This is a genomic window from Methylomonas stagni, from assembly GCF_050154735.1.
Taxonomy (GTDB): Bacteria; Pseudomonadota; Gammaproteobacteria; order Methylococcales; family Methylomonadaceae; genus Methylomonas; species Methylomonas koyamae_A.
In genome coordinates this window covers 230,687-287,720 of sequence record NZ_CP189557.1, presented here as the reverse complement: position 1 = coordinate 287,720, position 57,034 = coordinate 230,687, and the positions used below count along the sequence as shown (strand labels likewise).

Here is a 57,034-nt window from a genome sequence, read left to right as displayed (position 1 = left end):
AACCAATGCATAGCCAGATCGAGCTATTCTCCGAATAAGTTGAAGGTTCAATGTAACTGGTAAATAATGCGTCGAATAAGCGCCGTTGCCTACCGCTACGTCGAGGTGTGAATCCCCGCCATCGCTACCCTCCCTTATGGAGTTTAGGACTATTTTTCGCAAAGGTTTGTTTTCATTGGCGATAGGTCTGGCTTGTTGGTTACCGGACACCCCGCCTGCCGTGGCCGAATGGCACGGTAGCTTGACCTTCCTCAGCGATTACATCTACCGGGGCTACTCCAAAAATCAGGGCAATCCGTTGGCTCAAGCCCATCTGGATTACCAACACGAGATCGGCTGGTTCGCCGGCCTCGGCTTGTCTCAAGTTCGCTTCGACGACCAAACAAACAGCAACCGCGCGGAAATTGAAATCAAACCTTATTTCGGTTGGAATTGGCCGATCGACAGAGATTGGCGGGCCGAGCTGTCGGTTAGCGGATACCTTTTCGATAACAAACTATTCAACCACTCCGCCGATTATGCCGAATATTCCGCCTCGCTACATTTCCGCGACTGGCTGAGCGCCACGATTTCGGTCGCTCCCAATGCCTACCAACGACAGGCCGACGTGCCCAATTACGAACTGAATTATCGGCGCGACATTTGGGATACCGTACAATTTTCGGCAGGTTTGGGCTACCATCAAGCAGGTAGATTGTTGGGCCAGGACTATTTTTACTGGAATGCCGGTCTTTCCTGGTTTGTGAACGAACATTTGTCGGTCGATATGCGCTACTTGGACGCCGCGTTGACGGCTCATCACCACGCCGATCCGAATCAAGACGAATTCTATCCGCGCCCGCAAGACGACCGCTATCTATTTTCGGTCACTGTCGGATTTTAAAAGCGAACCGTCATTGAACCTTGGACACCCAGCGCGGCATATACCCGAGACCACCCCAGGATCCGCGACCAAGGTTAGATGATGCTGCGTCTAGTGCGTAATTCAATACCACCCATGCCGAACCACACCGAACATCCCGTCGATGAACAGGCAATTCTGCTCCGTATTGCCGAAGGGGACGCGCAAGCCTTCGAGATTTTTTATAAACTGTACTACCCGCGCTTGTTTCGATTTATTTTACGCGTCACTCGCGACGCCGAAAATATCGAAGAATTGATACAGGAAACCCTGTTACTGATCTGGGAGCAGCCGGAGCGCTTCAACCACGAAAGCAAAGTCTCGACTTGGGTATTCGGTATCGCTTATCGCAAGGCGCTGAAGGCCTTATCCAAGGCCGGCAAATACAGCGCGGACGTCGATATCGAAGACTTTCACGAAACCTTGGGCGATCCGTTGGCCAATTTGGCCGACAATTTCGAGACCGCCGATTGGTTAAGCCGCGCGCTGGCCCATCTGCCGCCCGATCAACGTGCCGTGATCGAATTGACCTTCTACCACGGCCTGCCCTACCAGGAAATCGCCAAAATCCTGGACTGCCCGGAGAATACCGTGAAAACCCGTATGTTCCATGCCCGCAAAAAGCTGCAAGCCTTTGCCTAGGCCAGGGAGATTAGACCGATGAACGCCGAAGCCCACACCCAAGCCCAACATCAACAAGTTCAGCGACTGCTGCCGTGGTACGCCAACGACAGCCTGCCGGAAGCGGAGTATCGACTGGTGGATAAACACATTCGGACCTGCCTGACCTGCCGCCGGGAATTGCAAGGTCTGAAAAAGCTGGCGCAAGCCATCAGCCAATCAACCGATCTGGATATCGCCGCGGAAACGTCGTTCGCCAACGTGTCCGCCAAACTTCGCTCCCGCGACCGCTCGGCCGACTCGGCCGCGCCCAATGATCGCCAGGTACCGTCGCGGACGCCCCGCCGCCTGAACGCTTATAGCAAACATCGCGGTTTCCGCTATGCATTGGCGGCTTCGATCTTGCTGGCCTTAATGCCGCTGGGCTGGCAACTCATGCCGACCGGCACCGACGGCTACCGGACCTTGGCAACCGCCAAGCCCGCCGGACTCGCGGCGCCGACCTTGCGCGTGGTCTTTGCCAATACCGTATCGGCTACGGATATATCGGCCGTGCTACGGGATATACACGGCGAACAACAAGGCGAAGCCAATAGTGTCGGCGCCTTGACCGTGCGCCTGAGCACCGAGGACGGTCACCCGAATCTGGAGCAAGCCATCGCCCTGCTCCGAAGCCGATCCGACGTGTTGCTGGCGGAGCCTGTGATACAACCATGAATCCGATCCGTGTAGCGACACTCGCGATACTCTTGTTACTCGGATGCGGTTGCGCCGATCGAATCGACTTCGCGAACCTCGGCGACCAGCCTGCCGATCGGGAACGGCGGATTTTGGTGACCTTTATCGACCGCGGCATTCAACGCGATTTACCCGGCAATTCCCAGGATCGCTATCGGACGCGCGGCACTTACGGCAATTCGTCCTGGAGCGAGCGTATCGCGCTAAAGCTGGCGGAACGCCACCAACTGCGCTTCGTCGCCCAATGGCCGGTCACGGAACTCGGCGTCAGTTGCGTGGTTTACGAAATCCCCAACGCGCTGCCGTTACCGCAAGTCATCGGCGAATTGCAAAACGACGACGATGTCGGCACGGTGCAGCCCATGCAGAGCTTCCAAGTGCTGGCCGACCACCCGGCCGGAAATCCGACGCACGGCGACCCCTATTTGCCGTTGCAAACCGCGTACAACGCGTTGAACATCGGCGAGTGGCATAAGCGGGCCACCGGCCAAGGCATACGCATCGCGTTGATCGATACCGGCGTCGACCTGGAACATCCGGATTTGAAAGGCCAAATCGATTATTCGGAAAACCTGGCCCCGGAACCTGGCGATCATAATCTGGCCGACATGCACGGCACCGCGGTGGCCGGCGTGTTATCGGCGCGCCCCGACAACGGCATCGGGATCGCCGGTATCGCGCCGGCCGCCGACGTCCTGGCGCTTCGTGCGTGCTGGCCGGAACAACCCAATGCGCTGGCCGCTCGCTGCAACAGTTTCACGCTGGCCTTGGCCTTGAATCAAGCGATTCGGATGAATGCGCGGATCATTAACCTCAGTTTGAGCGGACCGGAAGACCCGTTGCTGAAAATGCTGATCGAAAAAGCCCTGACCAAAGACATCATCGTTATCGCCGCCGTGCCGGGCAACCCGCTGGCCTGCGGATTTCCGGCCAACATTCCCGGCGTCATCGCCGTGAATCAACTCGACCTCAACCTTAAGGCGGACGGCAACCAAATCGCGGCGCCGGGCCGGGATATTTTGACGACCTTACCTCACGAGTCCTACGACTTCATGACCGGCAGCTCCTTCGCCACGCCCCATGTTGCCGGACTTACCGCGTTATTATTGCAATTGCACCCGGATTGGCGCGCGGCCAAGATCAAACAGCAACTGCTTCATCCGGAAAACTTGCTCAGCGCCCTAAACGCCGATTAGGCCGATGACCTTCCTCGTTGGAGGCAATCCGGCGCACGCTCGGCCGCGATCGATCGTTGCGACATCCAACCCCGCGAGCCTGGCGCCAAACGCTAAGCCCGCAAATGCCCGTCCCCCACCGCCACCCACTTATAGGTCGTCAGTTCGTCGGGACCGACCGGACCGCGCACGTGGAGTTTATCGGTACTGATACCGACGACCGAACCCAAGCCGTAATCGCCGCCGCCCGATAACCGGGTCGAGGCATTGATCATCACCGATGCCGAATCCACCTGTTCCTCGAATTGCCGGGCCAGACTCAGACTTTGGGTAACGATGCCGTCGGTGTGGCCGGAACCGTAACGGTTGATATGATCGATCGCGGCCTGGATGCCGGCCACGACTTTCACCGACAAAATCGGCGCCAGATATTCGGTGGACCAATCCTCTTCGCCGGCGGCGGCGATACCGGGCAACAACGTTTGGGTACGCTCGCAACCGCGCAGTTCGATATGATTCGCGGTAAATGCTTCGTTCAACAACGGCAGTAATTGTTCGGCGCATTGGCTATCGACCAGCAAGGTTTCCAGCGCATTGCAAACCTGCACGCTTTGACATTTGGAGTTGACCGCCAAGGCCACCGCCTTGTCGGGCTCGGCGTCGCCGGCCAAATACAAATGGCAAATCCCGTCGTAATGCTTGATGACCGGAATTCGGGTGCCTTCTGCGATACGCTGAATCAAGCCCTTCCCGCCGCGCGGGATCAGCACGTCGATATAACCGTCCATTTTCAGCAATTCGCCGACCGCTTCGTGGCCGGGCATGCGTATGATCTGAATCGCGTGTTGCGGCAAGCCGGCCGCGACCGCGCCGGCGACCATTGCATCGGTCAAAATGGCGTTGGTTTGCAGCGCTTCCGATCCGCCGCGCAAAATCACCGCGTTGCCGCTTTTAATGCAGACGCCGGCAGCATCGGTGGTGACGTTGGGACGCGACTCGTAAATAATGCCGATCACCCCCAGCGGCACCGATTTTTTATACACCCGCAAGCCGGCCGGGTTGGTATGGCCGGTCAGCACCCGATTCAGCGGGTCCGGCAGTTGCGCGACTTTCGTCAGACGCGACAACATGTAATTGAAGGTCTTGTCGTCTATCGTCAGCCGCTTGACCATCGCGTCCGACTGACCCGCATCGCGCGCCTTGGCGATTTCCAGCGCGTTGACCTCCAGCACGGATTGCTTAACCGCCTCCAGCGCTTCGGCCATGTTCGCCAAGGCGCGATTGCGGGCGGCCGCCGACACCGAGGCCAATTGACGAGCCGCCGCGCGGCTTTGTTGAGCGATGGTTAACACGGAATCACAGTTCATAGTCAGCAATACGGTTTGGATAAAACGACGGGAATGGAAAAAACGCCATTATCCTACAGGATGGCGCCGAAAGGCTTAGCGGCCCTTCGGCTCCGCTCAGGGACCGCCCTCGACTCCGCTCAGAGACCGCCCTCGGCTCCGTTCGGGGCAAGCCTCGGCTCCACTCAGGGACCGCCTTCGGCTCCGTTCGGGACAAGCCGCGGCTCTGCTCAGGGACCGCGCGGATGATTCGCCAAGCATGGCAGCCCCCTAGCGGAAACAAGGCCGCCGAGTTCAGGCCCCCTAACGCTCATGAAACTGCTGCGTCGCCCCGGCATTTGAAAGTCCTGGCGTGGGAGCGGCTTTAGCCGCGATTGACAGCGCTCCGACACCGAATTGGGTGACTGCATTCGCTGACTTTCATAGTAAAACTGGTTCGCCAAGCCTGTCGGCCCGCCGCAAAACCAAGCCAGGCCGACCCGAATAAAGCCGAAGTTGCCCCGCACGAAGCCAGACTAGCCCCAAGCGAAGCCGAGGCCACCCCCGCACGAAGCCAGACTAGCCCCGAGCGAAGCCGAGGACACCTCCGAACGAAACCAGACTGGCCCAGAGCGAAGCCGAGCCCCCCCCGAACGAAACCAGACTGGCCCAGAGCGGAACAGAGGCCTGCACTGAAGGCAATCGAGGCTTGCCCCGAGCGGAGCCGAGGGGGGCGGGACAATAAAACCGTTAAAGGCCACTCGATAAGCCCTAAATTCACGGGAATTCAGCTAACTGGCGCGCTATCGCCGCCCTGCCCCTGTCCGCGCTTACAAATCCCGCGTATCAGCCGGCCGACGGTGCCGGATTCGCGACCGGCGGGCTTTGCAACGAACGCAAGTAGTCCAACACCCGCGCCTGGCGCCAGCGGTCATCGGCGGCGCAAGCACCAAGTCGGGCGCGCCGGCAGGCGGCAACTGCCTCGTCGCCGCCCCGCTCGGTCCACGGCCGCAGATCGGCCGGCGTCTGGTTCAGCAGTTCCGCCGCCAATTCGGCCGGCGGCGGCGGGCCGTCGCGCAGCCAGGCTTCGGCTTGCTCGAAGCCATCGCGGCACATCAGCGCGATCATGTAATCGCAGGCCGATTGCAATCCGGGCCGCAGCCGGCCGGGACTGACCGACACCATCGGCAACAAGGGCGCCAACGACGGCAGTACGTGATTGGCGTAAACCGTCGCGCCCCAATACGCTTCGGCGGTACGGCGAAAATGCGCGAGATCGCGCACCGCCAGCAAGCCGCTGCTTTCCAGCGGCAGGATTTCCACCGGCGGTTTGGCGACATCGACGGTATCGTTGGCGACATCCACATACAATCCGCCCACTTGCAACGCATTTTGGAAATATTGCTCGCGCAACACGCCCCATACCGAGCGTACGAAGCCGCCGTGGGCAATAAATTCGTGTAGCCAGCGTTCGACAGGGGTCTCGGCCAATCGCAGCCGGGTCGCCAACAGCGCATACACCTCGCGGGTAATTTCCTCGCAACGCCCGTAGGGATAGGCCTTACCGGCGGCGTCGGGCAGACTAAGCGCCAATTGGGCATCGATCTCGGCCCGCAACCCTAAAAAATAACGCGCCAGCGCATCGATCCGGCTGGCCAGATAGGTCTCGGTCAATGCGCGTTGACGGGGATCAACCGGCGCGATTTGTTGGGGTAGTAAAGAGGTCATCTCGGCGGGAATTGTCATCGCGAAACACCGTCCTGGCAAGCGAACGCCTGAAGAAGGCCGCAACGCCGCGCTTTACCCGCGCTGACGGCCCGATGCTGTCCACCGATGCGTGGCAAGCCGGAAAAGTTCGGCATGATCGACCTCCAAAGTCTCGGTCAGATACCTAAGGAACGACGCTATTCGGCATGGGCATCGCGAATGGTTTCAATCTCAAGTGCCTTCCTCCGTTGAAAAAGCGGGGCGACAACTCGTCGAGCACTGGCCGCCGTCGGCCATCGCCGCGTCAATCGCCGCCGCCGCAGCCGCCACCACAACCGCCATCGCCGCCGTCGCCATTACCGCCATCGCTACTGTCGCCGCTCCAGGACCCGTCGCCGAAGCCGTCGATCGAGCCGTCGAAATCGTTGCTGGAGAAATCCCCGCCGCAGTAGGCCGTCCCTCCGCCGGTATCGTCTTCGCGCCGCACGCCGCGACAATCCGGCACATAGACAAAGCCGTCGGCAATCTGGAGTTTTTTATCGATAGCAAACAGCAACGGCAGACGACTGGGATTGCGCGGATCGATATTCTCGTCGCGGCAAGTCAGCCACCAAATTCGGCGCAAACCGCTGTTGTTTTGTTTATCCCGGCTCAACACCACCGCCGGCGTATGGTGCAGAAAGCCGCCAAAGGCTTTTTTGCAGAAACTGTCGTAATGGCGGGTATATAAAATCAATTCATGCCAGAGATCGTCGACCACTTGCGAGGGCATGGACACGTAACGGCGACCGCCCAGCAAATAAGCCAGGAAAAACTGCCGCAAGGCCCGCCCCACCAACTGGCAATCCTTTAATGCCAATTCCGGCCGGCGCTTGCGAAGCTTGTCGTAAAGCGCCGGCGGAAAACGGTAAGTACGAATATAGTCGGCACGGGCGGAACGCCGTAAACGCCGCCAAAACGCTATCAGCAATACCAGCAGACCGGCGATGAAAAACAATACGGGTAGATTCATGCGCCAAGTTTAGGCCATACGCCTGTCGTTTGCTGGAGTATCCGGGTTTCGCGGGCGTTGACTAAAACAGGGTACGCTACGCCGTTGCTTAGCCTAATGGCTTTAGTCGCAAGCAGACCCGCATGGCCGATAGGCTTTGACTAACTCCAAGAGCGCGGAAGACAAGGCGGCCGGCGCCGCACGGCGGCCGGATTTCGAGCAAAAAAAGCCGCCCATCCCGGGCGGCAAAGTGGATAACGAGGTTTGCAAATCGATACGAGCGGCGGCTTACGGCAGAGTGCAGGTACCGTCGCCGCCATCGCGGATGTAGTAGTCGGTGGACAGCGTGCCGTTCGCGGCCGAGATCACGTTCGGGCCCGCGCCCAAAAACACCGGCACGGCTTTACGGGTGGTGCCGTTCAATTGGGTTAACGGCGTGCCGTTGATCGACACGTTCAATAGATAAGTGCCGTTATCGAACAGGTTAACAAAGGGTTGGGCATTGCCGGTGGCCGGATTGAAGGCGCAACCGGGGCTGACCAGCGCGTAGGATTTGCCGCTAGCCGCGTACTCTAAGGTGCCGTCGCTGCTGAAGGTATTGCCCGAGGTATCCGGCAGGCTGCAGAAATCCGCTTGGACCGTGAACGTATAGGTGTCGGCAACCCGTTTGGACAGAGCCACCACCACGCTGTTATTGCCGTCCGCCAGCCAAACCGGCACGGCGGGCTGAGCCGCGGTCACTTTCGCGACCGTACCGCCATTGAGGCGAACCGTGGCCGTGGTTTTGGCGCTGGGATTGAACAGTCCCGCTTGGATCGTAGCGGCTTGGGCGCCGGTCGCCGGATTGATCGCGCAAGCGACGGCCCCCGACGCGAAGGTTTTACCGCTGGGACCGATTTGCACGGTGGTAGCGGCAACGGCGCTGGCCGACAGGCCCAACACGGTAAGAAAACTGAATAGCCTGACGGATAAGGCGGGGTTCATACGGTTTGTTCTCCTGAACGAATAAGATTAGGAAGCCAAAATCCTATTCGACGGCGATAAGCTCAAGCTGAATACCCCATTAAATTTAAGTTAAAGTGCCGCGCCAGTGAACCGCGCTTACCGACCAAGGGCAGCCGGTTTGCGGCGATACCGTCGACACCGGCCAGCCGCGAACCGAACCTGCGCAAACCGCTCGCCGGCGGCCGCACTAGCCCGCCCGTTCGAATTCCGCGCTGCGTTTGGCATTGCGGCTTGCTCGCAAGGCTTTTTGGCTTACGAGCAAGGCTTTTAGCGTTGCGGGCAAGGCTCGGCGCCTTGCGTTTATTGCTCGGAGCTTTGCGCGTAAGGCTTTTGGCGTTGCGAGCAAGGCTCGGAACCTTGCGTTTATCACGCTGAGCATTGCGCGCAAGACATTTAGTGTTGCGGGCAAGGCTCGGAACCTTGCGTTTATCACTCGGAGTGTTGCGCGCAAGGCTTTAAGAGTTGCGGGCAAGGCTCGGCGCCTTTCGTTTATCACGCTGAGCATTGCGCGCAAGACATTTAGCGTTGCGGGCAAGGCTCGGAACCTTGCGTTTATTATTCGGAACTTCGAGCGCAAGGCTTTGAGAATTGCTGGCAAGGCTATCTGGTCGCTTGCGCCGTTTTTTCGGCTACCGGATTTGGTAGGTCGGTCTGTTATAAATGAAATATTCCTGAAAGGTCGCCTTCCATGAAAATCGCTATCTCCCAGGATCATTCCGTTCCGGAGCAACGGTTGATTGCCCCCAAACCCAAAGCGATCAAAGCAAATATCCGCTTTAAACAGCGTCAAGATTGACTGAATTGCCGGGGCAGTCGATGTTGAAACCCATTGGCAAGCATTAAGGGACTTGGAAACAGGCGGACGAATTTGCCCACCGATCAATTTCGCGTGAGCACAAAACCGTGCCCACCCAGACTTGTTCGGAGCGTCCTTAAAGACTTGTTGGATAAATGGGCTCGTTATAGCATTTAAAATTGTCAATAAATTTTACGCAAGCTTGATACGGCGTTTTTAATTCATTGATTTTTAGCATACTTTCCGAAGGCACAGAGTTTGCTGACTAACAGGGGTTTCCCCTTTTTAACCATGGAGTTCAAGATTATGCAGCATCAAAACCACATGATGACGACAGTCTGCCTGTCAGGCGTGTTGTTGGCGGCATCGGTTATGCCAGCCCAGGCGGCTATCATTGTCGGCGGCAGTTCGCTGTTGACCGAAACCTATTTGAGTCAACTGGAAAATCAGCTTGGCGAAGGCCCTATCGCGTTGACCAATATATTCACTAAATCACCCGGCGCCACTTCCGTTGATTTCCACAATGCGGTCGACAATAAAGGCCGGACCTTTGTGGTGATGCAAGCAGCGGAAGACAATGGAAATACCGCGGTGATCGGTGGCTACAATCCCGAATCATGGAATTCTGTCGCTCATACCAACCCCTCTCAGACTAGCTCATTCCTTTTCAACTTAAGCGATAGTCAATTTTTTTTACAACTTGGTGCGTATATAACACTCAACCAAAGCTCGTATGGCCCAAGTTTTGGTAGCGGCTACGATATCTTTGTCGATAGCAGTTTGAATAATGGTTATTCATACCTGGCGACCTACACCAATACTTCCAGCGGAAACTCCATTATCGACGGTTCACACTACAACGGCGTCAATGTCAGCTACGGTGCCATGGAAGTGTTTACGATCAGCCAAGTGCCTGTACCTGGCGCGGCCTGGTTGTTTGGTTCAGCCATTTTGGGTTTGCTGGGCTTAAAACGTCGCGGATAGCAAAGCTTGGCATGCGCGGGTCCTGAACTTTCCTGACCGACGATTCGGACGGATGGCGATAGCCGTCCGAAGCGGTGCAGTTTGAAATATCAGAAAATTTTACATCTGGACCAATAGCTTGAGTCCGCCCAAGCATGGCTAAAAATCTAGCGACAAACGACCTTGAAGGAATCATAAACGTTCCGGCCGGTTCGCGGATGCCGACAATCGAATTCAGTCCGATTGCCTCGGCCTGGTGGAATGCCGACTAACCAACCTTAGCGCGCCGGTTCACGACCGAAACGAAGATCAGCCTGTAGCGTTTTTGAACTTGTTGAACTTTTCCGGTATTTCGGTTTTAGAGCGGCGATTTGATCGGAATATTGGAAATCAATCGATCGTCATCAGGTGTCATTGAGGTTATACGGCGGCTCAATACGGCCACGAAGAGACACCTGCAGTCATAATGCCAACGGCGAAATACTCACCGAAAGCGGCCCGTATCTGCGGGTGAAATTGACCATAATGCTCGTAGATATACCATTGCCGAGGGTTTAGCAGAATCAGATTTTGTAATGTCAAGAATTGTCATGAAACCTTTACATCAAATAACTTTAAGTGCTTTACAAAATTTGATATTTTGGTCATCATGCTGAAAAGCAGCGTTGAAGGCTCGTTAGACCCCAAAGTGTTCGGTAGTTGCCGACGCATAATGGCAAAAGGCTAGCCCAACACATTCAAGTGTTGGCTATAGACGAACCATTTAAGGTGACTAATAGAAATAGATATTGGGCCATCAGCCTGCTTTTGAGCTTAACCGTCTTCCAAGCCGAGGCTACCTAGCACCTTTTAACTTGGACGATCAAAGCTTGACCTACAGTCGTATTAGCGGCATCACCCGATCCCGCCCCGACGCCAATCCACTCGGAACGATGATAGTCGCGGTATTACAACCTTCGTAAGTTGAGACTACTATCTTGTGCAATTAACTTTAGCAATTTTCGTATTTGGCTGGACCGCTACTAAAAGGATTGATATCAAAATATGAAAACAAGAAATCTATATAACAGTGCGATTTTAATATTTGCCTGGCTATTTGCTCCCAATCTTAGCTATGCGACACAGGTTATTACATTACAAATAAATCCGTCGACGAGCTGGGTTCAAGATATTCCTTGGGTTGAAATTCTTCCAAATTCAACGGGTGAAATACCGAACTTGTCCTCAGGAATACCATTCGGCGAGCCAAAACCCGAAGCAATTTATCACCCGAGCGAGCGTTTTTCCTTGAGCGGCAATATTAATGTCATACTGGGGCGCAACTATCTCTATTCATTAGAAACAGAAGCGATTAACGTCTCGCCGGGTATTCTGCCAAGCGGCCGGAACGTTACTCTGGATTTGCCAGCACAGACCTTACGGGATGGGGTTTTTCCAAATGAATTGGCATTTTCTTTGCCTGCCGGCACAATATGCGCTTGCTTTAGATTGGATAACCCATTTGCACCTAAAATATCCGGAGCATTTGACGGCAAATCCTTATCGGTTGATTTTACGAGTAATGAAATGCAATTTTTTGGCTTTTATCCGAACGTTACGTGGATAGGTGGCTCACCGTCATATTCAATGACAGCCGAAAATAAATATTCATTCCATATTGAGGCTAGTGTTGTGCCTTTACCGCCAACAGCCGTACTATTTTTATCCGCGCTTGGCTTTATGAGTTTATCTCGTAAACTTCGGTAAGGCACAAAAAATATTGGCCGTGATCGATGCATTTCCTTGAGCGGGACGGGTTTAATAAACCCGTCCCGAGCGTTTTTCCGAAAGACTTTTTCGGGCATCCTGCTTGAAAAAATCGGCAAAAATTGCACGGCGGTTATTCCCGGCATCCCGGTTCATTCCCATCACCTCCGAGTAATCCGATGCGTCCAAGGAATTGGACAATTTCCGCGACCATCCGTCAGCGGATTCTTGCGAGTGGTCTCGCGCCCCAAGCCGAACAAATGTAGGGTGAGCAAAATTGCCCACCGATTAGCTTCGCGTGGGCACAAAAGCCGTGCCCACCCTAGCGTCCGCCGTTCCGTCACCCGGTGAAACTTGACGAACTGCTCGATCCAATCGCAGTAACTACGTTCGGTATGCAAGGAATAATGTTTCAACCGCATCACGCGACGCACAGTCCAATAAGCTTGGCAATTTGGTGCTTGACACAAAACACCTACCTGATAAAGTCAGCGGCGAATTTAATACGCAGGCAAAAGTGCCTGAAAAGTCGGGTAATATCAGGTTATATGGGCAGATTTGCCTGATAATCAATAGTTATGAATACTAAGGAGAATATTAATGTTTACACATATGGTTAACGTAAAGACGGAATCGCACTCTGCACATGGCAGTACCTATGAATTAAAAGTTTATCAAGTTCAAGAAAATGGACAATACAGAATTTACATATCTAAATCTGGAGATGGCGTAGGAGATATTTACACTGCATCGCAGGAAGATGTGTTGGATGCAAAACATTCAAGCACTCCAGACTTAATTGGAGAGTTAATAAATATTGCTAAAAGTGATATTGATCGAAATGAATTCAATCAATATTGAATTCATAACAAGGCCAATTCACGCGGATTCACCGCTGGTGCGGCTCTCCGGTGATTGGCGGCGTTAAATGCGGAGTAGAGACCGATTTGATTAATGTGAGTTATATTGTCATTCCAAAGAAAAATAAGTGCTGAAAAATTCATGAAAATATGTCTTTTTCGTTAGGAAATGCCATAATTTTTCAATATCAGCAGAATCTCTTTGAATTGGTCGGTTTTAATTAAAGGCTCTGGTGAGCATTTAACTTTATTCGTTGGGCGACAAGGTTAATACCATGACTGTACAAATGACAAACCCGATGGATGGGCTAGTATTTTTCCAAAAAGCCCTCGAAGGTGGACACATTGCGCCTCAGAAAGGAAGTATCCATTCCGATCTTCTTATGCTGCGTGATAGCCTAAACGGAGAAGCACGACTCACTTACGCATTAATCAAGAATCGCAAAGTTGTCGCTACTACGACATTCATTCCGGTAGACCCAATAGATGGTCATATGTGCTTCAACACTGGATATGCCGTGGATTTTTCAGATCGCTCAAAGGGCTATGGCAAGGAGGTTACGCAAAAGGCTTTTGATGAGCTTGTCAATGGTTTTAAGCGTGCTGGTATTCCTCATTTATACGTTGAAGCTCTTGTGTCAACCAAGAATGAGCATTCCAACAAACTCGCTTGCAGACTCTTCTCAGCTAGCCCAAGAGCCTGTACGGATGAAGTGTCGGGTCAGCCTGCTTTTTATTATGTCAGACAGCTTTTCTAATGGAGTTGGTTTTTGGGTTAGCAATGTTAAACTCTGCCCAACGTTACGGTAAGGGACGCGCCGCCCGTTGGCGGTTTTGAAACATAGTTTTTTATCACGGTTCGGTGGCTTCGCTTAAGGGCCGTAGGGCGGATAAGCGAAGCGTCATCCGCCGATAAAACCGTCAATTGTCCGATTCATCCGCCCCCAAAAATACCAAGTCCAACCCCGCTCAATTTAACGGATAAATACCCATTTTGACCGAGCGGTGAAAACTTGAAATGGCCTTTATGCCATTTAAATCCTTAACGGTAATCGCCCAACTATGCTTCACAGGGTTGTAACGGATGTAATTCATATGTGCCGCGTAGCAGGTAAACCACCCAGGCATCGATATGAAATGGCGGCTTTTCCCGAGCCATTCTCACCGCTTCCTGCCACTCGGCAATATGTTCAATCAACAGCGTCGATTTCCGTTCGAGCAGGTTAACGGTGAAAAAATAGGTGCCGCCAGGAACGCGATTGCGTCGATAGTTTGACATGAAAAGAGTTTAACCGATTTGGCGGATGACGCTACGCTTATCCGCCCTACAGCCACTTTGAAAGTGTAATCAAACGGCTGGGATTAAAGGGCTGCTTTAAGGGGGAAACCAGTCATTCATTAGAAAAGCGAAGCGGCGCATTCCGCCTCCCATCCGCCGCAGGACACGCGGATTCCGCAAAGCGCTTGGTCCAATGAACGGTCGCATCATTGGCGTTCTGTCCCTTTTCCCCGATGGTATTTCGCCAATCGGCGGATTGCCAGCTCAACCGCTATCCGCCAGCGGATTCTCTCGATCGGTCTGTTGCCCAAGTTGCTGGGCCAAGCCAAGCAGTATGCCTTCGGGACCCCGAATATAGCAGAGCCGGTAGCTGTTTTGATAGTTGACGACCTCGTCGACCACGGTCGCGCCGAGCCGACCAAGCCGGGTCAGCGTGTCGTCGAGGTTATCCACGGCAAACATGACGCGCTGATAACCCAACGCATTGACCGGGGCGGTGCGGTGATCGGCAGCGACGGCTGGGGCGTCGAAGCGCGCCAGCTCGATGCGGCTGTGGCCGTCCGGCGTAAGCAGCATGGCGATCTCGACGCGCTGGCCGCGCAAGCCGGTGACGCGCCCGGCCCATTCGTCGTCGATGTTCATACGCCCTTCCAAGACCAGGCCGAGTTCCAAGAAAAATTCAACGGCGGCATCGAGATCGGCCACGACGATGCCGACATTGTCCATACGTTTAACAGTCATAAGGTCTCCTGGGTGTTTGTTATTCCGGCCTCGCGAAGTCTAAACGGCCGTTCGCCTCTGGCAAGACGGCCAATCTTTCGATAAGCACACAAGGTTTGAACTTTTAAGGGCCGGCTCAATAAGGTTAGCGGCATGCCGCGTTACGCGGCTTCACCGCAGCCGGCCGTCTCGATGGCTGGCTTGACGTCCGCTTAGCGATCAGGGAAGTCCGGATTGTTGGCGCCTTCCCAGAGAAAACCGTCTAAGCCGGTGACATAGCCGAAATAGTCGCCCATATGCCGATAAGTTAAACCGTTCGTGGTGAGCTTGTCGAACTGCGGACGGTTTAACCCTTCGCCCCTCGACCGTGCTCGGGACAAACGGTTAATCCGTAACTTAACCGGGTTGCTCGCCGCCCAAGTCCATGGATTGCGCCTGCTTAGTAACCATTGCGCCGAAAGCTGCAACACGCCCAAGCAACGCATCGGCTTCGGCCAAGCGCCGATCGAACGAGTCCGGCGCCGGCAATCCCGCCATCGTTAGGGCCGCGAGGGCGCGAGCGCTTGCAAATGCGGTGTCATAACGCCTTCCAGCCAACACATGAAGACCTGCACGCGCCGGGACAGGTGGCGGCGGTTGCTGTATAGCAGCGTGACCGGCAGCGGTTCGGCCCGGTAGTCCGGCAAGACTTCGATCAGCTCGCCGCGCCGCAGGTAGGGTTCCAGGTTGGGTTCCGGTCCCTGAATCATACCCAAACCGGCCAGACAGGCGGAGAAATAGGCGATGGAGCTGTTGACGGTCAAATTGCCGGCCATCGGCAGGTTGCGGACCTCGCCGCTGGCGGCATCGACGTATTCGAAGCCGGCGGGTTTGCTGCCCAGGCTCAAGGCGTAATGTATCAAACGATGTTCGGCCAAATCGGCCAGGGTTTGCGGGATGCCGTAGACGGCGGCGTACGCGGGACTGACGCAATTCAATTGCCGATAGGCGCCCAAGCGGCGAGCCACCAAGCGCGAGTCGGAGATGGTGCCGGCCCGCATCACGCAATCGAAGCCTTCGGCGACGATATCCACTAAGTGGTCGGTGGCGCCGAGTTCGACTTCGACGTTCGGATAGCGGGCCATGAATTCCGGCAAGCGCGCCATCACGATGCCGGCCACCGCGCCGACCGACATATCCACCCGCAGCCGGCCGCGCACGTCGGCCGGATCGATCCGGAACATGTCTTGCAGTTCCTCGGCGTCGGCCAGCCATTCCAGGCAGCGTTGGTAAAACACCTGACCGTCCTGGGTCATTTGCACTCGCCGGGTGGTGCGGTGCAGCAAGCGGATGCCGGTCTGGTTTTCCAGCCATTGCACGGCCAGCGAGGTCGAGGCCTTGGGCAGGCCTAAATCCGCCGCGGCCTGCGTAAAACTGGCCGCTTCCGCGACCCGAACGAAGATTTTGATCGCGTCGAGTTGATTCATCTTGGAGGACTGGTTTCCTGAAAAAGCGATTGGGCAACGCCGTATGAATAGTTAGAAATTTTGAACAGTGTTATCGGCATTTGCCCGTTTATCCGATTAAATCCTAAAAATATACTGAATTCCGTCTATTGCAACCGGCGCGCTGGCGCCGCAAAACGGAGGTTCGGATGGCAAAAATCGCGTTAATCACCGGCGCGTCGCGCGGCATCGGCAAGGCCGTCGCGCTGCGTCTGGCGCCAGATGGCTTCGACGTCGCGGTCAATTACGCCGCGAACGCCCAGGCCGCCGAGGAGGTCGCCGCGCAAATTCGCCTGATCGGCCGGCAAGCGGTGGCTTTGCCCGCCGACGTCAGCGATCCGGCGCAAGTCGCCGAGTTATTCGCCAACGCCGAGCAAGCGCTGGGGCGCATCGACGTGCTGGTCAACAATGCCGGCATCATGAAATTGCAAATGCTGGCGGAAACCGACGACGCCGGCTTCGACGACATCGTCGCGGTCAATTTGAAAGGCACGTTCAACACGTTGCGCCTGGCGGCGACACACTTGAACGATGGCGGCCGCATCGTCAACTTTTCGACTAGCGCGATCGGCCTGGCTTTGCCAGGCTATGCGGTCTACAACGCCGCCAAGGCCGGGGTGGAAGCCCTGTCCCGCACCTTTGCCAACGAATTGCGCGGCCGCAATATTACCGTGAATTGCGTCGCGCCGGGACCGACCGATACCGAATTGTTCTTTCACGGCAAGACCGCCGAGCAAGTCGAACGCTTACGCAAGTTGCCGCCGCTGGAACGCCTGGCAACGCCGGACGACATTGCCGCCGTCGTCGCGTTTCTGGCCGGCCCGGACGGCGGCTGGATCAACGGCCAGGTATTACGCGCCAACGGCGGAATGAATTGAACCCAAATACCGCTTTCTATGACCAACACGATCTAAGCCAGGAGTAAGCCATGTCCAAGCAACTATTAACGTCCTTTCAATTGCACGATTTAACGCTGAGCAACCGCGTGGTGCTGGCACCGTTGACTCGCGCCAGGGCCGGCCAGGAACGGCTGGCCAATGTCATGATGGCCGAATATTACCGGCAACGCGCCTCCGCCGGCTTGCTGATCAGCGAAGCGACATCGATTTCCGAACAAGGCTTGGGCTGGGTGAATACGCCCGGTATTTACAGCGATGCGATGGCGCAAGCCTGGCGTCAGGTGACCGACGCGGTACACAGCCGGGGCGGCAGGATTTTCATGCAACTGTGGCATTGCGGCCGGGCTTCGCACAGCAGCTTTCACGGCGGACAACCGGCCGTCGCACCGTCCGCGATAAAACTAAACGGCGATTACATTCACACGCCGCTAGGCAAACAGCCTTACGAAACGCCACGCGCGCTGGAAACCGCCGAATTGGCCGGCGTCGTCGAGGATTATCGCCGCGCCGCCGAACGCGCCTTGCTAGCCGGCTTCGACGGCGTCGAAATCCATGCCGCCAACGGCTATTTGTTGGACGAATTTCTGCAATCCAAAACCAATCACCGCGACGACGCCTACGGCGGCAGCATCGCCAACCGCTATCGCCTGCTCGGCGAAGTGTTTGCCGCGATCGCGACGGTCTGGCCGGCGCACCGCATCGGCGTTAGACTGTCGCCCAACGGCGCCTTCAACGACATGGGGTCGGCCGATTACCGCGAGCAGTTCGCTTACGTCGCTCAACAACTCGACCGACTCGGCCTAGCCTATTTGCACGTGATGGACGGCCTGGGCTTTGGATTTCACCAACTCGGCAGCGCGATGACCTTGAGCGAATTCCGCGAGTATTTCCACGGGCCGCTGATGGGCAACTCCGGCTACGATCAAGCCAGCGCCGAGCAAGCCATCGCTTCCGGCGCGGCCGACCTAATCGCGTTCGGCCGGCCGTTCATCAGCAATCCGGATCTGGTGGAACGCTTTGCCCGGAACGCGGCATTGAATCCGGAAGCCGACGTGGCCCACTGGTACACACCGGGCGGCGCCACCGGCTATATCGATTTCCCCTGCTTGCAATATTAATCGGCTAGTCTCGGCCAGTCAGAACCATCAGCACAATCGATCAGGAGTCTTCATGGATTTGCAATTACACGACAAAACCGCGTTGGTGACCGGCAGCACCGCCGGCATCGGCTTCGCCATTGCCAAGGCGCTGGCCGGCGAAGGCGCGAACGTCATCGTCAACGGCCGATCGGCGGCGTCGGTGGCGCAGGCGATCGAAGAACTCGCGCCCTGCGCCGCCAACCAGTTGTTCGGCTTTGCCGGCGATTTGTCGCGAGCCGACACGGCGGACGCCTTGCTGGCCGCCCATCCCCAGGTGGATATTTTGATCAACAACCTCGGCATATTCGAACCGGTGGCCTTCGAAGACATTCCTGACGCCGACTGGCGCCGGTTGTTCGAAATCAACGTGCTGAGCGGCGTGCGCCTAGCCCGACTGTATCTGCCGGCGATGCGCGCCGCCGACTGGGGCCGGATTGTGTTCATCTCTAGCGAAAGCGGCGTGCAAATCCCGGCGGAAATGATTCATTACGGCATGACCAAGGCCGCGCAGATCGCGGTGGCGCGCGGCTTGGCCGAACACGTGGCCGGCACCGGCATTACCGTCAATTCGGTATTGCCCGGCCCGACGCGCTCGCGCGGCGTTGGCGATTTCGTCAACCAACTGGCCGAGCAACAAGGCATCAGCTTCGAGGCCTTCGAACAACAATTTTTCGAAACCGTCCGCCCGACTTCGTTGATCAAACGCTTCGCGACGACCGACGAAGTCGCCTCGCTAGTCTGTTATCTGGCCAGCCCGCTGGCCGCGGCGACCACCGGCGCCGCGTTGCGGGTTGACGGCGGCGTGATCAAAAGTGCATTCTGATTGTCAGTCCAACTGCGACGACCGGGCGAATTCGCCGCCCGGCCATCGTCATTTTCCGGAGGTCCAATGTCCGAAGTCACGTTAAACGGCGGTTGCCTGTGCGGCGCCGTGCAATTTCAAGTGCGCGGCGAACCGCAACGTTTTTACCACTGCCACTGCCGCCGCTGCCGCAAGGCCAGCGGCACCGGCCATGCCAGCAATCTGATCATCGGCGACGCAACGCTGAGTTTCACTCAAGGCGAAGGCTTGCTGAAGCGCTATAAAGTGCCGGACGCCCAACGCTTTGCCCGCCAGTTTTGCAGCGAATGCGGCGCGGCGGTGGCGCGCTTCGTACCGGAATTGAACGGCGTGGTAATTCCGGCCGGCGCACTGGACGATGCCGCGCCGATTCAGCCGCAAGCGCGGATATTCTGGGATTCGCGCGCCGACTGGTCGTGCGACGGCGACGATCTGCCTCGTTACGCCGAATATCCGGTGTAAACGCCGTCCGGCGGTTTAGTTCTCGCGGCGATGGGGATCGTTCTCGACGAGGTACGCTGGGGCATGATCGGCTGCGGCGCGGTGACCGAACGCAAAAGCGCGCCGGCCTTCAATAAGATCGAGCAGTCGCGGCTGGTGGCGGTGATGGGCCGCGATGCCCGCAAGGCGGCGGATTACGCGGCGCGCCACGGTGTCCCGCGATGGTATGCCGATGCGGAGGCGCTGATGACCGATCCGGGGGTCAACGCCATTTATGTCGCGACGCCACCGTCCAGCCACGCCGAATACGCAGTGCTGGCCTTGCAAGCCGGTAAACCGGTCTACGTCGAAAAACCGATGGCCTGCCGCTACGCCGAATGCCAGGCCATGAACCAAGCCGCCAGCGCCGCCGGCCTGCCGCTATTCGTAGCCTATTACCGGCGAGCCTTACCGTATTTTTTGCAAGTCAAAGCGCTGTTGGATGCCGCCGCGATCGGCACGGTATTGGCGGTCAACGTGCGCCTGGTGCAATCGCCGCGCCCGGCCGACCGCAATCCAAGTAGCTTGCCGTGGCGGGTAAACCCGGCCGTGGCCGGCGGCGGTTACTTCTTCGATTTGGCCTGCCATAGCTTGGACCTATTGGACTTTTTACTAGGCGCTATCGTCGACGCCCAAGGCTGTGCCGAAAATCGCGGCGGACTTTATCCGGCGGAAGACACCGTCGCGGCATCTTTTAAATTCGCAAGCGGCGCACTGGGCACGGGTTTCTGGACTTTCGCCGCCACGGACGCCAGCCGCAGCGACAGCGTCGAAATTCTGGGCACTAGCGGCACGATCCGCTTCTCGACTTTCGCCTTCACGCCGATCGAGCTGGAGACTCCAACCGGCACCCAACGCTACCTGCCGCCGAATCCGGAAAACATCCAATTCCACTTGATCGCCGCCATCGTCGCCGAACTGCGCGGCCAAGGCCGCTCGCCGTCGAACGGCACCAGCGCGGCCAGAACCAACTGGGTCATGGATTGCATCACAGGCATTGGACACGAATCGAGATTTGCTGGTTTGGGTTAGCTCTACCATGTTGATTAACTTGTGTTTTCCAAGCGCGACAATCGGGATATAACCGCGATTCGCCCAGCCTTCGAGGACGCCGGAGAGGATGCCGGTTATCTCGTGGAAGCGTGCCCGATGCATGACCGAGACGAAAGCCGATAAGGGCCGCTGTTGGGCTTGTTCCATGTTTTCAGGCATTTGGGTTAGTATTAGTGCTTGTTGGGTTACAGCCAAAACATGATGACTATGCTTGCACGCCACCATAAAAACCTTGCGCCAACGACTTTTCAAGGTAATTGACTTTAAAAGGGAAGCTTCAAAAATTTTGGAAGAGACGACAGGCGTTGACCGTGCAAAATGGTCAAATATCAAGCGCAAAGATCCAATTAGAGCCGCTGAAGAACATTTGGAAGCAGTATTCAAGCTATGGCCTGAATACGCATTATGGATAGCCACGGAAAAAACCAATCCAGAAGCCGGACAAATCAGCCCCGAACTGGAGGACCCCCTGCAAAAGCTAGAAAAGGCTGGGTAACGGCAGCTAAGGCTTTAGCGAAATGGAATTGCTGTTATTCAGCCAAGGACGATCATAAGCTTTGATACACAGCAAGCAGCTTAGCCTGCTACCTAAACTTGTTTAACAAAATTTTCGAGAAAAGCAATGAATTTATTTTCAGATGATTTTATTTCTAACCTAAAGAACGACCCAATTAATAGAACAATAGAATTATGCAACATTACCTTATCAAATATTTCGTATAACGAACCAGAAGGATTTTCTGCGGAAAGCTACCTTAATCTAATTGAAGCCTATGCTTTATTAAGTGAATTAATAGAGGTCGAAATCCTCCCTTTTCAAATTAACTATTTCCAGTTAAGCGGGGATAAAAATCAAGATGAGTCAAATATATTTCAATTAATCATGGACCTAAAAGAAAGATGCAATAAGGAATCTACAAAGCTCCATTTTGAGAGATTAAGATCACACTTTAAAACATCGCTTAGCAACGTTTTTCATTATGAATTTACACAAGGAGACCTAGACCGAATCCAAACACTCATAAATGAACTGCGAAACGCTGTAGCTGAAGCACCGGATCTCGAAAATGATCACCGCCAAAGACTTCTGAAACGTTTAGAAAATTTGCAATCTGAATTGCACAAAAAAGTATCCGATTTAGATCGTTTTTGGGGATTAATAGGGGACGCTGGAGTCGTAACTGGTAAACTCGGTGATGATGCGAAACCGCTTGTTGATCGCATTCGGGAAATTGCGGATATTATTTGGCGCACTCAATCGAAAGCGGAAGAACTCCCATCAGGCACACAACCGACATTGATTGAACACAAAACCGATTAGTCCAACGCATAACTGTGGGTATCAAAAAGCAGGAATCCGGCGAATGGTTTGCCGATATTCGCCCAAACGGGGTTGGCGGGAAGCGGTACCGGAATAGCTTTCCGACCAAGGCGGAAGCCTTGCGTTGGGAGGCTTGGGTTAAGGCGAACAAGACGCAACGGCCGCACTGGGAACCACCTCCTAAGGGTAGCCGGCGGCTTCCGGGGTTAGTGGATAAATGGTACGAGGCGCGGTTGGCGTCAAATGGAAGGATTTATATTAGTCATAATTGCGTAACACTCGCTTGATTAAAATGGACGTATTAGAAACGGCTGAGCGATAACTGCCAGCTTCTTTAGTGATTGCTGTCGAACAAGCCTTCATGATAGAGACCGGAAATCTTATTTGATTCAAAAATCAATAAGGCAAGCCTCGCAAAATAAATTTATTCTAATTTCCAACAACACTAATAAGGGGAGTGGGTCATGGCTAAAAGAGTAATTTTGCAAGTTGACGGTGGCGGCATTTTGGGGATTACGCCCGCCATAGTTTTACATCGACTGGAAACCGATTTAAGAGCGAAACACGGCAATAATCATTTTCTGCTGCGGGACATGCTGACTTTGTGCTGCGGCACGAGCACCGGCGCGATTATGGCGGGTTTTGTGGCTGCTGGGGTCGATGCGGCGAATATTGATAAGTTTTATTCGATTGACGGTGTCGATCTTTTCAATAATAGCAAAAATCCGATTTACACCCGATTTTTAAAGCCAAAGTTTCAACGGCAGCCTTTCATCAATAAGTTGAATGCTATTTTGCAAAGCTTTTCGGCATCTCAGAATGCCAATGTTACGCTAGGCCAGTTGCCCAACACTTTGAGGCTGATGACGACGGCTTATAACCTCTCCAGCCATCGAACACACTTCATTAAGTCTTATGACCCACACGATCAAGCCATTCGGCTTGCCGATGCAGTGGCATGGTCGGCACTTTCGGCCGCTTATTATTTTGGCAAGATCAATGTACCAAATTACACCTGGACACGTTTAGACAACAGCACTCCGCCCAACAGTTATCCGGAAGCAGGCGCATCGTTTCAAGACGGCGGACAAGGCACACAGAATTGCACGCTGGACTTTGTGTTAGCGGAAATTCTAGCGCAAGGCTGGGAGCACGACGAGGTAATTATTATTTCGTTGGGAACAGGCAGCAAAACGAAATATACGCCGTATAGCGAATCCAAGGGTATATCGGACATCGGGCAAGCGATTAAATTTATCGCAAATCAAGCGCGCGACGAATCGACCACGGTTCAGGAGATGGCTGCGAGGTATATCTGCAAAAAGCTGCCGAATATTCAATTGTTCCGCCTGGATTATGAGAGCCCCGAAGATTACGACCTGGACGATACCGATCATGTCGACGTGTATAAAAAAGGCGCGCAACAAATCATTGCCAGTTCGGAGTATGGCAACTTAGTCGGCTTGCTTTAAGTTGGATTGGGAAACCTTCTTACACGACGAGTATTAGGAAACAGGATTCGAGCGAATGGTTTGCCGATATTCGTCCGAACGGGGTTAGCGGTAAGCAGTATCGGAAGAGCTTTCCGACGAAGGCGGAGGCATTGCGTTGGAAGGCTTGGGTTAAGGCGAACAAGATCCATCGACCGGATGGGGAGCAGCAATCGAAGGATAGCCGGCGTTTGTCGGAGTAGATGGACACGTGGTACCAGTCTTAAGGCCGGCATTTGAAGGACGGCGAAAACCGGGTGTTGATGATCCAGAACATGTGCGGCCGGTTGTAGAATCCAAGAGCCGTCGAGATCGACGCGGATTTGTTTTTAGCATATCGCAACGAGCACTTGGCTTCCGGCGTGTCGGCCAATACGATCAATCACGAGCAGACTTATCTAAACGCGATTTTTTAACGAACTGGGGCGCTCGGGCGACTGGTTGGAGCCTAACCCTGTCGGCAAGGTTAAGAAGCTTAAAATTGACGAGTTCGAGCTGAAATATTTGAGCCTGGACGAGATTAAAGAGCTGTTGCCGATGTTACAGGCATCTAAGAGCAACGCTTACGCTCAATGACTGCGGCTTTTTATCTCTGGGTGTCCCGCCAGTGTCCCACGGGACAACGCCCAAAACTAGGCTAAGCCGTCCGAACTTCGTCCAACAAATCCGGATGTCGGTCTAGGACTTTTAGAAGTTTGACCAGCGCCAGCGGTGGCTTGGTTTTGCCGTTCTCGTAGCGGGAAAAGGCATTGATACCGCCACCGAAAATCTCCGATGCTTCCTTTTGGTCGAGTGCCAATTTTTTGCGGACGCTGGCAATAAAGCTGGGGTCAACAATCGACGCATTGACCTGCTTGTTGAATTCAATCATCAAAGCCATCGTGCGCCGGGATTCGTCGGCATCTGTAATCACTTCATCGCAGGCCGGGCAAAATTCGCCGGTTACGTCGGGAATCATCGTAGACTCGCCTTTGTAGATGTAAGGCATGTCTCGGGTATCCCCCACCAGCTCGGCAGCGCCGCAAGACGGACATTTCATAATCACAACTCCTTAAACGAAACGACCAACACATCATCTAAGCAAATAAAAAGGCGGTCTTACGACCGCCTTTAAACCACTACTATTTCCGATGACTATCAGGAGTACGCTTAATTTGCTCCCAAGAATGACCGGGTTTAGAAGTGGGTGGCAGCGTCTTATTATCAGGAACGGCCGCGTAGTTGTCTTTTCGACCACCCCGCGGACCGACTTCCTGAAAGATGCCGCCGTTCTTACCGGTGTTTCCACCGGGCTTATTTGTATTACTCATTTTAAATTCCTTAAAAAAGGAATCAGCGCAAGAATCCAACGCGGGAAAAATGGTTGAAAAATCAAAGCAATTCAACTATGATTCGCCGCCTTTCAGTATTAGGTGGCAGTACGCTGATTAAAGTTTTGTCACTGCCGATCCGCTAGAGGCTGCAACCTCTGGCGGATTACTCTCAACGCGTTAGCACTCTTACAATCAGAGTGCTAGAAATCAATATATAGCATTTTTTTGCCATTCGCAAACTATATATAGATGTTTGTCTACACTCAAAATAGCAGCAATTCGCTTTCTATTTAAACAAATCATTCTTTTCCTCGCCCCCCTTAATTTCCCTGTATTGGCATTAAGCTAACCCAATGAAAAAAAGTGGACACTTTATGGTCAGCACAATAAAAAAGGCCTAGGTATTTCTACCTAAGCCTTTGATAAATATGGAGCTGGCGATGGGACTCGAACCCGCGACCGGCTGATTACAAATCAGCTGCTCTACCAACTGAGCTACGCCAGCAAATTGGCTCGCCATTATACAAAAAACGGCGAGGTAATCCAGCATTTTTTGCGGCGTGCTACTTGTTGCGTATGCTGTCTATCATGCTCGACAAGTAGTCCATCATGTTCTTTAGAAACGCTATCGCCAGATCGAGCTGGGTTTGTAGATAGAACAGGAAATGACTGTGGTCGAAGTCCTGGTCCATGTAAAAGCTGACGCCGTTGTTGATCGTGTTCAAGCCCATCACCAGCATAATCACGGCGGCGGCCTTGAACATGAAACCGCGCAGTTTCGCGCTCATTTTGCCGAATGCCACGCTGATGAATAGCATCATCGGCAAGGTACCGGCGCCAAACGCCAACATTAACGCCCCCCTTCCAGCACGCTCGTCGCGGTTGTGGCTTTGACGGCCATCGCGAAGGTTAGCATGCATGGCATCAAGCCGTTTAACAGTCCGGCGATGATCGAGCCGACAATAGGTCCTCGTTGATTCGCCGTGGCGTAACCCTTGCGCAACATTCCCAACGGGATTAATCGAAGCGAACCTTGCCAGGGTATCCAACCCAAAACCCCCATCGCCAACGCAATGACGACTAAGCCCATCGTGATTTGCAGCACACTTTGAATCTTGCCGAACAAGCCGCTGGATATCAACACGACACCCAGGGTCGCAGCGGCCATGCCTATCGTCGCATACACCGTAATACGGGCCACTTGGTAAGCCAGATAAGGCCAATAGCTTCGACTTTTGCCGGCCTTCATGAAAAAGCCGGATACCAAGGCCCCGCACATGCCCAGACAATGTCCGCTACCTAAAAAGCCTGCCGCGAATGCCAGGGTATAGTCGAAACCGCTAGCGGCGGCCATCTCCGTCATGCCATGCATCGCATGATCCATGCCGTGCATTTGGTGGTCCATTTATTTGCTGAGTCTGAGTGAATTGACGATGACCGACACCGAACTCAATGCCATGGCCGCAGCAGCGATCATCGGGTTGAGTTTGCCCATTGCCGCTACCGGGATGGCGATGGTGTTGTAGCCGAATGCCCAAAACAGGTTTTGTTTAATCACGCTGATCGTGAAGGCACTGAGTTCTATCGTGTCGGTAACTTTGCCGATGTCGCCTTGCACCAACGTCAGATCGGCGGATTCTATCGCGACGTCGGTACCGCCACCGACCGCGAAACCGACATCGGCGGCAGCCAATGCCGGCGCGTCGTTGATACCGTCACCTATCATGCCGACATTCAGACCGTCCGCCTGCAATTGCCGAATGATCCGGAGTTTGTCGTCCGGCTTGGCCTGTGCCACCACGTCGGCTATTCCCACCCGAAACGCGATGGCGTAGGCGGTTTTTTCGGTGTCGCCGGTGACCATCATGGTTTTGATACCCATCCGATGCAAACGCTCGATCGCGGCGGCAGCTTCGAGTCGCGGCGTATCGGCGATCGCGAATACCGCGGCTTCCTTGCCGTCAACCGCCATGAAAACCGGCGTTTGTCCCAGCGCGGCGGCGGTATCGGCCGGCTCCGCCAATCCGTGAACCTCAACCTGATGACTTTGCAACCAGGCCTGGTTACCAATCAGCAACTTGTAGCCGTCAACTTCGGCGCGGATGCCGTGCCCGGTCTCGCTGTAAAAATAAGCGCAGTCGTGCAAGGCCACTCCCTGTTCTTCGGCATGTTTGACGATGGCCTTACCCAGGAAATGTTCGGAATTGTTTTCGGCGGAAGCCGCCAGCATCAGCAGTTTGTGTTCGGCGATGCGCGAGACTTTGTGGATTTTGACGACCTTAGGCTTGCCTTCGGTAATGGTCCCGGTCTTATCGAATACGATGGCGTTCAATTTGCTGGCGATTTCCAGGCTCTCGCCGTTGCGGATATAGACCCCCTGCTTGGCCGCCTGTCCGGTGCCGACCATGATCGCGGCCGGCGTCGCCAATCCTAACGCACAGGGGCAGGCAATCAACAGCACGGTAATCGCGTTGCCGAACGCCATCCCGAACGGCGCGCCGGCGATCAACCAGCCCGACAGCGTCAGCGCGGACAAGCCAATGACGGCCGGCACGAACACCGCCGAGATCTTGTCCACTTGCTTTTGGATCGGCAGCTTGGCGGCTTGCGCCTGATCGACCATGTGCACGATACCGGCCAGCACGGTATTCATACCGATAGCACTGGTACGTACCTGTAATACGCCGTTGCCGTTGACGCAACCGCCGATCACCGTATTGCCGGTCACTTTGACGACCGGCATGCTTTCACCGGTGATCATCGATTCATCGACCGTGGAAATGCCGTGGATGACGACGCCGTCGGTCGGGATTTTTTCGCCGGGGCGCACCAACAACACATCGCCAACTTGAATCTCGTCGACATCCACCCGCCGCTCTTCGCCGCTTTCGGTCAATAAGGTTGCGGTTTGGGGTTGCAGATCCACCAGTTTGCGGATCGCCTCGCCGGCTTTGCCGCGCGCGCGCTCCTCTAAATAGCGCCCGAGCAACACGAAGGTGACGATAGCCGCCGCCGCCTCGAAATAGACGTGACTACGTCGGCCAAACAAAGCCGGCAAACTGTAACCATAGGCCGAGCCGACGCCGAGTGCGATTAAACTATCCATATTGGCGGCGCCCTGCTTGGCTAGCCGATAGGCCTTGACGAAAAACTGGCTGCCGGTACCGAACACCACTTGCGTGGTCAGGGCAAATTGCAACCAGTGCAGCCAAACACCGGTGCGCATCGTCATCGCTACCGCCACCACCGGCGCGGTCAGCAGCCCTGCCCATACAAATCGACGCCGGGCCACGTCAATTCTTTGCAACTCCTTTTCGATCAATTTTTTCCGCTGCGAGAGGGTATCGACCTGCAAGGCGCTGTAGCCAAGTTTTTCGATGGTTGCGATGACATCGGCCTTGGTCAAGCAACCTTGGACGTTGACGGTTTCGGTGGCGAAATTGACGCTGGCCTTTTTGATCCGCTCGTCGCGATTCAGGACCATTTCGATCAACAGCGCGCAAGACGCGCAACTCATGCCTTCCACCGCCAAATCGATGTCGGCCAATGGTCCCTCGGGCAATTTTTTCTTATCGGCTACGCCGAGCCGCCGCTTACTGGCGATATTGCCGAGAACCGCATCCAACAAAATCAACAGATTTTTAGCCGGAAGCCGACTCGAGTCGAATTCGATTGCAACCGAACCGATCGCAATTACCGAGCGTACTCGCTTAATTTCCGGTCTTTTTTTAAGAAGGATTTCGAAAATGTAACTACGCTCGGGATCGCCGACCAACACCGGCGTAACAATTCTGATCCGGTTGCGTAATTGGTGCCGGACCTCAAAATGCCGATAGGGGTTGTTATCGGTAACCATTAAGACTGCACTCCTCGATGTGACTGACCAAACAACCCGGCGCACCGCGCCGGGCCACGGCCAGTCGGCTTATTTGGGTCTACGGGATCTGACCAACAAGAAAAACATATAAAACACCGCCAGCCATTCGTAGCGGTAGGTCCATGGTCTGGGCAGCCATTGCTGGGTAATTCGCGGCCAGTGCGCTTTGATCAAATACAGTACCAACACGTCGTTCAGAAAGTCGATCACGGCTTTCTCGGGATCCTTGAATAAGGCTTTGGGGCCTTTACTACTGAGTTTGCCGAGCACTTTGGCCGCCTCGACGGTTTCCTTGCCTGCCTGGACTTTCTCACCGAACCAAGCGCCAACCCGCGTGTTTTTCAGTCGCCGCTTGATCCCGAGGGCCAAACGGCCGGCCGCTTTCGTCGCGGGGATGTCGTCGAAACACCCTTCAGCTTCCAACTCCGCCAGTGCTTTGTGCATGGCGCGCGCCAAACCGGTAAAGTCGCAGACCGCTTCTTGAAAACGGATCGCCAGCTTGCGTTGGCCGCGAAACAAATCGACTGCTCGGACACCCGGCAGCTCGCGAATCCGGTTTACCAGCGCCTCGGCGGCCCTTGGCCGACAAGCACGCTCCGGCAGTTGAAAGCGCAGGTGGCCCTCGTGGCGATAACGCAGAACAAATTCTCTTTGTATGGCCATATCAATGGGATAGAAACAAAGACGGGCGACACCTTTGCCGGCTGTCGCCCGTTCTTAAAACAGAATCGAAGAACCGGGTTCGCATCAACGCGATCAATTCTCTTCTTTCGCTTCGGCGACGATGTCTTCCAGCGTTTCCTTTTGATGCAATACGAAATCCTTACCGGCGTCGATAGTCTTTGCCGCGCTGGCTACGATTTCTTTTCGGTATTTGTATACGAAATAACCGGCGACCATGCCGGCGCCAAACAATAAAATCGGATGTTTTGCAATTTTGCTCATCAATTTTCCTCCAGTGTTGACGGTTGCGGTAGCCAGTGTTCCCGCGACAACCTGCTTACTCATCGACGAGTCGGGTGAACGCGCCTGCTTGTCGTGATTGTGCGCCATAACGATCCTCTGGTTAGCTCCGAGTAGGTTGGGATTTTGTATCGTGGTCGTCGGGTAGTATCAGTTCTTCATGAAGCATCTGAAAGATGCCCTTACAACCCTCGCAACAGAACTGTTTGTCGCCCTCGACGGTTTTAAGTTCAAAACCGCTGACTTCGACAGTCAGCCCGCACAAATCGCAGTTTTTATCGTTTTCGGTCGTCGCCATATCATCCAATCCTAATCATTCCTTGCCTGAAACCGGAGGAATTATAAACGCCTTGGCCCGTGGCGGCTAATGGATGACGAAATCACAGGCACACTTTACCGTTCAGCACTTACCACGCGCGGCTTTGCTGGATGCCTTCATCAAAGCGATGCGCAACGCGCCGGTCAAGCTGGTGCTTAACCCCAAACGCATCGCTAGGGCCGGTACCAGAATCATCGAAGCAATTGCCAGCCCGGCGCCCAGGACTAAACCGCCGGTGTTTAAGTGTTGGGCAGTGGTTTCGTAATTCGTGACGATCAATTCTTGCGCCATGTTGCTACCTCTGATGGAAAAGTGAAAACACACTATTTCCTAAGAGAGCACAAACAATGCCACAAGCCTAGATATTGAATTTCCAAGAAAAAATTCAAATACCTTAAAAACAACAAAACAGTTAAGCGATATGCCGCGAAAATATTATGTCATTTAACATAGTTTAGCAAATGCATTTCTCCACCCTCCGCGCGCATCGGCGCTTGCGGAACTCTTTTTTCGTCGTCGGCCCCATTCTAGAGACTAGCTAGACTCAATACAGACCGCGTCCGGCATCCCATAACAGGACCTTGCCGCCGAAGAATTCGTAGCGGACCTCGCTAGTCCGCTCGAGAAACCCAAGCAACTCGTCGGACATTTTCTTGCTTTCCATCTCGTCGGTAATGACCCAAACCCGTCGATGCTGATTGAACAAGCGCCTCAATTCCTCGAGGTTGGTGACCAGTTTTCCGCCCGCCCAACGATCCACGACTTGACCCTGAACCGAGGCGTGCCGGTATACCTCGTCGAAGGATAAGGTTTCCATCAAATAGTAATCGACACCACCCATGACTATCGCCGCCGACATCGGCGATACCGTCAAGATCTTATCGTCGGGTGACTTTTGCGCCGCGATAAAGTGGTAGGCGGTTTCGTGGCCCATATTGATCGGCCGCGAATACGCATCCACCAGCGCCAGAGGATCGGATTGAAACGGAACCAGGGTCAGCAATAATCCTGCGACGATGGTTCGCCACCGGTTACGCAACACCTCGACGGCGGCGCCCGTTCCGAAGATACGTTCAGCCAGCACGTCTATCCAACCTCGCCCGGTCAACACCGCCAACACGATCAGAAACGGATACAACGGCGACACGTAGCGATTGGCGATCTGCATTAACAGCACCGACGCGACGAATGCGCTGACAAAGACCAGCAAATACAACGTGACAATGGCCGGATTGGATTTCCGCCCCTGAACCAATACCAAAACCCCGAAACCACCAAGACGCTATAAGCCAGGGCCATGCGCTGGTTGCCCAGCAAAAACAAGTTGATGAAGACATGCGGGTTGATCAAATGCAGCTTCATGATCGAATCGCTGGACGTCGCGATACCGACGTGCGGGGTCAAACACAGTATCGTAAAGATCACCATATCGGCGATCGTGACCGTCATCATCGTCGCGAATCCGATCAATATCGACCTGTCTGCGCGCCAGTCGAACGGTTTGTAATACAAAAAGCCGGCGATACAAAACGCCGGAAAGGTAATCACGAATACTTCCTGACTCAGTGCCGTCGCGGTGCAGAATACAAAGAACCAATGTTGGTAGCGGCGACCGTCTCGCCAGATAAAGCCGCGCAAAAACAGATAGACGCTGACCACGCCCAGAAACTGCATAAACTGGTAAAACCGGATAATCCGGGAAATAAAGATCTGCCACGGATCGAAGGCCAGCAATACCGCGACCAACAGCGCCAAACCGCGCCGTCCGCCGATTCTTAGCGTCAGTAAATACGCGGCGATTATCACGCCCAAACCCGGCACTATCGACAAACCTCGGGCGATTTCCTTGCTGTCGCCAAAGACCGCCAACCATAAGGCCAACACGTAATGATAGAGCGGCGAACGGGTGTACAACACGCCGGAAACCGCCTCGGGCGACAAGCCCTTCAGGATACCGCGCGAAGCGTCCCAACTGACGTTTTCGTCCGCTTGTAAATCGTCGAAACCAATCTGATAGTAACGCAATGCAAAACCGGCCACTAATGTCAGCCCTAGCCACAGACGCGAGTCGCGAACCCACCGCCCCTTCTCCGGCCACGACACGCTAAAAGCAGGGCGGCGCAATAACCACCAAGACAGCAAAGTCACTGTCGGCACCCATCCCATCCAGATCGGACGCCAAACAGGATCTTCCAACCACAGGACACTGTCGGTTTCGCCGTAACGGACTCGCAACGCAATCAGCATCAGCGCCGCAATCGCTCCGATTGCCAATAAGCCCGACGGTCCACGTCCGGCATAGCCTTCCGCCGACGCGCCTGCCCCGAGCCGGAACAAGCGCACCGCCAACCAACAAGCGCCGGCCGATACCAGCCACAAGCTCAAAAACTGAACCATCCAGTCGGCATCGATAGGCTCGGCGGTTTGCAGCTTCAACGCCCCCAACCGACTGTCGGCCGACAATGTCGCGGCCGCGATCCATTGGCCGGCACCGGACAACCAATCCGGATGCGCTTGAATTTGAGTTTGCCAATGCAAACCGCCGTCCAACACCCGCTGGCCCAAACGGCCATCGACAAACAACACCGGCGGAGCGGTTTCGCTGTTCGGTCTAACGACCCGCACGCTGAGCCGACCTCGATCCGCAGCCAGAAACCGGGTCATATCGAAGGCTTCGATTCCGCCGCCGCCACCGCCGGCACCGACCAACTCGTCATCCCAAAACAGGTAGTACGGCCAATCGCAGCCGATTCTGACCCAGGCCGAATCGCCCGCGACGCGATGCAAATCCACCAATTCGGTTGCTAGACGCATATCGCCGGCCAACCATACGCCGGACAAGCCCAACTCGGAACGCGGTGTCGTCCATATCGTCGGATCAACCGGCGCGTAAACCGGCTTCTCCAATTCCCCCAAAGGCCGCGCGGCGGGCCACTCTGTTTCGTTGTAACCGGGTTCGAAAAATCGCTTACCGGTCAAATTGGCCGCCACATCCAGCGCTCGCCAAGCCTCGGCGCGTCCATCGATTTCAGCCGTCAGCCCCTCGCCACTGGCTCCCCCTTAATCGCCAGCCGCGGCAGGTGTTGCGACTGTACGTAGACCGCCAGAGTATTCTCGCCGGGCAGTAAATACGGGGTGATGTCGATGTAGTGCAAGACGCGCCATTCTTCATTGGCGGCGCGTTGCGAGGTCGGGTTGCGCGGCATATCCCAACTATGGGGAACTTGGCCCTGGGCACGATCGGAAAAGCGGGTTTGAAAAGGGAGCGAGGCGTTGATCGAATATTTGTTCCACGAGACCACCCGGCCGTTCACCATCAGCTGGTAATCGTCGGCGGCCAGAGCGACCCAGCCGTGTTCAGGTTTGAACGGCAAACGCCATGTCTGCCGAAAGTAGGCGCGCCGCTCCGCATGCTCGGCGCCCATCCAACCGTCGGGCATTTGGTCCCGAATCGGACCCTGACGAATCGGTAGCAACCAATTCGCCAGGCACAACGCGATCAAAAACGAAGCCACCAACAATGCGCCTAACGACGGCAGCCAGTGCCGAATCCCGTTCGTACCCATATTATTTCCAACTGTCCGGCGTCAGATATTTGGTATAGAGCTGATGGGCCGCCACCGGATCGTCTCGCCGGAACGCCGCCCAGCTTTTGGTCGCCCAATATTGTCCGGAGATCGTCATCTTTCGGAAATTGACGAACTTCTGCAAGGCGACCACCTGATTGATCGCCTCGGCGGCCCTTTCGAATTGCTTGTATTTCAAATAGACCAACGATAGTCCATACCAAGCCATCGCCGAGGTCGGCATTTGCACCAAGGTTTTGTTCCACAATTCCTCGGCCAATCCGTACTGGCCGGCATTGAACGCCTGCACGCCGTATTCGAGAAACACCGCCGACAGCCAGTATCGATAGGCCGGCATCTCGACCAAGCGCTGGGTCAGCGGCTCGCCGGCCAATTGTTCGGCGCGCGCGTAATTGCCGGTCCTGACTGCTTTGGCCAGTTCGAACAGCGGCCATTCCGGGCAAGCGACGCATTCTTTTGCTTGCGCCATTTCGCCCAAATCGGCGAAATACGGCAAGGCGTAATCCACACCCGGATTCCAGAACGCCGCTCGCCGCCAATCGTCCGCCGCTTCGTGCCAATTGCCCGCGGCATAACGGGTTTTACCCTGATCGACGTAGTAATAAGCCAGCCATTTAGGTATTAACAAACCGGCCAATACCACGACGAACATCGGCCAAAGCCTCGACGATCGTTCAGCTTCGGCGGATACCGGAATCAGCCAACGGGCCGGCAATATGGTCAGAATCAACCCAAGAATCGCAAAGATCCAGCCCTTGCCGACCGAATTCAAAAACTCGTTCGAATAGCCGAGCACATTTTGCAAAACATGAGTCTGATATTCCGGCAACGCCGCCTTGACGCCCCATTCGTCCTCGAACACCGTGGCGCTGAGCGTATCCGGCGGCATTTGAGTCATTATGATCCGACTCTCCCGCCAGTCGAAGTGTTGCCAGTTCAAGCCGGCCTCCATGTCGTCCACCACCCTATCCACCTGCCGATAAATCACCCGGGTATCCAGCCCGTATTCCGGATACCAGTGATTCATCACATACGGAAACGCCAGTGTTAACAGCAACAACAACCAGCCGGCGCCGATCACCCGCCGCCGAAAAACGACAGTCCCGCGCAGCGCGGCGACCGCCAAGCCCGCATAGCAGAGCAGTCCGGCGCGCACGGCGAATTCCCAGCCGATAGCCGCGTGCTCGCTCAGTTGCAGGCTCGCGCTGCCGAAGCTGGACGCCGCCGAAGACGGGATCGAATACCAGCCGGCCTGGACGCCTAACAGCACGGCGAACCAACCGACCGCGAACAAATAGTAATTCCGGGGAATTTGGGTCAGCCGCGCCAACATGCTAAGTGGCCTCTCGCGGGTTACCGGCCTTCCGACGCTCGAACATCATCAGTCCGCCGAACAGGCTCAGTAGTAAATTGATGCTGTAGACGCTGAGCGAAATCGACAACACGTCGGCGCTGGACACCCCGACCGAGCCGAACAACCCGATCATGACGCCCTCGCGGATGCCCAATCCGCCGATCGACAGCGGTACCATCGTCACGATGGTAATCGCCGGCAAAAACAAAATGAAATAAATCGGATCGACGTCGATATGCAAGGCCTTGGCGGCCAAGGCGTAGTAGATGGCGAACATCAATTGCAGCACGGTCGATACCGCCGTCGCCCCCAACAAGGTGCGCCGATGATTGCGGAACGAATACAGCGCCATATACAACTGGGCGATCTTTTCGCCCAAGGCCTTGGGAAACAGCTTCTTAGACAACCACAGGTTCAAGCGGGCCATCGGCGGACACCAGATCACCAGCATCAACAGCAGCAAAAACAGCGCCGATCCGGCCACCGCCAAAAGCGCGGTCTGCGATTGCAGCTTGACCAGATTGAACGGCGAAACCGCAACCGCCAACACCGTCAACCCGACCAAACCGGTCAGGCGTTCCAGAAACACCGAAACGATGGCCAGGTTTGGATTGTTAATAGTCTGATGCAGGCGATAGCCCTTAACGATGTCGCCGCCCAGACCGCCGGGGATGAAATTGTTCAAGAACATGCCGACCATGTAGAATTTGAACAATCGATAGACCGAGACGCTGGCACCTTCGGCGACCAGAAACAATTGCCAGCGATAGGCCGAAATCCATTGGCAGACCGCGTAATACACCCAACCGAACACCACGAACTCGGGGCCCAAGCTGGCGATGCGTCCGACAAACTGATCGATGTCGGCCACGCTAAACAAATAAGCCAGCAATCCGGCGCTGATCGACAACTTAACGATAAAACCCAAGGTTTTTTCAATCTCATGTTCCGCTTCCGTCGGCGTGCGAGAAGAATCCTCCACGCGCAGATAATAGCCCAAAACCGCGCTAAGCGCCGGCCTTCAGCATTTCCCAGGCCAGCGTCGCCATGTTCGCGGAACCACCGCCCTCGCCTAGCGCCTGCTTGACCGAGCGCAAGTCGGCGATTTGATTTTCCCGATACGCACGGTCCGCCAACAAACGTTCTACTTCGGCCGCTAGATTGTCCGGCGTCAAGTCATCCTGAATCAGTTCCTTGACGATGGCTCGTCCGGCGATGATGTTCGGCAAGCCAATGAACGGAATTCTGACCAAGCGCTTGCCCAGCCAATAACTGAACGCGGCCAAGCGGTAAACAATCACCATCGGCACCGTTAGCAACGCGATTTCCAAGGATGCGGTACCCGACGTGGTCATCACCGCGTCGCAGCATTGAATCGCATCATAAGTTTGATGTTTTACCACATGGACCGTGACACCGGCGTGACTTAGCGCGGATTGGATTTGCTCGTCATCCACGCTATCGGCCTGCGGCAACAGAAATTGCGGTTTAGGTGCGCGACGGGCCAGTATGGCGGCCGCCTCCAGCATCACCGGCAGCATGCGCTTAATTTCATTGCTTCGACTACCGGGCAGGATACCGATCACCGGCCGCAGAGGGTCCAGATCGAACCGGCTGAAATCTTCGTCGCGGCCGTATAGCGGTTTTACTTTATCGACCGACGGATGGCCGACATAGCGGACTGGGACGCCTTCGGCCTGATAATAACGGGTTTCGAACGGAAAAATTACCGCCATCATGTCGATGGCTTTGCCGTAGGTAAGCACCCTACCCGGCCGCCAGGCCCACACTTGCGGACTGACGTAAAACAACACCTTAACGCCCAGCCGCTTGGCGAATTGGGCCAGCTTCAGATTGAATTCCTTGTAATCGACACACACCAGCAAATCCGGCTTTTCGGCGACAACCAAGGCCTGCATGATCTTGAGCGCCCGGCGGATTTCCCGATAGTGTTTGAGGACTTCGACCAGACCGATCACGCCGATACCGGACGAGTCGTAGCGGATGTCGATGCCGGCCTCGCGCATCGCGCTGCCCCCCATGCCCAGGCCGCGAACTCCCGAATCTGTGGCGCGCATTGCCTGATACATGTGGGCGGCGTGCCGGTCGCCGGAGGACTCGCCGGCGCTGAACAGCACCGTGTACGCTGGTCGCTTAGTCATTTGTGAGTGGCTGGTGGGCTGCGTTGTGCTTAGCCCACCCTACATCTTGGATATTAAGCTTGGAAGACGCCGCGAATCGCATCGGCGATTTCAACGACGGTGTCGTCGGCCAAATTGGAGCAAATCGGCAGCGAGAAGCATTCGGCGGCCACGGCCTCGGTCACCGGCAACGACAGCCCGGCGCAATCGTCCTTGAACACGTTTTGCTTGTGCAAGGGCACCGGATAGTAAATCGCACTGGAGATTTGCCGGCCGTGCAAAGCCTTCATCACCTCGTCGCGACGCTCGCACAACAACGTATATTGATGATAGACATGCACGCCGACGCCGTCCTCGAATGGCGTCGTCAACGGCAGATCGGCCAGCAATTTGGAATACAAATGCGCGGCGTGCCGACGAGCCGCGTTGTACTGATCGATACGCTTGAGCTTGGCGCGCAACACGACCGCTTGCAATTCATCCAGGCGGCTGTTGTAGCCGACTACGTCGTGGTAATAACGGACTTCGGAGCCGTGGTTGCGGAACTGCTTGATCTTGGCGGCGGCTTCGTCTGATGACGTCGTCACCAGCCCGCCGTCGCCGAAACAGCCCAGGTTTTTGCTGGGGAAGAAGCTGAAACCGGCCGCGTCGCCGTAACTGCCGGTCTGACGATTGGCGACGGTTGCGCCGAAGGACTGGGCGCAGTCCTCGATCAACTTCAGACCGTGTTTATCGCAAATGGCCCGGATCGCCGGCAAATCGGCCGGTTGACCGAACAAATGCACCGGCATCACCGCCTTGGTTTTCGGAGTGATGGCACGCTTGATATTATCCGGCGTGATGTTGAAGGTGCCGGGATCGATATCGACAAATACCGGCGTCGCGCCAACATATTTGATGGCCTCGGCGGTGGCGATGAAGGTAAACGCGCTGGTAATCACTTCGTCGCCCGGCCCGATGCCGTGCGCCAGCAAGGCCAAATGCAAGGCGTCGGTGCCGGAGGCGCAGCCGATGGCATGCTTGACGCCCAAATAGTCGGCGGCTTCTTTTTCGAACGCTTGCACGTTGGGGCCGAGGATGAACGAGCAACTGTCGATCGTCGCGGCGATGCCGGCTTCGATTTCGTCTTTAATGTCGGCGAACTGCGCCTTCAGGTTGACCATCGGAATCATCGCAAGCCCTCTAGCGTTGAATTAAGAATTGACTGATTTCGATCGCCGTGGCCAGGGCCTTGCGGCCGGCTTCGCCCGGTACCAATGGGTTGTCGCCGGATTGCACGCAGGCGACGAAATGTTTGATTTCCTCCAGCAAGGCATCGCCGCTTTCGAACACCGACTCTTCGGTGACGATTTCCGGAATGCCGGGAAACATTTCCTTGTCGCCGGTCTTATGCTTAATCAATACCCTATTTTGAAAATCCACCGAGATATAGGAACTGGGCCGGAACATCCGCATCTTGCGCTCCATTTTCATGCTGATCCGGCTGGCGGTCACGTTGGCGACGCAACCGTTCTTGAAGGTGATGCGGGCATTGGCGATGTCGGTACCCTGGGTCAATACCGAGGTACCGCTGGCATCGATTTTCTCGATTTCGGAATCGACCAGGGCCAGGATGATGTCGATATCGTGGATCATCAAGTCCAACACGACGCTGACGTCGTTGGCGCGCGGATTGAACGGCGACAAGCGGTGAGATTCGATGAACAGCGGCTTCTCTTCGAGTTTTTCCAGACCTCGCACCGCCGGATTGAAGCGCTCCAAATGTCCGACTTGCAAGATCACATGCTTGTCGCGGGCAATCGCGATCAGTTCGTCGGCTTCCTCGACCGTGACCGTAATCGGCTTCTCGACCAGGACATGCGTGCCGGCATTCAAAAAATCCTTGGAAACCTGATGGTGCAGACTGGTCGGAACGACTATGCTGACCGCATCGACTTTACCCAGCAACGCCCGATAATCGGTGATGGCCTCGACCCCATGTTTTTCCGCCACCAACTGTGCCGCTTCGGGATTGATGTCGACGACCGCCACTAACTCGCAGTCTTTCAACGACGCGTATTTTTCCGCATGAAATTTCCCTAAATATCCCGCACCGATCACGGCACACTTCAGTTTACTCATAGACAACCACACGTTAATTGCAACTTCCCGGCCACGATTCCGGCGGCAGGCATAAAGCCGTGTATTGTACCATTAGAATTAAGCTTGAATCAGCCAAGCTGTCGGCCGCGGGACCCGAGCGGAATCGCGGCGATACACGCCCAGCGATGCAAGGTGAAACCACTTGATCTAAGCCCGCGCCAGTCGTGCCGCAACCCGCCGCAAATCCTCCTCGGTATCGACACCGGCTTCCGGGATCCGGTCGACGATCTTGACCAAGACTTTCTCGCCGTGCCAGAGAATGCGCAACTGCTCCAGCGCCTCGACGCTTTCCAGCGGCGATGGGCTCCAACCGCAATAGCGCTTTAAAAATCCGACCGTGTAGGCGTAAAGGCCGATGTGGCGCAAATAAGGCATGTTTAATCCGGCGGTGTCGCGGCAATCCGGGAAACTGGCGCGATGCCAGGGTATCGGCGCCCTGCTGAAATACAGCGCGTAACCGTGTTGATCGAGCACCACTTTGACGGCATTGGGATTGAAGATCTCGTCCGCATCTTCGATTTTCGCGGCCAGCGTGGCGATACCGGCTTGTTTTTGTCCGGCCAAGGCTTCGGCCGCGTCGCGGATACAGGCCGGCGGTATCAACGGTTCGTCGCCCTGCAGATTGACAACGATGTCGCCGTCCCGCCAGCCGAGCTTTTCCGCCACTTCGGCGATGCGTTCGGTGCCGGATTGATGACCGGGATCGGTCATCACCGCTTCGATACCCAGCGCGGTGACGGTGTCGAAGATGCGCGCGTCGTCGGTCGCCACGACGACTTGCTCGGCATCGGCTTCCAGCGCCCGCTCGCAAACATGGGCGATCATCGGTTTGCCGGCGATGTCCAGCAACGGTTTACCAGGCAAACGGGTGGACGCGTAACGCGCCGGAATCACCACTTTGAACGCGGTCATTTGCGCAAGGCTTCCGCTTCTTCGAAACTCAGTTCGCGAGCATCGTCTTCCAACATCACCGGAATACCGTCGCGGATCGGGAAGGCCAGTTTGTCGGCCTTGCAGATCAATTCCTGGTTGTCCTTGTCGTAGATCAGCGAACTTTTGCAGATCGGGCAGGCCAAGATCTCGAGCAATTTTTTATCCATGGGCTTTATCTTTCAGTAGTGTGAGCAATTGTTGAGAGAACGCCTCCGGCAATTCGGCGGCGATCGGCAGATACCAGAAATTCGGCCGAGCAAGGTAGCGGCATTTAACCGCATCTTTCTCGGTCATGATTAGCGGTGTGCCATCGTCGCCACCCAGATCGGCGGCGGTATAGATATGGTGATCGGGAAACGCCGTGCCGGCACACCGCAAACCGGCCTCCGCCAGCTGCCGGAAAAAACGCTGAGGGTTACCGATCCCAGCAATCGCCCGGCAATCCAGGCGGGCAAACTCAGCCAGCGGCCGGTGCTCGCCGGATTGTAGATTGACCAACACATCGCCCAGGCATTGCATGGCAATTTCGCGTTCCAACAGCTCGTTACCGCCGTTGACGACGACCAAATCCACCTGCTTAACACGTTCCGGCGGCTCGCGTAGCGGCCCGACCGGCAGGCAATAGCCGTTGCCGAAACGCCGCTGACCGTCGATCACGACGATTTCGATGTCGCGTGCCAACGCATAATGTTGCAAGCCATCGTCGGACACCAGCACGTCGCAGGCTTGTTTGGACAGCAACTCGCGGCCGGCGGCCGGCCGGTCGGCGCCAACCACCACCGGACAGGCGCAACGCGCCGCCAACAGCACCGCTTCGTCGCCGACCTGGGCCGGATCGCTGGCGGGGGTGACCCAGCGCGGCTTCTGGTCTTTCGCGCCGCCGTAGCCACGACTAATCACGCCGGGCCGATAGCCTTGGCTTTTCAGCCATTCGACAACGTACACCACCAATGGCGTTTTGCCGGTACCGCCGACGGTGATGTTGCCGACCACGATTACCGGCACCGGCAGCTTGACCGTCTTCCAAATGCCGACCCGGTAAAGCCAGCGCCGCAGCCGTATCGCATCGACATAAAACATCGACCAAGGCATCAGCCAGGCGGACAAATACATTTCCTTGTACCAAGCATCCTCAAACCAGCGTATCAGCCTCGCTTTCATCGCGGCTCCGGCTTATTCACGGCGAAGGTAATATGATGAAAACCCAGTTGATTGGCGACATCCAGCGCGCCGACGACGGCCTGGTGCGGCGCCTTGCCGTCGGCGCTGATGATGAACGGTAACAAACGGGTTTCGCCGGCCAGTTTCGCAAGTTCGGCCCGCAAACCTTCCGGAGTTTGGTTGACCAGTTCGTGGAACTGGTTATCGTCGCCGGCCAGCGCGTAAACGCCCTTGGCGTCCACGTAAAGATTGATTTCCTTACCTCGCGGCTGAGTGTCGTTGCCCTGGGCTTCGGGCAGATTGATCTTCAGTTCGGAATGATGCCGAAACGTGGTCGCCACCATGAAGAAAAACAGCAACACCAGCAACACATCGATCATCGGAATCAAACCGATGTCGACCGGTGCCCGGCGCTTACGGCGAAAGTCCATCAGACTTCCTCCCGCGCACCCTGCATGATGTCGATCAAACGCAACGATTCCTCTTCCATCCGCACCACGTGGTCGTCGACCAAACGCTCGAAATAGCGATGAAAGAACAGACTGGGAATCGCAACCGTCAAGCCGGAAGCGGTACAGATCAAGGCTTCGGAGATGCCGCCGCTCAGCACCGCCGGGTCGCCCATACCGCCGACCGCGATGTCGGAAAACACCCGAATGATGCCGTCCACGGTACCGAGCAGGCCCAACAGCGGCGTAATCGATGCGATACTACCCAGCGCGTTCAAATAGCGCTCCAGTTCGTGAGCGACCTGGCGGCCGACTTCCTCGATGCTGGACTTCATGATTTCCCGGCCATGCTTACGATTGACCAAGCCGGCCGCCAGTATCCGCCCAAGCGGCGAGCTGAGTTTGATCCGGCGGATCGCCGCCTCGTCCAACTTGTGCTCGCGGTGCAACTGCCAAATGTAAGGCACCAGATCGACCGGCAAAATCCGTTTGCGTCGTAGCGACCAAAACCGCTCGCCGATAATCGCCATCGCGACGATGGAACATAAAATGATGGGCGCCATCATCCAGCCGCCGTTTCTGATTACCTCGAACACTCTTTCGTTTCCTCGTAGTGACTTCGGACAAATTTTAACCGATTCGCGGCCGGCTTTCCCGAGCAACGCCCAGATAAGCCGCCAGCAAGGCCAGACAGCAGATCAGCGCGGCGATGATGTAAACCAGACGCCCGCCCAGCAACGTCCAGAAGTAACCGCTGTACAAACTACCCAACATGCCGCCGACTCCGAAACTGACGCTGCTGTACAAGGCCTGCCCCTTGGCCTGATGGGTTTCGCCGAAATATTGAAATAGCAACTGCATCGCCACGACATGGGCCACGCCGAAGGTCGCGGCATGCAACAGTTGCGCGACAACGGTCAGCGCCAGCGAGTCGACCGCGTCGGCAATCAGCATCCAGCGCACCACGCTCAGTACGATGGACGCCAGCAACAGGCCGCGTGGTCCTATCCATTTCAGCAAGGGCCGCATCGCGACGAAGATTAACACTTCGGCGGCGACGCCGGACGCCCACAGCAGACCGGTCGCGCTGGCCGAATAACCGTGTTGCTGCAAATACACGGAATAGAATACGTAATACGGCCCGTGCGCGGCCTGCAGCAACAGATAGACCAGCAAAAACGCCAGAACCTCCGGCCGGCGCAGCACCCGCCACAAACCGGCATCGCCGCCGCGACTCGCGTGACGCGGCGCCGCTTCCGGCGTGATCAGCGCGGTCAACCAATTCAGGATCATCAAGCCGGCAATGATGAGCGGCAAATAAGCGATGCTGAAAGCGTCGACAAAGCGGCCTATGCCCAACACTGCCGTGATGAACCCAATCGAACCCCACAGCCGAATCCGGCTGTAACGTTGCGGCTCGGCTTTCAAATGAAACAAGGTCGCGGCTTCGAACTGCGGCAGCGTCGCGTTCCAAAAAACTGAACAATATCGTGACCGCCGCATACCAACGAAAGTCGCTACGATAGGCAAACGCCGCGAAACTGACTACCGCCAGCAGCGAGGTCAGCCGAATCAGGCCCAGATTGCGGCCGGTTTTGTCGGCCAACCAGCCCCAGCAATTGGGCGCGACGATCTTGGTCGCGACCATCAGCGCGGTCAGCTCGCCGATCTGATCGGCGGCAAACCCGACCTGCCGCAAATACAGACTCCAGAACGGCAGGAACGAACCCAGCGTCGCGAAATAAAAGAAGTAAAAGCTCGATAAACGCCAGTAAGGAACGGGCATTTAACGTAGGATCGGCAATCCGCAATCGACGTGCAGGTTTTGAGCGCGGTGGCGCAACAGATGATCCATCAGCACCAGCGCCACCATCGCCTCGGCGATCGGCGTGGCTCGAATACCGACGCAAGGGTCGTGACGGCCTTCGGTAACCACCTCTATCGGCTCTCCCTTGCTATTGATGCTACGGCCGGGCAAGCGCAGACTGGACGTCGGTTTCAACGCAATCCGCGCGACGATGTCCTGCCCGGTGGAAATGCCGCCCAAGATGCCGCCGGCGTGGTTGCTCAAGAAACCGTCCGGGGTGATTTCGTCGCGAAATTGCGTGCCCTTGGTGGCGATGCAGTCGAAGCCGTCGCCGATTTCCACGCCTTTCACCGCGTTGATGCTCATCAAGGCATAGGCCAGCTCGGCGTCCAGGCGGTCGAAAATCGGCTCGCCCAAGCCCGGCGGCACCTGGCTGGCAATGACCTCGATCTTAGCGCCTATCGACTCGCCCTCCTTACGCAAGGCATCCATGTATTTTTCCATTTCGGCGACCTTGCCGGCATCGGGGCAGAAAAACGGGTTGTTCGGAATTTCCTGCCAATCGAAGGCTTCGATCTTGATCGGCCCCAATTGCGACAAATAACCGCGCACCTGCACGCCGTGCTGCTGCAGCAAATATTTCTTGGCGATCGCCCCGGCCGCGACCCGCATCGCGGTTTCCCGCGCCGACGAACGGCCGCCGCCGCGATAATCGCGAAAACCGTATTTATGGTGGTAGGTGTAATCGGCGTGGCCGGGTCGGAAACTGTCGGCGATTTTGCCGTAGTCCTTGGAACGCTGGTCGGTGTTCTCGATCAACAAGCCGATCGGACAGCCGGTGGTTTTGCCTTCGAACACGCCGGACAGAATCCTGACCTCGTCGGCTTCGCGGCGCTGGGTGGTGTGGCGCGACGTGCCGGGCTTGCGGCGATCCAGATCGAATTGCAAATCGGCTTCGCAAAGTTCCAATCCCGGCGGGCAGCCGTCGACGATCGCGCCGAGCGCCGGGCCATGGCTTTCGCCGAAGGTGGTGACGGTAAACAGTTTACCTATGGTATTTCCGGACATGATCTATAAAGCGCTAGCAAAAGAGTGTGGTGGGCCGCGACCTGTTGGGCGGTCAACAGAAATACGCCGTCGCCACCGCGTTCGAATTCCAGCCAATGGAAGGCCACGTTGGGAAACATCGCCTGCAAGGTCTCGGCGCTGCTGCCGACCTCGACCACCAAGATGCCCTGCTCCGCCAAATACTGGTTGGCGTCGGCCAGAATGCGAATCACCAGATCCAACCCGGTCTCGCCGCCCTTGAAGCCCATGGCCGGCTCGGCGTGAAACTCGGCCGGCAGGCTTTGCCACTCGGCCAAGGCCACGTAAGGCGGATTGCTGACAATGATGTCGTAGGGTTTGACCGGCAGTTGTTCGAACAGATCGGATTGGAAAAGCTCGACTTGTTCGGTTAACTCGTGTTTCTCGACGTTGATTTGAGCGACCGCCAACGCATCTTCCGACAAATCCAGCGCATCGATACGCGCTTCCGGAAAGGCGTAGCCGCATGCGATCGCGATGCAGCCGCTACCGGTGCACAGGTCCAGCACATTGAACACCTCGGATTCGTCGACCCAGGGTTCGAAGCGCTCGGCGATCAATTCGGCGATCGGCGAGCGCGGCACCAACACCCGCTCATCGACGTAAAACGACAAGCCGGCGAAAATCGCTTCATGGGTCAGGTAGGCCGAAGGCTTGCGCTCGACGATGCGGCGCTCGATCAGATTCAAGACTTCCTGGCGCTCGGACATCGTCAACACGCTGTTCAGATAGGCCTCGGCCAAATCGTAGGGCTGATGCAAGGTATGCAATACGATGGCCGCCGCTTCATCCAGCGGGGCTGCGGTGCCATGCCCCAGAAAGATTCCGTGCTCGGAGAAACGGCTGGCACCCCAGCGAATATAGTCTCTGATGGTGGTCAGGCTTGTGATAACATCCGGCGATGTTGGATTCATAGACGATTGGTGATTAAACATAAGCGGCGGATTTTAAACCAATCCCCCGTGCTTGTCCGAATTAAGCGACACGATGACCGAGGCCATATCTCCCCCGCTAAACAGCAAACTGGCGAAAAACCGCTTGTACCAGGATTGCTTCAAATACATGCAATCCGACTCCCTGGCTTTACCGACCATTCCCGACGTCTCGGTGAAAATCCGTCGGGCGATCAACGAACCCAGCGCCAATAGCAATAAAATCGCTCGCGTCGTACAGATCGATCCAAGCATCACCGCGCGCTTGATCAAGATCTCCAACAGTCCGCTATACAGGGGACGCCGCCGAATCGAAAGCTGCCCGGAAGCCTTGACCCGGCTCGGCCTGAAAGCCGCCCAGGACATCATCACCGCGTTCGCGCTGAAGGCGGTGTTCAATGCCAAATCGCCAGTGATACGCCGCAAGATGCAGGAACTCTGGTCGCATAGCAGCTATGTCGCGGCGATCAGTGCGGTACTGGCGCACAAGACGCCGGGCTTCGACCCGGACCGAGCCATGTTGGCGGGCCTGATTCACGACATCGGCGTCGTACCGATATTGGCTTACGCCGACCGCCAACCCGACATTCTGACCAACCCCGACGACTTGGCCGAAGCGGTGCGGGAACTGCGCGCGCCGATCGGCGTGCAGATCGTTCGCAAATGGGACTTTCCCAGCGATTTCGAGGATGTCATCATTCAGGCCGAAAACTGGTACCGCGACGGCGGCGCCCAGGCCAGCTATTGCGATATTGTAATGATCTCGCAATTGCATAGCTTCATCGGCAAGGTCGACATCAAGAAAATGCCCAAAATGGACGACTTGCCGGCCTATAAAAAAATCGCCGCCGGCAATCTGGACGCCGATCTGAGCATCAACGTGCTGGATCAGGCCAAGGATGAAATCGAACACATACGCCAGATGCTCAGTTAATCCACCCTACCGACACTCAAGGAGTCTGCCGATGAAAACCCCGATTCTGTCTTTCAGCTTTTGCGCCCTGCTGTTCGCGGGCCCCGCCACGGCCGGCACCTTGTCCGGCGGCGCTTGGCAACCCGCCGGCTGCGGCGTCAAACCCGACGCGCCGGTCATCGACGACAGCGACGTGGATACTTTCAATAAAAGTATCGCCGCAATCAACACTTGGCAGCAAAAATCCCGCGATTATTTCGAATGCCTGATCAAGGAAGCCAATACCGACAACGCCATCATCGCCGAATCGGCCAACCAGGCTCAGGCCAAGTATCGGGAAGCCGTCGAAAAAATCGGCGCGGAAGCCGACGCCGCCAAAAAGAAACTGGATAAATAATTTTCGAAGCGCCGATCGGCAAAACACCACTTATAAACTCGCCCCATGAACCGACTCGATTGCATCCCCCTACTACTAACGATGGCGCTGGTAACGACCGGCTGCTCCAGCATTGGCAAAGGCATCACCGAAGCGATATTGGAAAAGCAGGATCAGGAAGATACCCGGGTCTGCGAAATCAAGGGCGACAAATTCAACGGCATTAAACCGCAACTCGAAGTCCCCAAGCGGACGATGAAGGTTTTGATGGTGCATGGCGTCGGCAATCATTTGCCCGGCTATTCCACGCAGTTCATGGAAAAGCTGACCAAGGAATTGGACCTGACCGTCACCAGCAAAAACGTCAAAAATATCCAATTGGCGGATACGACGGTACCGGAAAAGCCGTTGGGCAATTTGCGTATCAACCGCTATCTGGACGCCAGCCAAACTCAAGAATTACTATTTTACGAGCTGACCTGGTCGGAAATCACCGCCAAGGAAAAAGAAGTGTTGTCCTACGACAACTCCGGGGAACAGTCGTTTCGGCGCGCCGAAGTCAACGATCTGCTGAAAAAATTCTCCAACGACACCGGCCCGGACCCAATCATTTACTTGGGCGAGAAACGCGAAGACATCCTGTCGGCCTTCGCCCAGTCGTTTTGCTGGATGATACAGGGCGACTGGAACAGTTTGCCGGATGAAGTGCGCCAAGTTTGCACCACCAAGAACGTCACGCCGTTTTACAACGATAGCTATGCTTTCGTCTCGCACAGCCTGGGCAGCCGAATTACGATAGACGGCCTGCAGAAAATCGCCGCCAAGCTGGGCAACGGCGAAACCGCCAGCTATTACACGGCACTAACCAATATTCTTAAAAATAAGGAAATTCCGATCTACATGATGTCCAACCAATTGCCGATGCTGCAATTGGGGCGCTCGTTGCCCGAAGTCGCCAATCAATCGGCCGCTTATTGCCGAGCCGACGGTGCCAAATACGCCGAACGCATCATGGCCAAAACCTCGATCATTGCCTTCAGCGACCCCAACGACCTACTCAGCTATGCAATCCCGCACGACTTCGCCAACAAGTATTTGGATTCGCGGCTGTGCGTCAACGTCACCAACATCAATATCAACGTGGCCCGGGTCTACGACGCCTTCGGCCTAGGCAAACTGGCGAATCCAATGGATGCCCACGTCGGCTACGATACCGACGACCGAGTCATCGCACTGATCGCCAAGGGCATCGCCAATCCGCATACCGCCGAAACCGTCAAGCAACGCTGCCGCTGGACTCAGACTATCGACTAACATCCGGCGGTCTTTCCGAAGCCCTAGAACTTGCGACATTGCCGCGAAAAACGGCTCCACCGCCATTTCAGCCGCCTTCAATCCAAACCGCGCCACGTTAATCGGCCATATTCGCACGCATGTTTCGGAGACCTGTTGACGGACTTCCGAGATTTTTCGGCTACAGTTAGATGCCGGTTATCGTTGTCGCGGGAACGCCGCGTGCTTTCTCGAAGACAACGATAGGTTTTCACCTCAACTTGTTAAATCCGATGACACTGCGGGCAAAACCCTATTCTGCGGCAATGTTTGCCGCTTTCGTTTTCGTCTGCGGACTGCTGCCGCGTTTGAGCTACGTATACTCGATGGAAATCGACTACCCGTTTCGAGCCGACGCCGGCAAATATCTGCAACTGGCAATCAATTTGGTCGAAAATCACGGTTATTCGCTGGCCGAATCGGCCCCGTTTACGCCATCCACGTTGATCAGTCCCGGCTATCCGGCCTTTCTAGCGGCAATATTGGACGCTACCGGTGACATCCAGCACTTTTACAATACCGTTTTACTGAGTCAGGCGCTTCTATCCAGCCTGACCGTCGTGGGCGCGTTCTACTTGGCGTTACGGATCGGTGGCTTGCAAGCCGCAGTCCCTGCCGGTTTGTTGGTCGCGCTGTCGCCACAATTGATTATCGGAGCGGGCTATATCCTGACAGAAACCTTGTCGAGCTTCTTGATCACATTCTGCTTGGCCCTGCTGCTTGCCGGGTTTTCGAGAGGTCGCCCGACCCTATTCGTGGCATGCGGCGTGGTATTGGCTTTAGCGGCTTACGTCCGCCCGGCTGTATTGCTGCTTCCCGGCACGCTGCTGCCGCTGGCTTGGTGGACCCGAAACCATTTAAAAAATTGCCTGATCATGGCTGTGACCGCCGCAGTGATTTGGTCACCCTGGCAAATTTGGCAATCCAAACACCGCCAAGCCGGAGAAGTCAGTTTGGCTGCGGCGGCCCTGACCTTGGGCGGTTACCCCGACTTAATTTTTAAAAGCCCGGAGTTTAAAGCGTATCCCTACCGAGAAGACCCCCAATATGCGGCCATGAGCCAAAGCTTGGGTGAGGCCTATCGGGTCATTCGCGAGCGCGCCGCAGCGGAACCCTGGAAATTTTTAAATTGGTATGTGTTCGGTAAGCCGATGATGTACTGGCAAGCCGAAGAAGTGGCCGGCCCTGGCGGCCCGTACGTTTATAACATCAATTCGTCGGTATTTACCCGGCAAGCCATTCCGGCGGCCAGCTTGAACGGCATGATGGCGCTGCATCCGTTCATCATCGCGCTGACGGCCGCCGCTTGCCTTTGGACTCTGATCGACCTTTGCCGCCGCCGCTCGAGTCCCGCGACCCAGCCGGCGTGGTTGCTTTGCGCGGCGCTGGTCGTCTATTTCACCGCCGTTCATACCGTGTTGGCGCCGCTACCGCGTTACGCCTTCCCGATCTATCCGATCGCATACGCGCTGGCTGCCGGTCTGGTCGCGCGCATGCCCGCTTGGCTGAGGAGGCGCGCCGATGAAACCACTTAGTCTGTTGTTGTGCCTGACTGTAACGCTGGCGTTGGCGGCCGGTCAGTTACTGTTTAAAAAGGCCGCAACCTCAATTTCAACCGCTACTCTCAGCGCCGGACTGCTGGATGCCCTGCGCAATCCCTATTTACTCGGCGGCCTGCTGTTATACGCACTGACCACTGGCTTGTGGGTGTACGTCCTAAATTCGGTTCCGCTAGGCAAGGCTTATCCGTTCACCGCGGCAGCCTACTTAATCGTGCCGCTGGCCGCGCACCATCTGTTTGGCGAAGTCTGGAATTTACAAATGTTATTCGGCTCGCTAATGATCGTCGCCGGCATCGTCGCGATAGGAAGCGCCTGATGCGGATTGCGGTAGTGATTCCCTGTTACAAGACCGGCGCCGAAGTACTGCGAGTATTAACCCGGATCGGTCCGCAAGTGTCGGCGATCTATTTGGTGGACGACGCCTGCCCCGAACGAACCGCCGACTGGGTCGAACAACACCTCAGCGATCCGCGCCTGAAAATTCTGCGTCACGCTATAAACCAAGGCGTCGGCGGAGCGGTAATCTCCGGCATCCGCGCCGCGTTGGCCGACTACACCGACATCATCGTCAAAATCGACGGCGACGGCCAGATGGACCCCGCCCTGATCGATAAATTCGTCGAACCGATTCGCTTGGGACGAGCCGACTATTGCAAGGGCAACCGCTTTTACCGGCTGGATTATCTGCACGGCATGCCGACTTTGCGTCTATTGGGTAACACCCTATTGTCGTTCATCGCCAAAATGTCGACCGGTTATTGGAACATCATGGACCCCACCAACGGCTACGTCGCGATACACGCCAAAATCGCCGAGGAATTGCCGCTCGACAAACTGTCTCGGCGCTTTTTCTTCGAATCCGATCTGCTATTTCGTTTGAACGTGATGCGGGCGGTGGTCGAGGACGTTCCGATGCGCGCGGTTTACGCCAACGAGGTGAGCAACCTGTCAATCGGCCGCATCGTCTTCGAATTTTCCGGGCTGTATTTAAACCGTTTTTTCAAGCGACTGTTTTACAGTTATTTTCTCCGCGGTTTTAATGCCGCCTCAATCATGTTTATCAGCGGCTCGATCTTATTCGGCGGCGGCGCCTTGTTCGGCGCCTGGCATTGGTACCACAACAGCATGGCCGGGGTATTATCCAGCGCAGGTACCGTGATGTTGGCGGTGCTGCCTATCGTGTTAGGCTTCCAATTATTACTTGGCGCGATTCAGATCGACATTCAAAGCGAACCCCGCCTGCCGATACACGGCAAACTTTGAAAGCGCGCCCAACCCGCACGTCGCGCGCGGCATCGTTGCCTAGGCCCTCGCCCCGCTATTCGGCTTTGCCCTGACCGGATTCAGCCCGTATAGCATGCAGACTGTCAGTCAGGTGGTCGATCAAGTATTGGCGCAGCCCGAAGGCGAGCGCTGGACGCCGCTAGTCAACGCGCGCAAGGACGAGCACGTGTACTACTGGAAGACCCTGGGCTTTTCGCGCGCCCGCATCAACTCGGTTGACCGAATCCTTCGAAACCGCCTGGCGCTTGTCGGAGGGCTTGGCTATTGCGACTTCGAAGGAAAGTGGCGAGCAACTCTGCTGTTGTTCTCCGAGCGCTACGCCTGACCCAATTGAGATAGCCAGAACGTACGCCAACATTTAGATCCGCAACAGGCGTAACACAATCCCGACAAGAGTCTGGATGGAGTGGCGGAGATAGACATATCCTATGTGTTTCCAGATAATCTGCGCATTTGCATGTCATTCATCGCGGGTAAACAGCAAGTATTCCGCCCAGTTTGACTCAATAAAACCATAAGGCTGAAGAGCTCGCCGAATCGCCTCCGTACAACCGGGACGGAATCTATCGTGTACTTCTATGGCGAGCATTCCAACCCGGTCTATCCAATCGTCAACACCATCGTTGAAAACTTCATACTCACTCCCCTCAATGTCTATCTTCAGTAAATCGATTCTAGCGTATGAATATTCTTCCAATATATCTTTCACACCCAACGCGCTTATCGACCGACCATCCGACACAGATTGCTCAGATACCTGAAAAGCCCAGGATTCGGCCCCAGGATTTGTGACGAAAATATCGGTTTTTTTAGACCAAAGCCCCTTCAAAACTGCCTTGACATTAGGATAGTCCGCAGTATTTCTCCGTAATAGTTCGAAATTTTGCCGGTCAATCTCCAACGCCAATATTTCCGCCCGAGGAAACCGATGTGCAAACACGACGCTAGCCAATCCAATGTTGGCACCAGCATCGACGATCACTCGAGGTTCACCAGAAATGGGGAAATCAGCTTGAAGTTCCTTAAAAATCTGCATAAACACTTCCGGATCGGAAGTACCGGCCCGAAGAGTTATCGGTTTAGAAATACCTGGCACTTTAACAACAACTTCACTGTTCGCAGGTAAAGACCAAAGTGCTTTACGCATGACCATCGCAATTTTCAGGCCGTGCCATATACCGAACCGCTCTCGCCAAGGCCGAGCCCAGTTGTAAAAATCCATGATCTTGCCGGACATTAATCCCCCAAAGGTCGGATTTAAGCTTTGAAATACATCGTCAACAACCGAATCATAGCACTGCTATTCCATTGATAACCAATGTAGGTTTCGGAGTTCAACAAACAGTCTCTTCTGAGTCCGCTAATAAGCCGCCCCGAAATCCGGATGACCAAACAAAAGACGTTCAAATTCGGAAAAACTTAGGATTTGCCATTATCCGGACCAAGGATAAATTACGCAGCCTTCTTTACCCAGACTCGGGCCAACCTTTATAGTATCGAGCTGTGTAAATTTTCACTATGCTCAGCAATGGACACCATAAGCATACGCGGCGCCCGCACCCACAATCTAAAGAACATCGACATCGACCTACCGCGCGACAAGTTGATCGTCATTACCGGCCTGTCCGGTTCCGGCAAGTCGTCGCTGGCTTTCGATACCATTTACGCCGAGGGCCAACGTCGTTACGTCGAGTCGCTGTCGGCCTACGCCCGCCAGTTCTTGTCGATGATGGAGAAGCCGGACGTCGACCATATCGAAGGCTTGTCGCCGGCGATTTCCATCGAGCAAAAATCCACCTCGCACAACCCGCGCTCGACCGTCGGAACGATCACCGAGATTTACGATTATCTGCGTCTGCTATACGCCAGGGTCGGCATTCCGCGCTGTCCGGAGCACGGCGTATCGCTGGAAGCGCAGACTGTCAGCCAAATGGTCGATCAAGTATTGGCGCAGCCCGAAGGCGAGCGCTGGATGCTGCTGGCGCCGGTGGTCAACGCGCGTAAGGGCGAGCATGTGCTGTTGCTGGAAGACTTGAAGGCCCAGGGCTTTTTACGCGCCCGCATCGACGGCGAAGTCTACGAGTTGGACGAGCCCCCTGCCCTGGATTTAAAGAAAAAACACACCATCGAAGTCATCGTCGATCGCTTTAAAATCCGCGACGACATTCAACTGCGGCTGGCCGAATCCTTCGAAACCGCATTGCGGCTGTCGGAAGGCCTGGCGATTGCCGCGTCGATGGAAACCGACCAGCAACTGCTGTTCTCGGAACGTTACGCCTGCCCCCACTGCGGCTACAGCCTCAGCGAACTCGAACCGCGCATCTTTTCGTTCAACAATCCGAAAGGCGCTTGCCCCAGTTGCGACGGCCTCGGAGTGCGCCAGCATTTCGATCCGCAACTGGTGGTACACAATCCGGAGATCAGCCTGGCCGGCGGCGCGGTGCGCGGCTGGGATCGGCGCAACGCCTATTACTACCAAATCATTTGTGCCTTGGCCGCGCATTACGGTTTCGATCCGGAAGCGCCGTTCTCGCATATTCCCAAAACCGTCCAAGCCGCGATTCTGTATGGTAGCGGCGACGAGACCATCGCCTTTCAATTCCAAATGGGCAACGGCAAGGCCAAAACCAGCCGGCACAGCTTCGAAGGCATCATTCCCAACATGGAGCGCCGCTACCGCGAGAGCGATTCGCAGATGGTACGCGATGAACTGGCCAAGTATCTGGCGCAGCAGACCTGCACGGTCTGCGACGGCGCGCGCCTGAATTTAGCGGCGCGCAACGTGTTCGTCGAAGGCCGTCCCCTTCATCACATCACCCGCTTGCCGATTCGGGAGACATTGGCTTTCTTCCAGACGCTGACGATTCCCGGCCATCGCGGCGAAATCGCCGCCAAAATCAACAAGGAAATCCAGGAAAGGCTGGAGTTTTTAGTCAACGTCGGTCTGGATTACCTGACCCTGGACCGCAGCGCCGACACGCTGTCCGGCGGCGAAGCGCAACGCATCAGGCTGGCTAGCCAAATTGGCGCCGGCCTGGTCGGCGTGATGTACGTGCTGGACGAACCGTCAATCGGTTTGCACCAGCGCGACAACGAACGCTTGCTGAATACGCTATTCAGATTGCGCGACTTGGGCAACACCGTGATCGTCGTCGAACACGACGAAGACGCCATTCGCGCCGCCGACCACGTGGTCGATATCGGCCCCGGCGCCGGCGTGCACGGCGGTCAAATCGTCGCGCAAGGCACGCCCGCGCAAATTCTGGCCGACGCCAACTCGCTGACCGGCCAATACCTGTCGGGCGCGGAAACCATCGCAGTGCCGAAGAAGACCACACCCAACGATACTGCCCGGCAATTGACGATCAAGGGCGCCTCCGGCAACAACCTGAAAAACGTCACTGCCAGCTTCCCGGTCGGTTTGCTGACCTGCGTCACCGGCGTGTCCGGTTCCGGCAAATCGACGCTGATCAACGACACCCTATACAGCCACGCCGCCCGCGTCATCAACGGCGCCAGTTGTATTCCGGCGCCGTGCGCGGCCATCGAAGGCTTGGAGCAATTCGACAAGGTGGTGGACATCGATCAAAGCCCGATCGGCCGTACCCCCCGCTCGAATCCGGCCACCTACACCGGCATTTTCACGCCGATCAGAGAGTTGTTTTCTGCAGTGCCGGAAGCGCGTTCTCGCGGCTACAATCCCGGTCGCTTCAGCTTCAACGTCAAGGGCGGCCGCTGTGAAGCCTGTGCCGGCGACGGCGTGATCAAGGTGGAAATGCACTTTCTGCCTGACATTTTCGTGCCCTGCGACATCTGCCACGGCAAGCGGTACAACCGGGAAACCCTGGAAATCCGCTACAAAGGCAAGACGATACACGAAGTCTTGGAAATGACCGTCGAAGACGCTGCGGCGTTTTTCTCGGCGATTCCCAGCCTGGCGCGCAAGCTGCAGACCTTGATTGATGTCGGCTTGAGCTACATCACCCTTGGCCAGAACGCCGTGACCCTGTCCGGTGGCGAAGCGCAACGGGTCAAGCTGGCGAAAGAACTATCCAAACGCGACACGGGCACCACTCTATATATTCTCGACGAACCCACCACCGGCCTGCACTTCCACGACATCAAGCAGTTGCTCAGCGTGCTGCATACCCTACGCGACCACGGCAACACCTTGATCGTCATCGAACACAACCTGGATGTGATCAAAACCGCCGACTGGATCGTCGACATGGGGCCGGAAGGCGGTAGCGGCGGCGGCACGCTGATGGCGGAAGGCACGCCCAAGCAAATTGCCAAACATAAGACGTCGCATACCGGCAGGTATTTGCAGCGGTTTTTTAGTTGATAAAACTTGCTGGCTGTTGGCTGACTGATTAGGATGACTTTATACCGAGTAGCCAGTCCCTGGTTCCCACGCGCTGCGTGGGAACCAAAAAGCACCGCGCTACGGTGCCAGAATGACCGCGCCGCGGTCAAGCCAGACGTTCCAACGCGCTGCGTTGGAACGAGGAAACCAACGGGTTCCGCCGCGTTGCGGTTAGCCTTTAGCCGGCTCAATGATTGGCTGGCAAAAGCCAAATGCTGGCGGCCTTTTGCGTGAATTTAAACGACGGCCAGTCGAACGCGCCTGGGTCCTGTTAGGATAAGATTGGTATACCGTCCAATTTTGGATGATATACAGAAACTACTTAATTACTTGTTAGGCGCTAAAATTTATTTTTCAAATTTACAATTTATGGACAGTCTTAAGCTAAACCAATTCCAATCATACTTTGATGAGCAGACCGGCGATAAGCTTACATTATGGTTTGGTCAGCATGTCTTTACGGTAGATGGAATTTTGGTTTCATTGAATAATGTTCCATTGCTCAGAAATGAAAACACCGGAGAAGTTCACCTGCCGGACAAAACTAAGCACATGATTAAGTATTTTGTAGAAGAGGCTAAAAAACACAAAAAGCCTGGAATATTTTTAACGCCAAAAGCCTTAGACACCAAAAGATATAATTTTGCCGATAAATTCGATTTTATATATTCTCAGATAGATTATGAATACATTCCGGGTCTAATGAGGTCTTGGAATGAAGGGTTCTTGACGCCTGTGTTTTTTAATTTATCTGTTCTCAATAAGTATTCTCAGAACCCTGACTACACGCTGGATTTATTCTCAGAAACATATGGAAGCATATGGCGAGGACAAGATTGGCATATTGCTTTCGGAATTAACAAGAACAATAAGGTAATCATGTGGCTTGGAGATATAGATAGCCTTCCCGACAGTGAAAAATATTATCTTAGATCAGAAAATCTTCCATCAGATCATGATATCCATTCAGAATTTTATGAAGCACAAATAGATGTGCAGTGGTCTGAGGCATCTAAACAATCGACCCTTTTTCACCTAAGAAAAAGCCTGAACGATGCTGTTCGCCAATCGATTAACTTTGATTTATATATGCTTGAAGGCGAAGTAAGCAAAGTAATATCTAATTTGCATCGGCCAGTCTTTTGGGAAGATAAACATGTCGGCCCTGTCATAGAATCATTTAATCGTATATTTGTTGAAAGCCTTAATAGCAAGGCAATAAAAGACGACATAAAGTCTATTTCTGCTAGTGCCGATATAAAAAACAAAGGATCTCTCAAGTTATTCGAGCTATGGATTGAATTGCGCCAAAAATTAGCCAATACAAAAGATATTGCATGCCCTTTCTATGTTCTATATGATTTCCGCATTATTACATGTCATCTTCAGTCTGAGGAAAGTAAATTTGACACATTAAAATCAATAAACTCTAGACTCGGATTAACCGAAGATAATACAAGTTACGAAATCATATATGATGCACTTATTTCATCGTTATCAAATTCTTACAGAACGATGATCGACTCAAATATATAGCCCGCGCAGCATAAAGGTCGGTGTGTCGCGGGTATCCGTACAGCCTAACATGGCGCTGCACCGGACT

57 protein-coding genes, 1 tRNA gene and 3 pseudogenes are annotated in these 57,034 nt (G+C 55.3%); 27 read left to right on the top strand and 34 right to left on the bottom strand.

Going from position 1 to position 57,034, the window contains the following annotated elements:
• Positions 1–220 precede the first annotated feature (220 nt).
• From ACP4CD_RS01355 to ACP4CD_RS01340, 4 genes are all read left to right on the top strand, one after another.
• Complete coding sequence (locus ACP4CD_RS01355; RefSeq protein ID WP_426993085.1) at positions 221–883, top strand: TorF family putative porin; 663 nt, start codon at positions 221–223, stop codon at positions 881–883.
• A gap of 114 nt (positions 884–997) precedes the next feature.
• Entirely contained in the window at positions 998–1,543 is a 546-nt protein-coding gene (locus ACP4CD_RS01350; RefSeq protein ID WP_426993084.1) for an RNA polymerase sigma factor, read from the top strand.
• 18 nt (positions 1,544–1,561) lie between these two features.
• Positions 1,562–2,239, top strand: a complete 678-nt coding sequence (locus tag ACP4CD_RS01345; protein ID WP_426993083.1) for a zf-HC2 domain-containing protein — start codon at positions 1,562–1,564, stop codon at positions 2,237–2,239.
• Entirely contained in the window at positions 2,236–3,456 is a 1,221-nt protein-coding gene (locus tag ACP4CD_RS01340) for a S8 family peptidase (protein WP_426993081.1), read from the top strand. Before ACP4CD_RS01345 ends, ACP4CD_RS01340 begins: the two co-directional genes overlap by 4 nt.
• A gap of 92 nt (positions 3,457–3,548) precedes the next feature.
• Here the strand turns inward: ACP4CD_RS01340 and ACP4CD_RS01335 are convergent, their stop codons facing one another.
• The 4 genes from ACP4CD_RS01335 to ACP4CD_RS01320 form a co-directional block, all read right to left on the bottom strand.
• On the bottom strand, positions 3,549–4,802 hold the full coding sequence (locus tag ACP4CD_RS01335) for a glutamate-5-semialdehyde dehydrogenase (RefSeq protein ID WP_426993079.1): 1,254 nt from the start codon (positions 4,800–4,802) through the stop codon (positions 3,549–3,551).
• A gap of 804 nt (positions 4,803–5,606) precedes the next feature.
• The gene (locus ACP4CD_RS01330) at positions 5,607–6,506 is read right to left on the bottom strand and encodes a hypothetical protein (RefSeq protein WP_426993077.1); all 900 of its coding nucleotides are present in this window, start codon (positions 6,504–6,506) and stop codon (positions 5,607–5,609) included.
• A 265-nt stretch (positions 6,507–6,771) separates the two neighbouring features.
• A complete protein-coding gene (locus tag ACP4CD_RS01325) occupies positions 6,772–7,479 on the bottom strand; it encodes a glycine-rich domain-containing protein (protein WP_426993075.1) in 708 nt (235 codons plus the stop codon).
• Between the two features lie 267 nt (positions 7,480–7,746).
• Entirely contained in the window at positions 7,747–8,442 is a 696-nt protein-coding gene (locus ACP4CD_RS01320; RefSeq protein WP_396643500.1) for a hypothetical protein, read from the bottom strand.
• Between the two features lie 239 nt (positions 8,443–8,681).
• Between ACP4CD_RS01320 and ACP4CD_RS01315 the strand changes: the two genes are divergently transcribed.
• From ACP4CD_RS01315 to ACP4CD_RS01305, 3 genes are all read left to right on the top strand, one after another.
• Positions 8,682–9,155, top strand: coding sequence for a hypothetical protein (locus ACP4CD_RS01315; protein WP_426993073.1), 474 nt, complete (start codon positions 8,682–8,684; stop codon positions 9,153–9,155).
• A gap of 395 nt (positions 9,156–9,550) precedes the next feature.
• Positions 9,551–10,243, top strand: coding sequence for a PEP_CTERM-anchored TLD domain-containing protein (locus ACP4CD_RS01310; RefSeq protein ID WP_426993071.1), 693 nt, complete (start codon positions 9,551–9,553; stop codon positions 10,241–10,243).
• A 1,023-nt stretch (positions 10,244–11,266) separates the two neighbouring features.
• Complete coding sequence (locus ACP4CD_RS01305) at positions 11,267–11,968, top strand: hypothetical protein (protein ID WP_426993070.1); 702 nt, start codon at positions 11,267–11,269, stop codon at positions 11,966–11,968.
• Positions 11,969–12,129: 161 nt separating this feature from the next.
• Here ACP4CD_RS01305 and ACP4CD_RS01300 read toward each other — a convergent pair whose 3' ends face one another.
• Complete coding sequence (locus tag ACP4CD_RS01300; protein WP_426993068.1) at positions 12,130–12,390, bottom strand: hypothetical protein; 261 nt, start codon at positions 12,388–12,390, stop codon at positions 12,130–12,132.
• 178 nt (positions 12,391–12,568) lie between these two features.
• Here ACP4CD_RS01300 and ACP4CD_RS01295 point away from each other — a divergent pair, with 178 nt between their 5' ends.
• Both ACP4CD_RS01295 and ACP4CD_RS01290 read left to right on the top strand, forming a co-directional pair.
• On the top strand, positions 12,569–12,829 hold the full coding sequence (locus ACP4CD_RS01295; RefSeq protein ID WP_426993067.1) for a hypothetical protein: 261 nt from the start codon (positions 12,569–12,571) through the stop codon (positions 12,827–12,829).
• A 274-nt stretch (positions 12,830–13,103) separates the two neighbouring features.
• The gene (locus ACP4CD_RS01290) at positions 13,104–13,586 is read left to right on the top strand and encodes a hypothetical protein (RefSeq protein WP_426993066.1); all 483 of its coding nucleotides are present in this window, start codon (positions 13,104–13,106) and stop codon (positions 13,584–13,586) included.
• A gap of 302 nt (positions 13,587–13,888) precedes the next feature.
• Here the strand turns inward: ACP4CD_RS01290 and ACP4CD_RS01285 are convergent, their stop codons facing one another.
• The 4 genes from ACP4CD_RS01285 to ACP4CD_RS01270 form a co-directional block, all read right to left on the bottom strand.
• Positions 13,889–14,107, bottom strand: a complete 219-nt coding sequence (locus ACP4CD_RS01285; protein ID WP_426993064.1) for a hypothetical protein — start codon at positions 14,105–14,107, stop codon at positions 13,889–13,891.
• Positions 14,108–14,371: 264 nt separating this feature from the next.
• Positions 14,372–14,848, bottom strand: coding sequence for a VOC family protein (locus ACP4CD_RS01280; protein ID WP_426993062.1), 477 nt, complete (start codon positions 14,846–14,848; stop codon positions 14,372–14,374).
• Between the two features lie 191 nt (positions 14,849–15,039).
• A complete protein-coding gene (locus ACP4CD_RS01275; RefSeq protein ID WP_426993061.1) occupies positions 15,040–15,303 on the bottom strand; it encodes a hypothetical protein in 264 nt (87 codons plus the stop codon).
• Positions 15,304–15,366: 63 nt separating this feature from the next.
• Positions 15,367–16,293: a LysR family transcriptional regulator gene (locus ACP4CD_RS01270; RefSeq protein WP_426993059.1), complete on the bottom strand. Its 927-nt coding sequence runs from the start codon at positions 16,291–16,293 to the stop codon at positions 15,367–15,369.
• 167 nt (positions 16,294–16,460) lie between these two features.
• Here ACP4CD_RS01270 and ACP4CD_RS01265 point away from each other — a divergent pair, with 167 nt between their 5' ends.
• The 9 genes and pseudogenes from ACP4CD_RS01265 to ACP4CD_RS01225 form a co-directional block, all read left to right on the top strand.
• Positions 16,461–17,189, top strand: coding sequence for an SDR family oxidoreductase (locus tag ACP4CD_RS01265; RefSeq protein ID WP_426993058.1), 729 nt, complete (start codon positions 16,461–16,463; stop codon positions 17,187–17,189).
• A 50-nt stretch (positions 17,190–17,239) separates the two neighbouring features.
• Positions 17,240–18,328 carry an alkene reductase gene (locus tag ACP4CD_RS01260; protein ID WP_064028752.1) on the top strand — a complete coding sequence of 363 codons (1,089 nt, stop codon included), beginning with the start codon at positions 17,240–17,242 and terminating at the stop codon, positions 18,326–18,328.
• Between the two features lie 52 nt (positions 18,329–18,380).
• Positions 18,381–19,172, top strand: a complete 792-nt coding sequence (locus ACP4CD_RS01255; RefSeq protein WP_426993056.1) for an SDR family NAD(P)-dependent oxidoreductase — start codon at positions 18,381–18,383, stop codon at positions 19,170–19,172.
• Between the two features lie 66 nt (positions 19,173–19,238).
• A complete protein-coding gene (locus ACP4CD_RS01250; RefSeq protein WP_313729805.1) occupies positions 19,239–19,652 on the top strand; it encodes a GFA family protein in 414 nt (137 codons plus the stop codon).
• Positions 19,653–19,682: 30 nt separating this feature from the next.
• Entirely contained in the window at positions 19,683–20,702 is a 1,020-nt protein-coding gene (locus ACP4CD_RS01245) for a Gfo/Idh/MocA family protein (RefSeq protein WP_426993055.1), read from the top strand.
• Between the two features lie 232 nt (positions 20,703–20,934).
• Positions 20,935–21,219, top strand: a complete 285-nt coding sequence (locus ACP4CD_RS01240) for a DNA-binding protein (protein ID WP_426993053.1) — start codon at positions 20,935–20,937, stop codon at positions 21,217–21,219.
• 126 nt (positions 21,220–21,345) lie between these two features.
• A complete protein-coding gene (locus tag ACP4CD_RS01235; RefSeq protein ID WP_426993052.1) occupies positions 21,346–22,044 on the top strand; it encodes a hypothetical protein in 699 nt (232 codons plus the stop codon).
• Between the two features lie 464 nt (positions 22,045–22,508).
• Complete coding sequence (locus ACP4CD_RS01230; protein ID WP_426993051.1) at positions 22,509–23,516, top strand: patatin-like phospholipase family protein; 1,008 nt, start codon at positions 22,509–22,511, stop codon at positions 23,514–23,516.
• Positions 23,517–23,839: 323 nt separating this feature from the next.
• Positions 23,840–23,950: pseudogene (locus ACP4CD_RS01225) on the top strand (phage integrase); the annotation flags it as partial.
• A 221-nt stretch (positions 23,951–24,171) separates the two neighbouring features.
• On the opposite strand, the gene ACP4CD_RS01220 reads toward ACP4CD_RS01225, so the two are convergent.
• From ACP4CD_RS01220 to prmB, 24 genes and pseudogenes are all read right to left on the bottom strand, one after another.
• Positions 24,172–24,573, bottom strand: a complete 402-nt coding sequence (locus ACP4CD_RS01220; RefSeq protein ID WP_064028737.1) for a type II toxin-antitoxin system MqsA family antitoxin — start codon at positions 24,571–24,573, stop codon at positions 24,172–24,174.
• 703 nt (positions 24,574–25,276) lie between these two features.
• Positions 25,277–25,352, bottom strand: a tRNA-Thr gene (locus tag ACP4CD_RS01215).
• A 58-nt stretch (positions 25,353–25,410) separates the two neighbouring features.
• Positions 25,411–26,126, bottom strand: a pseudogene (locus ACP4CD_RS01210) (sulfite exporter TauE/SafE family protein).
• Positions 26,127–26,252: 126 nt separating this feature from the next.
• The gene (locus ACP4CD_RS01205) at positions 26,253–28,703 is read right to left on the bottom strand and encodes a heavy metal translocating P-type ATPase (RefSeq protein ID WP_426993050.1); all 2,451 of its coding nucleotides are present in this window, start codon (positions 28,701–28,703) and stop codon (positions 26,253–26,255) included.
• Between the two features lie 69 nt (positions 28,704–28,772).
• Positions 28,773–29,387, bottom strand: a complete 615-nt coding sequence (locus ACP4CD_RS01200; protein WP_071155610.1) for a hypothetical protein — start codon at positions 29,385–29,387, stop codon at positions 28,773–28,775.
• Positions 29,388–29,480: 93 nt separating this feature from the next.
• The gene (locus ACP4CD_RS01195) at positions 29,481–29,669 is read right to left on the bottom strand and encodes a hypothetical protein (protein ID WP_082885522.1); all 189 of its coding nucleotides are present in this window, start codon (positions 29,667–29,669) and stop codon (positions 29,481–29,483) included.
• A 121-nt stretch (positions 29,670–29,790) separates the two neighbouring features.
• Entirely contained in the window at positions 29,791–29,985 is a 195-nt protein-coding gene (locus ACP4CD_RS01190) for a heavy metal translocating P-type ATPase metal-binding domain-containing protein (RefSeq protein WP_082885523.1), read from the bottom strand.
• 102 nt (positions 29,986–30,087) lie between these two features.
• Positions 30,088–30,297 carry a hypothetical protein gene (locus tag ACP4CD_RS01185; protein WP_064028571.1) on the bottom strand — a complete coding sequence of 70 codons (210 nt, stop codon included), beginning with the start codon at positions 30,295–30,297 and terminating at the stop codon, positions 30,088–30,090.
• 253 nt (positions 30,298–30,550) lie between these two features.
• Positions 30,551–31,222: a hypothetical protein gene (locus ACP4CD_RS01180; protein WP_426993049.1), complete on the bottom strand. Its 672-nt coding sequence runs from the start codon at positions 31,220–31,222 to the stop codon at positions 30,551–30,553.
• Positions 31,174–32,997: a phospholipid carrier-dependent glycosyltransferase gene (locus ACP4CD_RS01175; RefSeq protein ID WP_426993048.1), complete on the bottom strand. Its 1,824-nt coding sequence runs from the start codon at positions 32,995–32,997 to the stop codon at positions 31,174–31,176. Before ACP4CD_RS01175 ends, ACP4CD_RS01180 begins: the two co-directional genes overlap by 49 nt.
• Positions 32,998–33,041: 44 nt before the next feature.
• Positions 33,042–33,572, bottom strand: a complete 531-nt coding sequence (locus tag ACP4CD_RS01170) for a hypothetical protein (protein ID WP_426993047.1) — start codon at positions 33,570–33,572, stop codon at positions 33,042–33,044.
• A 1-nt stretch (position 33,573) separates the two neighbouring features.
• Positions 33,574–34,926, bottom strand: coding sequence for a tetratricopeptide repeat protein (locus tag ACP4CD_RS01165; protein WP_426993046.1), 1,353 nt, complete (start codon positions 34,924–34,926; stop codon positions 33,574–33,576).
• A 1-nt stretch (position 34,927) separates the two neighbouring features.
• Entirely contained in the window at positions 34,928–35,929 is a 1,002-nt protein-coding gene (locus tag ACP4CD_RS01160) for a lysylphosphatidylglycerol synthase transmembrane domain-containing protein (protein ID WP_426993044.1), read from the bottom strand.
• Between the two features lie 25 nt (positions 35,930–35,954).
• A complete protein-coding gene (gene lpxB / locus ACP4CD_RS01155) occupies positions 35,955–37,109 on the bottom strand; it encodes a lipid-A-disaccharide synthase (protein WP_064028579.1) in 1,155 nt (384 codons plus the stop codon).
• Positions 37,110–37,162: 53 nt separating this feature from the next.
• Positions 37,163–38,260: a DegT/DnrJ/EryC1/StrS family aminotransferase gene (locus ACP4CD_RS01150; protein WP_426993042.1), complete on the bottom strand. Its 1,098-nt coding sequence runs from the start codon at positions 38,258–38,260 to the stop codon at positions 37,163–37,165.
• A gap of 10 nt (positions 38,261–38,270) precedes the next feature.
• Positions 38,271–39,209, bottom strand: coding sequence for a Gfo/Idh/MocA family protein (locus ACP4CD_RS01145; RefSeq protein WP_064028583.1), 939 nt, complete (start codon positions 39,207–39,209; stop codon positions 38,271–38,273).
• Between the two features lie 168 nt (positions 39,210–39,377).
• Positions 39,378–40,142, bottom strand: a complete 765-nt coding sequence (gene kdsB, locus ACP4CD_RS01140) for a 3-deoxy-manno-octulosonate cytidylyltransferase (protein ID WP_426993040.1) — start codon at positions 40,140–40,142, stop codon at positions 39,378–39,380.
• Entirely contained in the window at positions 40,139–40,330 is a 192-nt protein-coding gene (locus ACP4CD_RS01135; protein ID WP_064028587.1) for a Trm112 family protein, read from the bottom strand. The genes kdsB and ACP4CD_RS01135 overlap by 4 nt, the downstream gene beginning before the upstream one ends.
• The gene (lpxK, locus tag ACP4CD_RS01130; RefSeq protein ID WP_426993039.1) at positions 40,323–41,324 is read right to left on the bottom strand and encodes a tetraacyldisaccharide 4'-kinase; all 1,002 of its coding nucleotides are present in this window, start codon (positions 41,322–41,324) and stop codon (positions 40,323–40,325) included. The genes ACP4CD_RS01135 and lpxK overlap by 8 nt, the downstream gene beginning before the upstream one ends.
• Positions 41,321–41,755: an ExbD/TolR family protein gene (locus ACP4CD_RS01125; RefSeq protein WP_281020850.1), complete on the bottom strand. Its 435-nt coding sequence runs from the start codon at positions 41,753–41,755 to the stop codon at positions 41,321–41,323. The genes lpxK and ACP4CD_RS01125 overlap by 4 nt, the downstream gene beginning before the upstream one ends.
• Positions 41,755–42,369 (bottom strand): MotA/TolQ/ExbB proton channel family protein, encoded by a 615-nt coding sequence (locus tag ACP4CD_RS01120; RefSeq protein ID WP_064028594.1) that lies wholly within the window; start codon positions 42,367–42,369, stop codon positions 41,755–41,757. Before ACP4CD_RS01120 ends, ACP4CD_RS01125 begins: the two co-directional genes overlap by 1 nt.
• A gap of 34 nt (positions 42,370–42,403) precedes the next feature.
• Positions 42,404–43,559 (bottom strand): annotated as a pseudogene (locus tag ACP4CD_RS01115) (MFS transporter).
• Entirely contained in the window at positions 43,560–44,648 is a 1,089-nt protein-coding gene (aroC, locus tag ACP4CD_RS01110; protein ID WP_426993037.1) for a chorismate synthase, read from the bottom strand.
• Positions 44,630–45,580 (bottom strand): 50S ribosomal protein L3 N(5)-glutamine methyltransferase, encoded by a 951-nt coding sequence (gene prmB / locus ACP4CD_RS01105; RefSeq protein WP_426993036.1) that lies wholly within the window; start codon positions 45,578–45,580, stop codon positions 44,630–44,632. Before prmB ends, aroC begins: the two co-directional genes overlap by 19 nt.
• A gap of 73 nt (positions 45,581–45,653) precedes the next feature.
• Here prmB and ACP4CD_RS01100 point away from each other — a divergent pair, with 73 nt between their 5' ends.
• The 7 genes from ACP4CD_RS01100 (at position 45,654) to ACP4CD_RS01070 (ending at position 51,390) form a co-directional block, all read left to right on the top strand.
• Positions 45,654–46,532 carry an HDOD domain-containing protein gene (locus ACP4CD_RS01100; RefSeq protein ID WP_064028602.1) on the top strand — a complete coding sequence of 293 codons (879 nt, stop codon included), beginning with the start codon at positions 45,654–45,656 and terminating at the stop codon, positions 46,530–46,532.
• A gap of 31 nt (positions 46,533–46,563) precedes the next feature.
• Complete coding sequence (locus tag ACP4CD_RS01095) at positions 46,564–46,908, top strand: hypothetical protein (RefSeq protein WP_071155634.1); 345 nt, start codon at positions 46,564–46,566, stop codon at positions 46,906–46,908.
• 81 nt (positions 46,909–46,989) lie between these two features.
• Entirely contained in the window at positions 46,990–48,201 is a 1,212-nt protein-coding gene (locus tag ACP4CD_RS01090) for a hypothetical protein (RefSeq protein WP_313729782.1), read from the top strand.
• A 251-nt stretch (positions 48,202–48,452) separates the two neighbouring features.
• Positions 48,453–49,754, top strand: coding sequence for a hypothetical protein (locus tag ACP4CD_RS01085; RefSeq protein ID WP_426993034.1), 1,302 nt, complete (start codon positions 48,453–48,455; stop codon positions 49,752–49,754).
• On the top strand, positions 49,741–50,097 hold the full coding sequence (locus ACP4CD_RS01080) for a hypothetical protein (RefSeq protein WP_281020853.1): 357 nt from the start codon (positions 49,741–49,743) through the stop codon (positions 50,095–50,097). The genes ACP4CD_RS01085 and ACP4CD_RS01080 overlap by 14 nt, the downstream gene beginning before the upstream one ends.
• A complete protein-coding gene (locus ACP4CD_RS01075; RefSeq protein WP_426993033.1) occupies positions 50,097–51,044 on the top strand; it encodes a glycosyltransferase family 2 protein in 948 nt (315 codons plus the stop codon). Before ACP4CD_RS01080 ends, ACP4CD_RS01075 begins: the two co-directional genes overlap by 1 nt.
• 94 nt (positions 51,045–51,138) lie before the next feature.
• Positions 51,139–51,390: a hypothetical protein gene (locus ACP4CD_RS01070; RefSeq protein WP_168033470.1), complete on the top strand. Its 252-nt coding sequence runs from the start codon at positions 51,139–51,141 to the stop codon at positions 51,388–51,390.
• A gap of 135 nt (positions 51,391–51,525) precedes the next feature.
• Here the strand turns inward: ACP4CD_RS01070 and ACP4CD_RS01065 are convergent, their stop codons facing one another.
• Positions 51,526–52,302 carry an FkbM family methyltransferase gene (locus tag ACP4CD_RS01065; RefSeq protein ID WP_426993031.1) on the bottom strand — a complete coding sequence of 259 codons (777 nt, stop codon included), beginning with the start codon at positions 52,300–52,302 and terminating at the stop codon, positions 51,526–51,528.
• 291 nt (positions 52,303–52,593) lie between these two features.
• Here ACP4CD_RS01065 and uvrA point away from each other — a divergent pair, with 291 nt between their 5' ends.
• Complete coding sequence (gene uvrA / locus ACP4CD_RS01060; protein WP_426993029.1) at positions 52,594–55,410, top strand: excinuclease ABC subunit UvrA; 2,817 nt, start codon at positions 52,594–52,596, stop codon at positions 55,408–55,410.
• A 390-nt stretch (positions 55,411–55,800) separates the two neighbouring features.
• Positions 55,801–56,967, top strand: a complete 1,167-nt coding sequence (locus ACP4CD_RS01055) for a hypothetical protein (RefSeq protein ID WP_426993028.1) — start codon at positions 55,801–55,803, stop codon at positions 56,965–56,967.
• The last annotated feature ends 67 nt before the right edge of the window (positions 56,968–57,034 follow it).

Excerpts from the sequence above, each read along its gene's own strand:
- ACP4CD_RS01095 (WP_071155634.1), top strand. The coding sequence starts at position 46,564 with ATGAAAACCCCGATTCTGTCTTTCAGCTTTTGCGCCCTGCTGTTCGCG.
- ACP4CD_RS01260 (WP_064028752.1), top strand. The coding sequence starts at position 17,240 with ATGTCCAAGCAACTATTAACGTCCTTTCAATTGCACGATTTAACGCTG.
- ACP4CD_RS01135 (WP_064028587.1), bottom strand. The coding sequence starts at position 40,330 with ATGGATAAAAAATTGCTCGAGATCTTGGCCTGCCCGATCTGCAAAAGT.
- ACP4CD_RS01325 (WP_426993075.1), bottom strand. The coding sequence starts at position 7,479 with ATGAATCTACCCGTATTGTTTTTCATCGCCGGTCTGCTGGTATTGCTG.
- ACP4CD_RS01245 (WP_426993055.1), top strand. The coding sequence starts at position 19,683 with ATGGGGATCGTTCTCGACGAGGTACGCTGGGGCATGATCGGCTGCGGC.
- aroC (WP_426993037.1), bottom strand. The coding sequence starts at position 44,648 with ATGTCCGGAAATACCATAGGTAAACTGTTTACCGTCACCACCTTCGGC.
- ACP4CD_RS01200 (WP_071155610.1), bottom strand. The coding sequence starts at position 29,387 with ATGGCCATACAAAGAGAATTTGTTCTGCGTTATCGCCACGAGGGCCAC.
- ACP4CD_RS01205 (WP_426993050.1), bottom strand. The coding sequence starts at position 28,703 with ATGGTTACCGATAACAACCCCTATCGGCATTTTGAGGTCCGGCACCAA.
- ACP4CD_RS01330 (WP_426993077.1), bottom strand. The coding sequence starts at position 6,506 with ATGACAATTCCCGCCGAGATGACCTCTTTACTACCCCAACAAATCGCG.
- ACP4CD_RS01190 (WP_082885523.1), bottom strand. The coding sequence starts at position 29,985 with ATGGCGACGACCGAAAACGATAAAAACTGCGATTTGTGCGGGCTGACT.
- ACP4CD_RS01300 (WP_426993068.1), bottom strand. The coding sequence starts at position 12,390 with ATGCGGTTGAAACATTATTCCTTGCATACCGAACGTAGTTACTGCGAT.
- ACP4CD_RS01100 (WP_064028602.1), top strand. The coding sequence starts at position 45,654 with ATGACCGAGGCCATATCTCCCCCGCTAAACAGCAAACTGGCGAAAAAC.
- ACP4CD_RS01345 (WP_426993083.1), top strand. The coding sequence starts at position 1,562 with ATGAACGCCGAAGCCCACACCCAAGCCCAACATCAACAAGTTCAGCGA.
- ACP4CD_RS01065 (WP_426993031.1), bottom strand. The coding sequence starts at position 52,302 with ATGTCCGGCAAGATCATGGATTTTTACAACTGGGCTCGGCCTTGGCGA.
- ACP4CD_RS01075 (WP_426993033.1), top strand. The coding sequence starts at position 50,097 with ATGCGGATTGCGGTAGTGATTCCCTGTTACAAGACCGGCGCCGAAGTA.
- ACP4CD_RS01195 (WP_082885522.1), bottom strand. The coding sequence starts at position 29,669 with ATGAGCAAAATTGCAAAACATCCGATTTTATTGTTTGGCGCCGGCATG.
- uvrA (WP_426993029.1), top strand. The coding sequence starts at position 52,594 with ATGGACACCATAAGCATACGCGGCGCCCGCACCCACAATCTAAAGAAC.
- ACP4CD_RS01230 (WP_426993051.1), top strand. The coding sequence starts at position 22,509 with ATGGCTAAAAGAGTAATTTTGCAAGTTGACGGTGGCGGCATTTTGGGG.
- ACP4CD_RS01055 (WP_426993028.1), top strand. The coding sequence starts at position 55,801 with ATGGACAGTCTTAAGCTAAACCAATTCCAATCATACTTTGATGAGCAG.
- ACP4CD_RS01280 (WP_426993062.1), bottom strand. The coding sequence starts at position 14,848 with ATGACTGTTAAACGTATGGACAATGTCGGCATCGTCGTGGCCGATCTC.
- ACP4CD_RS01270 (WP_426993059.1), bottom strand. The coding sequence starts at position 16,293 with ATGAATCAACTCGACGCGATCAAAATCTTCGTTCGGGTCGCGGAAGCG.
- ACP4CD_RS01335 (WP_426993079.1), bottom strand. The coding sequence starts at position 4,802 with ATGAACTGTGATTCCGTGTTAACCATCGCTCAACAAAGCCGCGCGGCG.
- ACP4CD_RS01170 (WP_426993047.1), bottom strand. The coding sequence starts at position 33,572 with ATGGGTACGAACGGGATTCGGCACTGGCTGCCGTCGTTAGGCGCATTG.
- ACP4CD_RS01250 (WP_313729805.1), top strand. The coding sequence starts at position 19,239 with ATGTCCGAAGTCACGTTAAACGGCGGTTGCCTGTGCGGCGCCGTGCAA.
- ACP4CD_RS01185 (WP_064028571.1), bottom strand. The coding sequence starts at position 30,297 with ATGGCGCAAGAATTGATCGTCACGAATTACGAAACCACTGCCCAACAC.
- ACP4CD_RS01305 (WP_426993070.1), top strand. The coding sequence starts at position 11,267 with ATGAAAACAAGAAATCTATATAACAGTGCGATTTTAATATTTGCCTGG.
- ACP4CD_RS01165 (WP_426993046.1), bottom strand. The coding sequence starts at position 34,926 with ATGTTGGCGCGGCTGACCCAAATTCCCCGGAATTACTATTTGTTCGCG.
- ACP4CD_RS01085 (WP_426993034.1), top strand. The coding sequence starts at position 48,453 with ATGACACTGCGGGCAAAACCCTATTCTGCGGCAATGTTTGCCGCTTTC.
- ACP4CD_RS01070 (WP_168033470.1), top strand. The coding sequence starts at position 51,139 with ATGCAGACTGTCAGTCAGGTGGTCGATCAAGTATTGGCGCAGCCCGAA.
- ACP4CD_RS01080 (WP_281020853.1), top strand. The coding sequence starts at position 49,741 with ATGAAACCACTTAGTCTGTTGTTGTGCCTGACTGTAACGCTGGCGTTG.
- lpxK (WP_426993039.1), bottom strand. The coding sequence starts at position 41,324 with ATGAAAGCGAGGCTGATACGCTGGTTTGAGGATGCTTGGTACAAGGAA.
- kdsB (WP_426993040.1), bottom strand. The coding sequence starts at position 40,142 with ATGACCGCGTTCAAAGTGGTGATTCCGGCGCGTTACGCGTCCACCCGT.
- ACP4CD_RS01090 (WP_313729782.1), top strand. The coding sequence starts at position 46,990 with ATGGCGCTGGTAACGACCGGCTGCTCCAGCATTGGCAAAGGCATCACC.
- ACP4CD_RS01340 (WP_426993081.1), top strand. The coding sequence starts at position 2,236 with ATGAATCCGATCCGTGTAGCGACACTCGCGATACTCTTGTTACTCGGA.
- ACP4CD_RS01145 (WP_064028583.1), bottom strand. The coding sequence starts at position 39,209 with ATGAGTAAACTGAAGTGTGCCGTGATCGGTGCGGGATATTTAGGGAAA.
- ACP4CD_RS01310 (WP_426993071.1), top strand. The coding sequence starts at position 9,551 with ATGGAGTTCAAGATTATGCAGCATCAAAACCACATGATGACGACAGTC.
- ACP4CD_RS01255 (WP_426993056.1), top strand. The coding sequence starts at position 18,381 with ATGGATTTGCAATTACACGACAAAACCGCGTTGGTGACCGGCAGCACC.
- ACP4CD_RS01150 (WP_426993042.1), bottom strand. The coding sequence starts at position 38,260 with ATGATTCCGATGGTCAACCTGAAGGCGCAGTTCGCCGACATTAAAGAC.
- ACP4CD_RS01290 (WP_426993066.1), top strand. The coding sequence starts at position 13,104 with ATGACTGTACAAATGACAAACCCGATGGATGGGCTAGTATTTTTCCAA.
- ACP4CD_RS01220 (WP_064028737.1), bottom strand. The coding sequence starts at position 24,573 with ATGAAATGTCCGTCTTGCGGCGCTGCCGAGCTGGTGGGGGATACCCGA.
- ACP4CD_RS01125 (WP_281020850.1), bottom strand. The coding sequence starts at position 41,755 with ATGGACTTTCGCCGTAAGCGCCGGGCACCGGTCGACATCGGTTTGATT.
- lpxB (WP_064028579.1), bottom strand. The coding sequence starts at position 37,109 with ATGACTAAGCGACCAGCGTACACGGTGCTGTTCAGCGCCGGCGAGTCC.
- ACP4CD_RS01350 (WP_426993084.1), top strand. The coding sequence starts at position 998 with ATGCCGAACCACACCGAACATCCCGTCGATGAACAGGCAATTCTGCTC.
- ACP4CD_RS01295 (WP_426993067.1), top strand. The coding sequence starts at position 12,569 with ATGTTTACACATATGGTTAACGTAAAGACGGAATCGCACTCTGCACAT.
- ACP4CD_RS01235 (WP_426993052.1), top strand. The coding sequence starts at position 21,346 with ATGAATTTATTTTCAGATGATTTTATTTCTAACCTAAAGAACGACCCA.
- ACP4CD_RS01285 (WP_426993064.1), bottom strand. The coding sequence starts at position 14,107 with ATGTCAAACTATCGACGCAATCGCGTTCCTGGCGGCACCTATTTTTTC.
- prmB (WP_426993036.1), bottom strand. The coding sequence starts at position 45,580 with ATGAATCCAACATCGCCGGATGTTATCACAAGCCTGACCACCATCAGA.
- ACP4CD_RS01320 (WP_396643500.1), bottom strand. The coding sequence starts at position 8,442 with ATGAACCCCGCCTTATCCGTCAGGCTATTCAGTTTTCTTACCGTGTTG.
- ACP4CD_RS01265 (WP_426993058.1), top strand. The coding sequence starts at position 16,461 with ATGGCAAAAATCGCGTTAATCACCGGCGCGTCGCGCGGCATCGGCAAG.